The organism is Leptospira soteropolitanensis, assembly GCF_026151655.1.
In the GTDB taxonomy this organism is placed as follows: Bacteria; Spirochaetota; Leptospiria; order Leptospirales; family Leptospiraceae; genus Leptospira_A; species Leptospira_A soteropolitanensis.
Genome location: NZ_JAMQPN010000003.1, coordinates 346029 through 390558 on the forward strand (window position 1 = coordinate 346029; position 44530 = coordinate 390558).

Annotated in this window: 46 protein-coding genes (1 of these 46 running past the window's edge); 16 read left to right on the plus strand and 30 right to left on the minus strand. The window is 39.3% G+C overall.

Going from position 1 to position 44530, the window contains the following annotated elements; all coding sequences use genetic code 11:
* The 3 genes in view from ND811_RS10030 to ND811_RS10040 are tightly spaced (at most 34 nt apart) and all read right to left on the minus strand, a layout consistent with a single transcriptional unit that may run on beyond the window.
* Nucleotides 1-522: the 5' portion of an NAD-dependent epimerase/dehydratase family protein gene (locus ND811_RS10030; protein WP_265351842.1), read on the minus strand. The gene continues 519 nt to the left of window position 1, outside the view; the window shows 522 of its 1041 coding nt (coding positions 1-522); the start codon lies at nucleotides 520-522; its stop codon lies beyond the left edge, outside the window.
* Nucleotides 512-1987 (minus strand): nucleotidyltransferase family protein, encoded by a 1476-nt coding sequence (locus ND811_RS10035; protein WP_265351841.1) that lies wholly within the window; start codon nucleotides 1985-1987, stop codon nucleotides 512-514. Before ND811_RS10035 ends, ND811_RS10030 begins: the two co-directional genes overlap by 11 nt.
* 34 nt (nucleotides 1988-2021) lie before the next feature.
* Nucleotides 2022-2669: a hypothetical protein gene (locus ND811_RS10040; protein ID WP_265351840.1), complete on the minus strand. Its 648-nt coding sequence runs from the start codon at nucleotides 2667-2669 to the stop codon at nucleotides 2022-2024.
* Between ND811_RS10040 and ND811_RS10045 the strand changes: the two genes are divergently transcribed.
* Entirely contained in the window at nucleotides 2664-4187 is a 1524-nt protein-coding gene (locus tag ND811_RS10045) for a peptidase MA family protein (protein WP_265351839.1), read from the plus strand. The two genes, ND811_RS10040 and ND811_RS10045, sit on opposite strands and share 6 nt — an antisense overlap.
* Here ND811_RS10045 and ND811_RS10050 read toward each other — a convergent pair.
* From ND811_RS10050 to speE, 11 genes are all read right to left on the minus strand, one after another.
* Complete coding sequence (locus ND811_RS10050) at nucleotides 4141-5160, minus strand: DUF1574 domain-containing protein (RefSeq protein ID WP_265351838.1); 1020 nt, start codon at nucleotides 5158-5160, stop codon at nucleotides 4141-4143. The genes ND811_RS10045 and ND811_RS10050 overlap by 47 nt on opposite strands.
* 126 nt (nucleotides 5161-5286) lie before the next feature.
* Nucleotides 5287-5649: a PLU-1-like domain protein gene (locus ND811_RS10055; RefSeq protein ID WP_265351837.1), complete on the minus strand. Its 363-nt coding sequence runs from the start codon at nucleotides 5647-5649 to the stop codon at nucleotides 5287-5289.
* Between the two features lie 58 nt (nucleotides 5650-5707).
* Complete coding sequence (locus ND811_RS10060; protein WP_265351836.1) at nucleotides 5708-6163, minus strand: SRPBCC family protein; 456 nt, start codon at nucleotides 6161-6163, stop codon at nucleotides 5708-5710.
* A 98-nt stretch (nucleotides 6164-6261) separates the two neighbouring features.
* Nucleotides 6262-7575, minus strand: coding sequence for an SAM-dependent methyltransferase (locus ND811_RS10065; RefSeq protein ID WP_265351835.1), 1314 nt, complete (start codon nucleotides 7573-7575; stop codon nucleotides 6262-6264).
* The gene (locus ND811_RS10070; RefSeq protein ID WP_265351970.1) at nucleotides 7532-8332 is read right to left on the minus strand and encodes a DUF1365 domain-containing protein; all 801 of its coding nucleotides are present in this window, start codon (nucleotides 8330-8332) and stop codon (nucleotides 7532-7534) included. Before ND811_RS10070 ends, ND811_RS10065 begins: the two co-directional genes overlap by 44 nt.
* Nucleotides 8333-8340: 8 nt before the next feature.
* Nucleotides 8341-9612, minus strand: coding sequence for an NAD(P)/FAD-dependent oxidoreductase (locus ND811_RS10075; RefSeq protein WP_265351834.1), 1272 nt, complete (start codon nucleotides 9610-9612; stop codon nucleotides 8341-8343).
* A 26-nt stretch (nucleotides 9613-9638) separates the two neighbouring features.
* Nucleotides 9639-10472: an orotidine-5'-phosphate decarboxylase gene (pyrF, locus tag ND811_RS10080; RefSeq protein WP_265351833.1), complete on the minus strand. Its 834-nt coding sequence runs from the start codon at nucleotides 10470-10472 to the stop codon at nucleotides 9639-9641.
* Nucleotides 10469-11338 (minus strand): hypothetical protein, encoded by an 870-nt coding sequence (locus tag ND811_RS10085; protein ID WP_265351832.1) that lies wholly within the window; start codon nucleotides 11336-11338, stop codon nucleotides 10469-10471. Before ND811_RS10085 ends, pyrF begins: the two co-directional genes overlap by 4 nt.
* The gene (locus ND811_RS10090) at nucleotides 11335-12060 is read right to left on the minus strand and encodes a hypothetical protein (protein ID WP_265351831.1); all 726 of its coding nucleotides are present in this window, start codon (nucleotides 12058-12060) and stop codon (nucleotides 11335-11337) included. Before ND811_RS10090 ends, ND811_RS10085 begins: the two co-directional genes overlap by 4 nt.
* On the minus strand, nucleotides 12050-13306 hold the full coding sequence (locus ND811_RS10095; protein WP_265351830.1) for a hypothetical protein: 1257 nt from the start codon (nucleotides 13304-13306) through the stop codon (nucleotides 12050-12052). Before ND811_RS10095 ends, ND811_RS10090 begins: the two co-directional genes overlap by 11 nt.
* Before the next feature lie 6 nt (nucleotides 13307-13312).
* A complete protein-coding gene (gene speE / locus ND811_RS10100) occupies nucleotides 13313-14158 on the minus strand; it encodes a polyamine aminopropyltransferase (protein WP_004787861.1) in 846 nt (281 codons plus the stop codon).
* Nucleotides 14159-14299: 141 nt separating this feature from the next.
* On the opposite strand from speE, the gene ND811_RS10105 reads away from it, so the two are divergent.
* Both ND811_RS10105 and ND811_RS10110 read left to right on the plus strand, forming a co-directional pair.
* Nucleotides 14300-14740 carry a hypothetical protein gene (locus tag ND811_RS10105; protein WP_265351829.1) on the plus strand — a complete coding sequence of 147 codons (441 nt, stop codon included), beginning with the start codon at nucleotides 14300-14302 and terminating at the stop codon, nucleotides 14738-14740.
* 83 nt (nucleotides 14741-14823) lie between these two features.
* A complete protein-coding gene (locus ND811_RS10110; RefSeq protein WP_100719627.1) occupies nucleotides 14824-15213 on the plus strand; it encodes a DUF302 domain-containing protein in 390 nt (129 codons plus the stop codon).
* A 209-nt stretch (nucleotides 15214-15422) separates the two neighbouring features.
* On the opposite strand, the gene ND811_RS10115 is transcribed toward ND811_RS10110, so the two are convergent.
* Nucleotides 15423-15833, minus strand: a complete 411-nt coding sequence (locus tag ND811_RS10115; protein ID WP_100719626.1) for a hypothetical protein — start codon at nucleotides 15831-15833, stop codon at nucleotides 15423-15425.
* A gap of 401 nt (nucleotides 15834-16234) precedes the next feature.
* Between ND811_RS10115 and ND811_RS10120 the strand changes: the two genes are divergently transcribed.
* Together ND811_RS10120 and ND811_RS10125 are read left to right on the plus strand one after the other, a co-directional pair.
* Nucleotides 16235-16588: an antibiotic biosynthesis monooxygenase family protein gene (locus ND811_RS10120; protein ID WP_265351828.1), complete on the plus strand. Its 354-nt coding sequence runs from the start codon at nucleotides 16235-16237 to the stop codon at nucleotides 16586-16588.
* Nucleotides 16588-17433, plus strand: a complete 846-nt coding sequence (locus ND811_RS10125) for an RNA polymerase sigma factor (protein WP_265351827.1) — start codon at nucleotides 16588-16590, stop codon at nucleotides 17431-17433. Before ND811_RS10120 ends, ND811_RS10125 begins: the two co-directional genes overlap by 1 nt.
* Nucleotides 17434-17473: 40 nt before the next feature.
* Here the strand turns inward: ND811_RS10125 and ND811_RS10130 are convergent, their stop codons facing one another.
* From ND811_RS10130 to ND811_RS10145, 4 genes are all read right to left on the minus strand, one after another.
* Complete coding sequence (locus ND811_RS10130) at nucleotides 17474-18313, minus strand: DMT family transporter (RefSeq protein WP_265351969.1); 840 nt, start codon at nucleotides 18311-18313, stop codon at nucleotides 17474-17476.
* Between the two features lie 69 nt (nucleotides 18314-18382).
* The gene (locus tag ND811_RS10135; protein ID WP_265351826.1) at nucleotides 18383-18865 is read right to left on the minus strand and encodes a DUF2505 family protein; all 483 of its coding nucleotides are present in this window, start codon (nucleotides 18863-18865) and stop codon (nucleotides 18383-18385) included.
* A complete protein-coding gene (locus ND811_RS10140; protein WP_265351825.1) occupies nucleotides 18865-19614 on the minus strand; it encodes a ferritin-like domain-containing protein in 750 nt (249 codons plus the stop codon). The genes ND811_RS10135 and ND811_RS10140 overlap by 1 nt, the downstream gene beginning before the upstream one ends.
* A 58-nt stretch (nucleotides 19615-19672) precedes the next feature.
* Complete coding sequence (locus tag ND811_RS10145; RefSeq protein ID WP_265351824.1) at nucleotides 19673-20341, minus strand: lysoplasmalogenase; 669 nt, start codon at nucleotides 20339-20341, stop codon at nucleotides 19673-19675.
* Between the two features lie 65 nt (nucleotides 20342-20406).
* Between ND811_RS10145 and ND811_RS10150 the strand changes: the two genes are divergently transcribed.
* From ND811_RS10150 to meaB, 4 genes are all read left to right on the plus strand, one after another.
* On the plus strand, nucleotides 20407-20715 hold the full coding sequence (locus ND811_RS10150) for a hypothetical protein (RefSeq protein WP_265351823.1): 309 nt from the start codon (nucleotides 20407-20409) through the stop codon (nucleotides 20713-20715).
* Between the two features lies 1 nt (nucleotide 20716).
* Nucleotides 20717-22525: a methylmalonyl-CoA mutase family protein gene (locus tag ND811_RS10155; protein WP_265351822.1), complete on the plus strand. Its 1809-nt coding sequence runs from the start codon at nucleotides 20717-20719 to the stop codon at nucleotides 22523-22525.
* Nucleotide 22526: 1 nt separating this feature from the next.
* The gene (scpA, locus tag ND811_RS10160) at nucleotides 22527-24665 is read left to right on the plus strand and encodes a methylmalonyl-CoA mutase (protein WP_265351821.1); all 2139 of its coding nucleotides are present in this window, start codon (nucleotides 22527-22529) and stop codon (nucleotides 24663-24665) included.
* 101 nt (nucleotides 24666-24766) lie between these two features.
* Complete coding sequence (gene meaB / locus ND811_RS10165; RefSeq protein ID WP_265351820.1) at nucleotides 24767-25879, plus strand: methylmalonyl Co-A mutase-associated GTPase MeaB; 1113 nt, start codon at nucleotides 24767-24769, stop codon at nucleotides 25877-25879.
* Between the two features lie 406 nt (nucleotides 25880-26285).
* Here the strand turns inward: meaB and ND811_RS10170 are convergent, their stop codons facing one another.
* The 5 genes from ND811_RS10170 to ND811_RS10190 form a co-directional block, all read right to left on the minus strand.
* Nucleotides 26286-26921, minus strand: coding sequence for a response regulator transcription factor (locus tag ND811_RS10170; protein WP_265351819.1), 636 nt, complete (start codon nucleotides 26919-26921; stop codon nucleotides 26286-26288).
* The gene (locus ND811_RS10175) at nucleotides 26918-28162 is read right to left on the minus strand and encodes a sensor histidine kinase (protein ID WP_265351818.1); all 1245 of its coding nucleotides are present in this window, start codon (nucleotides 28160-28162) and stop codon (nucleotides 26918-26920) included. Before ND811_RS10175 ends, ND811_RS10170 begins: the two co-directional genes overlap by 4 nt.
* A gap of 54 nt (nucleotides 28163-28216) precedes the next feature.
* Nucleotides 28217-28579: a PilZ domain-containing protein gene (locus ND811_RS10180; protein ID WP_265351817.1), complete on the minus strand. Its 363-nt coding sequence runs from the start codon at nucleotides 28577-28579 to the stop codon at nucleotides 28217-28219.
* Between the two features lie 74 nt (nucleotides 28580-28653).
* A complete protein-coding gene (locus ND811_RS10185; protein ID WP_265351816.1) occupies nucleotides 28654-31857 on the minus strand; it encodes an efflux RND transporter permease subunit in 3204 nt (1067 codons plus the stop codon).
* A 12-nt stretch (nucleotides 31858-31869) separates the two neighbouring features.
* On the minus strand, nucleotides 31870-33750 hold the full coding sequence (locus ND811_RS10190) for a hypothetical protein (protein WP_265351815.1): 1881 nt from the start codon (nucleotides 33748-33750) through the stop codon (nucleotides 31870-31872).
* A 106-nt stretch (nucleotides 33751-33856) separates the two neighbouring features.
* Here ND811_RS10190 and ND811_RS10195 point away from each other — a divergent pair, with 106 nt between their 5' ends.
* The 3 genes from ND811_RS10195 to ND811_RS10205 are packed head-to-tail and all read left to right on the plus strand — an operon-like array spanning nucleotide 33857 to nucleotide 37582.
* The gene (locus ND811_RS10195; protein ID WP_004788069.1) at nucleotides 33857-34516 is read left to right on the plus strand and encodes a MotA/TolQ/ExbB proton channel family protein; all 660 of its coding nucleotides are present in this window, start codon (nucleotides 33857-33859) and stop codon (nucleotides 34514-34516) included.
* An 11-nt stretch (nucleotides 34517-34527) separates the two neighbouring features.
* Nucleotides 34528-35169 (plus strand): energy transducer TonB, encoded by a 642-nt coding sequence (locus tag ND811_RS10200; RefSeq protein ID WP_100719160.1) that lies wholly within the window; start codon nucleotides 34528-34530, stop codon nucleotides 35167-35169.
* A gap of 1 nt (nucleotide 35170) precedes the next feature.
* Nucleotides 35171-37582, plus strand: coding sequence for a fibronectin type III domain-containing protein (locus tag ND811_RS10205; protein WP_265351814.1), 2412 nt, complete (start codon nucleotides 35171-35173; stop codon nucleotides 37580-37582).
* Nucleotides 37583-37628: 46 nt separating this feature from the next.
* On the opposite strand, the gene ND811_RS19625 is transcribed toward ND811_RS10205, so the two are convergent.
* From ND811_RS19625 to ND811_RS10215, 3 genes are read right to left on the minus strand one after another with little or no spacing between them, the layout of a single operon-like run.
* Nucleotides 37629-37886: an LA_0364 family Cys-rich lipoprotein gene (locus ND811_RS19625; protein ID WP_265377414.1), complete on the minus strand. Its 258-nt coding sequence runs from the start codon at nucleotides 37884-37886 to the stop codon at nucleotides 37629-37631.
* Nucleotides 37883-39295, minus strand: a complete 1413-nt coding sequence (locus tag ND811_RS10210; protein ID WP_265351813.1) for a UTP--glucose-1-phosphate uridylyltransferase — start codon at nucleotides 39293-39295, stop codon at nucleotides 37883-37885. Before ND811_RS10210 ends, ND811_RS19625 begins: the two co-directional genes overlap by 4 nt.
* 1 nt (nucleotide 39296) lies before the next feature.
* Nucleotides 39297-39662 (minus strand): hypothetical protein, encoded by a 366-nt coding sequence (locus ND811_RS10215; RefSeq protein ID WP_265351812.1) that lies wholly within the window; start codon nucleotides 39660-39662, stop codon nucleotides 39297-39299.
* Between the two features lie 115 nt (nucleotides 39663-39777).
* On the opposite strand from ND811_RS10215, the gene ND811_RS10220 reads away from it, so the two are divergent.
* Entirely contained in the window at nucleotides 39778-40632 is an 855-nt protein-coding gene (locus ND811_RS10220) for an esterase/lipase family protein (protein ID WP_265351811.1), read from the plus strand.
* 85 nt (nucleotides 40633-40717) lie between these two features.
* Here ND811_RS10220 and ND811_RS10225 read toward each other — a convergent pair whose 3' ends face one another.
* The 3 genes from ND811_RS10225 to ND811_RS10235 form a co-directional block, all read right to left on the minus strand.
* Complete coding sequence (locus ND811_RS10225; RefSeq protein ID WP_265351810.1) at nucleotides 40718-41164, minus strand: four-helix bundle copper-binding protein; 447 nt, start codon at nucleotides 41162-41164, stop codon at nucleotides 40718-40720.
* A gap of 74 nt (nucleotides 41165-41238) precedes the next feature.
* Complete coding sequence (locus ND811_RS10230; protein WP_265351809.1) at nucleotides 41239-41610, minus strand: hypothetical protein; 372 nt, start codon at nucleotides 41608-41610, stop codon at nucleotides 41239-41241.
* Between the two features lie 40 nt (nucleotides 41611-41650).
* On the minus strand, nucleotides 41651-42874 hold the full coding sequence (locus tag ND811_RS10235) for a TraB/GumN family protein (RefSeq protein ID WP_265351808.1): 1224 nt from the start codon (nucleotides 42872-42874) through the stop codon (nucleotides 41651-41653).
* A gap of 60 nt (nucleotides 42875-42934) precedes the next feature.
* Here ND811_RS10235 and ND811_RS10240 point away from each other — a divergent pair, with 60 nt between their 5' ends.
* From ND811_RS10240 to ND811_RS10250, 3 genes are all read left to right on the plus strand, one after another.
* Entirely contained in the window at nucleotides 42935-43438 is a 504-nt protein-coding gene (locus ND811_RS10240) for a chemotaxis protein CheD (RefSeq protein ID WP_265351807.1), read from the plus strand.
* Between the two features lie 6 nt (nucleotides 43439-43444).
* Nucleotides 43445-44299: an HDOD domain-containing protein gene (locus tag ND811_RS10245; RefSeq protein ID WP_265351806.1), complete on the plus strand. Its 855-nt coding sequence runs from the start codon at nucleotides 43445-43447 to the stop codon at nucleotides 44297-44299.
* 34 nt (nucleotides 44300-44333) lie between these two features.
* The coding region (locus ND811_RS10250; protein ID WP_407658885.1) for a shikimate kinase at nucleotides 44334-44530 on the plus strand (197 nt) is incomplete at its 3' end.

The window sequence follows — 44530 nt, forward strand, 5'->3', positions numbered from 1 at the left end:
AGCATGGAGAGGGGAAATTTGACCGACCATCGTTGGTTGGGTCACAGGAATTTCTACTGGGTTTCTTTCGTATGAAGTTTTTCCTTCCGTCAAACTATCATTAATTGAGTTTCCATAAACATGAATCGAAGAAGTATTTACAACAGGAATTTTGTGTTTCCGTGCTGCTTCCATTACATTAAAAGTTCCAATTACATTGGTTGAAAAATCAAGTTCTGGATCTTCCCAAGAAATGGTCATAGCGGGTTGCGCAGCAGTATGAATGATATAATCACAATCAGTAGAACGATCCATCAAATGTTCTAAATTTCGAATGTCACCTTTTACCATTGTGACACCGATTGACTTTAGATAATTCCAATTATAATCCCGAGTGGCGTCTGTTCCATAACCAGTTCGTTTTAATTCATACTTTGTCATGTTGTCAAAACTAACAACATCCCAACCTTCTTTACGAAATAATTCACAAACATGGGATCCTAAAAATCCACAGCCGCCTGTTACCAATACTTTATTCGCCATCGCGATCTTCTCCTAGGTAAAACTTTTTAGATAAAATTAATTTCAAAATGTGGATAGAATCAGAAATCATATCACGTAATCTGTATTCCACCTGACCCACTGGCTTGAAATAAGACACCGGAATTTCAATGCAACGCATATGTGACCTTACAATATCGATCATCAGTTCTACAATGAACTTACGATCTTCCACCACTAGCTGCGGTTTCACTCGTTCATAAGACTCCCGCCAAACAGAAAAAAACTGGCAATCCACATCGGTAAACCTTGGTTCTTGTCCCCACCAAAATACTTCCACTAATTTACCCATAAGTAAATTCACCAAACGATAAAGTGGTTTTAGGTTAGAACCTTGTTCGATCATCTGTCTTGTGGTGCGAGTTCCAATTACCATATCCGAATCTTTCATGTATTCGAGTAGTTTAGGAAAATCTTTAGACCTGAATGATCCATCGGGAGAAACTACAACAATGATATCACCAGTAGCGTATTCGATTCCCCTTCTCACTTGTTCACCAAGCCTTGTAGGATCTCCATCACCAGGGAAGGTGTAGGTTTTTACTTTTTCTTTTTTACTAAGTGCTAAAGTTTCGTCAGTAGATTCGTTATCGATAACAATGATTTCATTAAATTTGTCTTTAAAATCAACAATCACATCCGTGATAGATCTTTCATTGTTGTTTGTTGGTATCACCAAACTGGTTTTAAATTTATGAAACAAGTCATTTCTTACCTCATAAACCGCATGGTAATAGTCCTGCATGGAGTTGATGTTGAAGTAATCGCAACTAAGCATGGTAGCATAGACTCCACCTTTGGATTCCTTTGCCATCTTATCGATAACATCTGTTATCTCTATTACTCCCGATTTTGGAGATGCTGGTGTTTTTTTAAAAAACTCAAAATACTCTGGAGTAAAAAAATAACTGCCTAAACCCAAAAGTTCATTGGGTGGGTTTTCTGGTTTTTCTACTAAATTTAGTATTTTATCATTCTCTAATACTACGGAATAATTTTTACGAATTCTGGAAAGTAAGGATGTTTTTACAACCCCTATGGATGCGGCCATTTGTGGGTGTTTTTTTAATACTTTTAAAAAGATTTCATGATCGGTTCGGTAATAAAATTCATCACCTAAAATGGTTAAAAAGGGTTCATGAATCGTTTTCTCAAGACTTGCTACATCGGAAGCCAAACCTTTTTCTGTCCAATTCACAGGTTCGATCACAACTTTGGGAAGTGCCAAACGAATATGATCAATTTCAGCAATGATTTGTTCTTTGAGATGACCCACCAAAACATAAACCTTTTCTATCCCGAAGGTTTTGACCATTAATTCCACATTGCGGTGGAGGATGGACTTCCCTTCGATGACGAAGAGTGGTTTTGGAATGAAGCTGGTTCGGGGATATGCTCGGGTTCCTTTTCCGGCAGCCGCAATGACCCCAATTCTGATCTTTTTCAATGTAAAAGGAAAGTCCCTGAAACGGACTAGTGGGTCAATTAGAAAAGGTTCGTTTCCATCGGTAGAATTGCAATCCATCTCCAGTTTTATAACCTTGGAACGGTTCCCAACGCAGCTTAGAAGGATTCCAGGTCCATTCCGGGTCCTTTCCACCGAGTCCATTCAAATGGAAGCCCCAAATCCCCTCTGTCGACATTTCACTGGCTTCAAACCGAACTGCCACCGGATTTCCCACCGATTGGTTCAATACATAAGGCAAAACAACCTCTTTTTTGGTTCCGAGTAAGGATTCCGAAAGGAAGAATTTTCCCGAAGACAACAAACCCAAACGAAATTCCAAATGGTCACAATCAAATCTACGCAGGAGAGCCATTTTTTTACCCCAAACCTCAGTCGCCCGGATTTGACAAGCCTCAGGGACAAGAAGGGTTTCATCCCCTACCTTCGTGATTTTTCCTACAAATAGAACTTCTTCCCAACCACGGGAATTTTGAAAGCGAAGTTCCTGTGCGTTATAAAAAGACTTTCCCTTTTCTGTAAAAATTTCTATCCCTAGTATTAGGTATCCATTCTCTGTTGGTAGTCGTTCAGAAAAGTACAATCCATCCAACGACTTTGAATCGTTTGGAATCGTCCAAAAGAAGATCAGGGTAAAAAAACTTAATTTCAGAAATTTATGCATTTAAAACGACTGATTCTTATCCCTCTCATTTTCATAACATCATTCACTTTTTATTGCAATCCGCTAAATTCCAAAAAGGAAAAAAATGACGATCTCATCCTGCTACTGGGTTTGTATTCATTACTTGGGGGAAGTTGTTTTACCGGACCTGATCTTTGGGCCAGGGATTTGGTTTCACAAAGCAGCGTTTGTGTTCCTGTCGAATTAGTGGGAGAAGGAACTAATGTAGTAGTTTATAAAGAAAGATCTTTATCCGTTAACTATGATTTAGCAAAGTTCGCGAAAGATTTTGATACAATCACTTATCCCAAATTAATTACTACATTTGGGACACCAAGTGATGTGGATGGGAACGGAAAAGTGAAAATCCTTGTTATGGACATCAAGGACGGAGCTACAGCAAACAGTGCTTATGTGGCAGGCTATTATGATCCAGTAAACTTTTTTCCAGACAATTTTTTATCCCCCATTCGATCCAATTATGCAGAAGTTTTGTATTTAGATGGGAAAGAACTAATTGCAGCACTTAGTCGCGATCCTAATGCTTTTGCTTCTACGGCGGCTCATGAATTCCAACACTTGTTGCGATATCCAAGAATGCGAGCAGCAAATCAAACCGATGAACTTTGGATCAATGAAGGAACTAGCGAAGTTGCAAGCGATATTGCAGGTTATGGGCCTCAAACAAGTCGACTGGATTGTTATTCGGGCGTAAACGACTCAAGGTGTACTGATGGAATCAATGGAGTTTCTCTATTAGATTGGGACAATAATAGCTCCAATGTATTAAAACAATATTCATTTGCTTATGTTTTTATGCGTTATTTATATGATAGCTCTGGAACAACAGAATCAGAAAGACAGTCCTTCTTTCGCAACTCAGTGATTGGCATTGGAGGCATTCGAGCTAATTCTACAGGAAGTTTGATGAGTTTATTTCGAAATTCCGCCAATTTTAATTCTACCTTACTCGGTTCTCAAAACTCAGAAGTTTTTTTTCGAATCTATGCCTTACTCGTAACTCAGAGTTTTGGACTTACAAACAATCTTTCCTCTGTGGAATATGTAAATGCCGATGGAGCTAGTGCCACTCCCGTTGATTTGTCTTCTGTTTCAGGAAATTACCTTTTGGCAAACAGCCCCTCACTTTCAAGAATCATCACAAATCCCATAGTGCCAACTATCAATCGTTCGTCGATAAAACAAGGTGCCACAAACTTTTATACTACAGCGTGGGGAACTCCGACCATACCGGGAAGTACAAGAAAAAACTATGGGCGAGTGACTGGAGCGGGAAATAAAGGAGTCTTTTTTTGGGCAGACTCCCCTTCAGGATTCAATGCAAGTACAAAATATGTTTCAACCAATACAGAAGGAACGAGTCAATCCGTACCTAAAAAACCGAGATCACTCAAATCGGTTATTGAAGAGACACCCCATTCGGGGCCAACTCCCATTTGCGGAATTGAATTTATAAACGATTCGGCTCGTACGTTCGAAAGTATTCCAATAGAATAGAACGCATCAAACTCCTGTAACAATCTTTTGCTACGTGACCTCCGTCTGCGAACGCATTACACGAATAAGATGGATCATTTTTTAATTTTAGAAGAGGAAAATTATAATTCTTAGTGAGATTATCGATTTCATTTTCCCATGTTTTTACTAATTTTTCTTTTTCTATTAGTGCTTCAAAGTCTGGAGAAGAAAGGGGCCATACAATAATTGTTTTTATTTTTTCAGATTGTAAACGATTTAGAATTTTTTCATAAAATCCAAACTGCATGGGGCTACGAACATAGGAAGCAAACAACCAATCCAAAGTTCTATGACTAGTCATTTGTAAGGAATTAGAGTCCTTCTCCATATAATTATCAACTGGAGATAAACCATTACCATTGTGGCTGAGAATATAATCATAAGTATCCTTATGCATCGAAAAAGCGTTTTCTAAAAATGGATTTTTATAATTTCTCCACATCTGATCCAGATATGGTTTATAAGTACCTACAGCAAAAAGTTTGCGACCAAGATAAAAGGAAACATGGTCTTTTCCAAACAAACTGATATTAGAAAGGACGTAAGGTAAATCAAAACTATAAGTTAGATTTGAGCTCTTAAATACAGAATTCTGGTTAAACTGATTTGGGTCAGTCTCCATAATGACTAAATCTGGTTTGATCCCTGCATCCAAAACTTTAGTTAGTTGGAAATCATAATAAGCTGGTGTTGTTACCGCCGATGACAAATTATAAATCTCCCAATCCGGGTAAAAAGAAACAAGTTCGTCGTGATCAAAATAAAGAAGGCGAGATGACCCCAAAATCAACATGATTTTTTTCGATTTGGAAGAGTGAACCCCTGGTTTTTCGGTGGTTAGTTTTTTTAAGAAATCTGACTTGGCTTTATAGTTAACGGCAGTTAGATCAATTTTGGTAATTGTCTGAACATAGGGAATCCGAAATATCGAATCCACCAAAAACAAAAACAATAAAAGGATAACCGGGTAAAAAAGAAACCGTGCCTTGAGCATATCTGAAAGGAGAAAGGAAGTTGATTTAATTGTAAAGCGAATTGAAGAGGCTCCCTTGAGCTTTTGGCCAAGGGAGTGTAATGTTTAAGCGACTTGAGTGCGAGCGAGTTTACGTTTCTTTTTGAGACTGGCAAACCAATCTTCCGCGTTACGGATATGGCTTACTAATTTTTTCACATACTCTCTATTTTCTGGGTTCAGAATTTCGCGAGCTTCTTGAATGATTTCTTCCACAGTTTTTACATGGAAAGTAAAATAACTTGTAAAGAGTTCATAATACTCTCTATCCGTATTTTCCCAATCCTTTGATTGAATGTCAGCAAAAAACTCAGATAACTGTGGTATGTCGATCTCAGGTGTCGCATCAAAATGATTGTTCATCATTGCGATACGGTCAGTTATATCAGTTAATTTCTGGAAATATGTTTCCAATTCGGGATATTCCATCTTCCAACCCTCCTTAACAACCCTTACTTTTACCAGGATTTTAGAAAGGCCTTAGAGATCAAGACTTTTTAAAAAATTTTGTGATGTCAGGATTCTTTTTTAAAAAGTCTTTTAGCTGAACTGCTTGTCCATCCCAAGCTTCTTTTGCCCCATCAATCCAAACATCGGAACCTTCACCAAGAGGGAAACCTCCATTAACAATAGTTAGCTTAGATTGATTAGGACCTAATGATTCAAATAATAATTGTAAATAAATTGACCCCGTAGGATCAGCGGGATGGTCTTTCCATTCCATCACTAATTCTTTGAAAGGCTCAATTTTTTTATAAATTCCATGAGTGGTGAAATCACCTTCGAGACCCAATTTCCAAGTCCATGAAAAATCTCCACCGACCTTTGGCCTTCCCCTCACCTCGTCTGCCAACCAATGGACTAACACCTCATAGACGGTAACTCCCGACCACAATTTCTCTATTGGTTCATCAAAGGTGAATTCAGACTTTGTTTCTCTCATAGACTTGAGTAGTAAAGATAGAGCGATTCTTTGGCAAGATGTTTTTTAGAGCACAGCCACCGACGAACTCCCCTTCGATAGCTGTATTTTGCAAAAACTCATAGATTCAGGTTGTTTGGTCTTACGTAAACAGATTGAACCACGCTAATATTTCTCATTTGAAACGCTGCTGCACAATAAGCCAAATAATATCTCCATTTTCTAATAAAGGTTTCGCTATAACCTTGGTTTCTCACCTCTGTCTGGTTTTCTTCAAACGCTTTGAGCCAAAGTCTAAGAGTCTTTGCATAACTTAAACCCATATCTTCCAGGTGGAATAAATACATATCTCCGGTTCGATTAATGGCTTGGTTCATACGACCAATCGATGGCAATAAAGATCCAGGGAAAATATGTTTCTGAATGAAATCGATTCCATTTTTAAAAGAAGTAAACCTGGAATCTGGGCAAGTAATGACTTGGAGGGCCATAATCCCATCTCTTGTCAAAAGGTCCTGGCATTTTTGGAAGAAAGTTTCGTAATAGGCATCCCCGACTGCCTCCAACATTTCTACAGATACTATTTTAGTGAATTGTCCTTCGATCTTACGATAATCTTGGATACGAATTTCGATTTTGTCCGAAAGTCCTTCTTTTTCAATTCTTTCCTTAGCATATTTATATTGTTCTTCTGAAAGTGTAACGGTAGTCACACGGCAACCGTAATTTTTTGCTGCATGGATGGATAAAAATCCCCAACCACTCCCGATTTCCAAAAGATGATCAGCTGGATTTAGTTTTAGTTTCTGGCAAAGTTTATCCACTTTTTTTGTTTGAGCTTGTTCCAAACTGTCTTCCAAGGATTCGAAATAAGCGGAACTATAAGTCATTGATGGGTCTAAGAACAATTTATAAAATTTGTTCCCTAAATCATAATGTTCTACAATATTTTTTTTACTTCCAGATAAGGTATTTTTCCTTAAAAAATGCAGGAATTTATTGCCTAAATTGAACAAATCCAAGTGAAATAATTTCTTTTTTGCTCCAGAAAGACTTGGACTATCATCCACATTCAATATAAACCAAGAAATTACATTTTCAATAGAATCTGTTTCCCAATCTCCCGTTAAATAAGATTCAGAAAATCCAATATCGCCATGTAACACTGATTTCTTGAAGAAAACAGGATTTTTTACATGGATGAGTGCTGAATGAAATTTCGGTTCAAACGAAGAATTTCGATCTCCAATGATGATCTGCTCTCCATTAGGAAGGATCATACGAAGTGATCCTCGTTTCATAGTACTCAATGCTTTAAAAAAAATTTTTCTGTAAATAGGGAACTGGTCTACGATAGACTTATTCTTTAATTCGGTAAAAAGTTCTGAATCAATCGTGTCTTCTAAGAGGGACTGGTTCTGTGATTTTTCCAAGGGAGACTCCTGTTTGTTTCTCTAAGTTTTGGTGTTTCTGAATGTAAGGAATTTTTTTGATCCAAAGTTTGAACGCTTGCCAATGAATCAATGTTATTACTTTGACGGTGATAAATGGAAATTCGATAAAAAGTTTTAACAAGTATTTTGATTGGAAGGGAATTTTTTTTCCAAGAAATGAAGTCGTTAAAATTCGTTTTCCATTTTCAAAGGAGTCGACACCAATCTGCAATTGATCCCCAGGCAGGTTCAATCGAAATTCAAATTCGGAATCCAAACTGATAAATGGAGAGACATAAAAATTCTTTGGTTCTCGAATGTAAACCTCAGGGTCTGCAATGGTACCATTTGCATTCCTAAAATAACCTACGTAAGGTTTGATTTCCCCAAAAGTATTCCCTACTTCTGCAATCGATACAAGTGGTTTACCTTCTGAATCAAAACAAAAATAGAAACTTACAGGATTAAAGACATAACCTAAAACACGGAGATTGGTGAGCAGATATATCTTTCCAATATTGGTAACACCAGAAGCTTCCAAAAAGGACTTAACGTTTTCATAAACCGTTCCTTTTTCAAATTGGATATGGTCTTTATCATAAAAAGAAAACAAATTAAATCGATTCCTGGAAAACCAGAGACTTTCGTGAGACAACTGGTCTATTTCAGATAGATCCAGATAAAAATTAAAAACTTTGTATTGGAATTTGTTTTGTTTTGGAGCGGTACGTGCATGAAACACGTCCGCTCTATACATACATGAATTTAAATCCACGGATCCCTACCTAGAATTTTACGAGAAACATTTACCGCTGATAAAAATCCATCTTCATGAAATCCATACCGAAAGTAAGCACCTGCGTAATAAATTGGCCCAGACTCATTTAATTCCGGCAATCGATTTTGTCCAAGAGAGGCTTCAACAGAAAAAAGCGGATGTTCATAGTCAATTTTTCGAATGATTTTATCTTTTGCTACACAACCCGGATCATTGATGGTCACAAAGTAGTTTTGTTTTTTCGAAACATTTTGCAAACGATTCATCCAATAAATTGTATAAGGATCTTGTTTTCCCCTTTCTCCTTCGACAATTTTATAATTCCAACTCGACCAACAGGAAGTAAGTTTTGGCATATCGCTCGCATCTGTATGTAAGGTGGCTGTGTTGTGTTGGTATTGATAAAGAGGAAGGAGTTCACTCTCCAATTTGGTAGGATTTCCTAATAGTTTCCCAGAAATATGACCATGAGTGGCAAGTAAAACCTTATCAAAAATTTCCTTTTTCCCTTCACCAAACACAAGCTCCACTTTCCCATCACTCATTCGGTTCACTTGTTTGACTGGATGATTCAATCGAATCCTGTCTTTAATCGGGGGGACGATACGTTTGACATATTCATGAGATCCACCATCCACCGTATACCATTGGTGTTGGGTATTAAGCCCTAAAAATCCGTGGTTATAAAAAAATCGAATGAGTGATTTTGCCGGGAATTCCAACATTAAATCGGGAGGTGTAGACCAAACAGCCGAACTCATTGGGATTAAATAAAAATTTAGAATATCTTTTCCGTACCCGAACGCCTCCATGTACCGACCCAAATTCCAATCATCATACTTTGGATCGTCTAAAATTTTTGGAGCCGACCTATTAAACCGATCGATTTCGAGTAACATCTTCAGATAACGCGGTCGAAATAGGTTTTTTTTCTGAGCAAATAGACCTGAGAGGCCTGATCCACAAAACTCTAGTTTGGTGGGATCATGTTGCACACTAAAAGACATATCTGATTTTTTAGTGGGAACATTTAATGTTTGAAAAAGCCTCAGAAGATTAGGATAAGTCACATGGTTGAACACGATAAAACCGGTATCAATGGGGATCTGTATCCCATCTTCTTCCACCATCACAGTGTTTGTATGACCACCGATATAATCGGCACTATCAAAAATCGTTAAATCAAAATCATTTTTTAAAAAATAGGCAGAGCCAAGGCCTGCGATTCCAGTACCAACAATTGCTAAAGTTTCTTTCACTGATTTCCCTTTTGGTCATTAGACCGTTAGAGAAAGAGTTGGTTCATTTGCTCATGCACTTCTTCTGATTTCTTTTTTGCTACTTCACCAAATTGATCTTCTAAAGAACTGAGAGTAATCCCACGAGATGAGTTAATCAAAGAACGTTTCCCGGAAGCTTGAACAATTGATTTTAAATCTCCGCCTTGTGCTCCAAACCCAGGGATCAGAAAATACAATTCAGGATGGCGAGCGCGTAAGGATTGAATCTCCGAAGGATGGGTTCCCCCTACTACAAGACCGACTTGGTCTGGATATTCCTCTGCTAATTTTGCCATCTGGTCGCTTACTTCCTCATATAAGAAGATCTCTTTACCTGAAAGTTTTTGTTTTTGGAAGTCACTTGAGCTTGGATTCGATGTTAAACCCAGTACAAAAATATAACCACCTAGATCCAAATAAGGAACAAGACTATCTCGGCCCATGTACGGATTTACGGTCAGTGCATCTACCCCCAACTTTTCAAAAAAATACTTAGCATATTCTTTGGAAGTATTGGCAAGATCCCCTCTTTTAGCATCCATTACAATGGGTATATGGGGAGAGATCTCCTTCATTAAATGGACCATATGTTCTAAAGCAAAGTATCCTTCCGCTCCTAACCTTTCAAAAAAAGCAACATTGGGTTTCCAAGCTGCGGCATAAGAATGGGTATAACGTATGATGGTTTCCGTAAAATGGACAAGGGGAGCTTTTGAATCTAAACTGATTTTGGGCAACTTTTCCAATTCGGGATCGAGACCAATACATAGCAGGGATTTTAGATGGTCTCGGCGCGCGTTGAATTTTTGAATGAAGTTTGACCTTGGATTTAGATTCACTGGGGTTCCTTAATTTGGATCTTTTGTTTTCTTTTTTCTAATTCTTTATCAATATCTCGTTTTTTATAACGACCATAAATATGACCAGGAATCACAGTTAAGGCTGTAATTGGGTTTGCGACCACGTCTCCTATCGCTCCCCCTACGTAGGTTGAATAAGCAGGTGTAAGTAATTCATACGAAGAGTCTAGTTGGCGCTTATCATTTTTTTCTGCAAAATAATTAACAGCATCATCCGATGCCCTTGCCTCATGATACAAAGCCCCAATCACTGGAATGGCATAAACAGCCGCGTAAAGTGTTCTTTTTTCTCTTTGTGCAAAGTCTTTGGCATGGCCTCCTTCATGGATGACAACTGGAGGCAAATCTGAATACACATTGATTGTGTTCGTAAAGGAATTATAATGATCTCCGCCAATCGTACCCGCAAACAAACGACCGGGTAAAAAAGTATAAGCTAACAAAGAAATGGATCCAAAAAAATACCGAACCACTGGATTGATATTTTTATTTTTTGGAAGACGTTTCCACTCCGAAAGTGGGGCATATTGATTGAAACGAACTTTAACATCTCGTAAATTATTTTCTTTGATATAACGAATCAAATACTCTTTGGTCTCTTTGGAAATATGATGGTTGTCAGCTTTTAGGTTCCAAAGAACCAGTTTGGAAGGAAGAGAAAAAATCCAATTCCCTGTTTGGTCCAAAATCCATACTGGTTCTCCTTCTTCAAATTGAGGATCGTCTTCTGTAAATTCGGGACTTGGTAAATAAGGGTTCCCGTAATTATATGTTTTTTCCAAGGAATAACATTGTGTGGAACTAAAACCTATCCAAAATAGAATGAAAAAAACTAGTAACTTCATAAACTATCAAGAATTTCCTTTAGTTTTGGGTCCACTGGCTCTTGTTTGGTGGGAACCGTTTTGGGTTTTACTGGCTTTGGCTCTGGGGTCTCTTCCACCGGATTACTTCCGTTATATCCGGATACGGATTCTAATTTTTTGAAAAAATCTGATAAAGAATTTCTTCCCAATTGGTTCAACTGATCTTCTCTATTCCCTCGAAAGCCATTGTAGGGAACATACCAAATGAGAGGAACTACTGTTAAAATGCTCCCCGTTAAATAACAGTTCGTAACACGCGAATCAATTTCGTCGTAAAAAGAATACTCTTCTTCCCCATAACCAACAATTTGAATTTTTGCTTTCAAACGAACAAATGTTAAATTTTTCGAGCATCTATCAATGGAAGCCAACTGGAATTCGTCAACAAAAATCTTCCCACCACGATCGATTAACAAAGGAAAACGGTCGCCACGTAACGAAAGTTCCTTGCGTATCAAATAAGAAAGTGGACCGTACTCATTTGGTAATCCTTCTGACTGAAAAAAATAACCGTCATAAACACCCATTTTCATTCGATTTTCGTCTTTGACTAAAATCTGGATATGGTCCATTTTTTTTACATAATCGAAAGATCTTTCACTTGGGAAAGGTCGGTAAACTCTGAGAGAGATTCCGCAACCCATTCCTAAAAAAGTAACAATTAAAATTGATATGGTATAAAAGAACACTCTAAAATACATAAGTATATCCGAAGTATAAATTCGAAACTAAGTAATTTCTGGAAGAACGTTTGTTCTGACCATCCGCTTCATAAAACGCTGAACTTAAATAATAATCTCTAACACCTGAATAAAAAGACTCTTCGTTTAAAGCACGAATCCCAGGTGCATAGGACTCATTTGCCCTCCATATATACTGGATGATTTGGAGTCCTAAATGGAATTTATGGTGTTCAAAAGGTTGCCAGTTAAATTGTCCCAATAAATCAATTCCTGTGATCGATGTTTGAATTGGTTTTTCTGAAAACAATGAATAAGCTTCGTCACTAACTATCATTCCTTCCCCAAACCTACGGAAACCTCCTGCCTGTGTTAGAACCTCTCGCCTGTACATAAGTTTACCAAGAGGTGTTACAAACAAAGCCCCTCCCAAATCATATGACAATCCTTCTCCCAGTTTGTGATAAAATCTAAATCCAGCACTAGGAGCAAGGTATTGAATTGAATCTCGCATAATCCCTGTTTGTCCAAGCGATTGTGATGAAAAAACGGAGTTGGTATGAAAGGAACCGGCCCTAAGACCGAAATCCCAACTATATCCAATATTTTTTGAATATTCCTCGTAGATTTTGACAACTAAATTATGTTCTGCGCTATAAAGCCGATCCGAATGCAAAGCAGATAATGGTACTGTCGCAAAGCCAAAAGAAAGATAATCATTTGTTGTCTGGAATTGAAGGAATGTATATTCCAATCCCCATTTTGCTGACTTGTGTTTGTAAGCAAACCGAGGAGAAAAAGACCTGGAAATTTCATAAGGATTTTTGATATCGTAAGTAAAAGGAAGAGATCGAATATTTTGATAACCAATCGGCGAACGAGGATAATACGGCGACCCAGCCTGGAAAGCAATACGTCCGTCATCTAAAGCAGATTCATCACCAGAAGTAAAAACCCCAAACTGGCTCAATCCCCTAAATCCTACCTCCCAATTTCCTTGGTTAAAAACCAAGGAACCATTACTCGTAGCAGGGATATCGGAAGTGATGGGAAAATTAGGTCCCTTATTTCTCTCACGAAACTGGTCTTCGCGAAGACGTTTTACCTTGGAACGGAGCTCCTCTGCTTTTTTAAGGTACCCACGTTCCTCGTAAGATTCCGCCTCTAATTCCAAATTCGTTGCTTTTGTTTCCTGCGCCCAAAGAACATGAGAGCAAAGAAAGTAAAAAACAAATAGAAGGAAAAAAGAGGAAGGAATCTTTTTCACAAAGTATTAGCCTTTCCGTTTGATATAAGCTTTTGCAAATTCCGGAAGGACAAAAGCAGCTTTGTGAATTTCTGGACTATAGTATTTGAGTCCTTTGGGAACTCGTTTGGGATCTGGAGTTACCGAATACGGATCAATCGCATTCGATAAAAAAGTAAACCCAATGATCCCAGAAGGATAAGTAGGAATGGTTGTGTAATAGTAACCATACTCAGGAAAAATTTTAGGGATAAAATCAAAGAGTGAAGAAATCACATCTCCATGATACCAAAAAGATTCCGCTTGTGTCGCAATGATTCCTGTTGGTTTTAAGGCACTTGCCATATCCCGAAAAAACGGTTCTTTGAATAAAACTTCTGCAGGACCCACAGGATCACTAGAATCCACAAGAATCACATCAAAACGACCTTTGTTGTCTCGCGCAAATTTAGCTCCATCATCATAGTGATGAATGACTTTTGGATCTTTCATTGCATCTGCACATTCAGGAAAATATTTATAACTAATATCTACCACTGCTTTGTCAATCTCGCATAACACAACTTCTTTGACAGATGGATGTTTTAAAACTTCGCGGACAGTTCCCCCGTCTCCCCCACCAATCACAAGAACTGATTCTGGATTGGGATGACTCATCATCGGAATATGTGCAATCATTTCATGATAAGAATGTTCATCTTTGTTAGTAACCATCGTTACGCCATCAAGTGTAAACATTCGTCCAAAGGATTGTGTTTCAAAAATATCGATTTTTTGGAACGGAGATTGTAGGCTTTCGATTGTTTTTGTTACCCGGTAACTCACAGCGCGGCCTTTTTCTAATTCCAATTTTTCGGTATACCAAATCTCCATTGATTTCTCCTAAGGTTTCTCTCTTTAAACCAGATTTGTTATGGGAATAAGGAGGTGTAGTTTTTTTTAAACTTTCTTTGTTTGTATGCAATTAAAAATTCAACTTGGCGGGAACTGGGTGATTCGGTTCCATTGCCTTGTATGCAGAAATATTCCCGCGTTTTTTACCTGCTTGGTTTTTTATCCATGCCACTCTTTATTTTATTACTTGTTTTCGGATATATCAAAATCAACGAAATGGTCAGCCAAGAAATACACTGGGGCCACAACAAATCCTTTGCTTTTGGACAAGCCTCTAGAGAAGGAAAACTCATCCTCCTTGCTGTCACCAAATCCCGATGTGAAATGTTACAGGGTTTGGAATGCGGCGAAGGGAAACCTGACCTTGGCACTTATGTTCTCCTCAACTACACCCCAAGAGAACAAGAATTCCAATCATTGATTTTGGATGATCGATTTGCTTCTTTAAAGACTGAACCTCTCCCGCAATATTTTCTTCTGAATTCCTCTGGGGAAATTCGCCATATGTCAAAACAACTTCCAAGTGTGGAAGAAATGCAAAAACTTCCCAAAAAAGAATGATCTTTTTTCTGTCCTAAATAAAATTCTCTTGCAAGTTCCCCAATTCAATATACCCTATGGGGTATAGACCCAGCGGAGGATTTATGTTAGGACTCACTGTACACAGAAAAAAAAGTTTTGAAGATACCATCACGGACACTACCGAAGCGCTAAAAAAAGAAGGTTTCGGAGTTCTTACCACCATCGATGTCAAAAACACCCTAAAAGAAAAAATTGGTGTGGATTTCAAACGTTACACCATCCTTGGAGCATGTAACCCTGGTTTTGCGCACAAAGCTCTCCAAACCGCTGACGAAATTGGTTTATTATTACCCTGCAACGTAGTAGTCACCGAAGAAAAAAACGGCGAAACCAAAGTTTCTATCTTTGACCCTATGACCATGACCAAACTGGTCCAAAACCCTGAACTCGAAAAAATTGCCAAAGAAGTCCAAGAAAAATTAATACAAGTCATCCACCACTTACACGAATGATTCTGACGTTTTGGTGATATTTGCGGGCGCCTCGCCGATGGAGATCAGTTTCCACATTATTTCCATTAGGCGATCCCGCTTTCCGCTCCAATCTTTCTGAATGGATTCCTTTACCAAACACGAATTTAAGCCAGAAAGGATTTCCGCTGCAATCGGTGGCGTTTGGAGTTATATACTAAAGACAAAATCCATTTGTAATGAAACTTTCTTTACTTACAGAATGCAGGAGGGTTTTGTTTCGCACTCTTAACCCGAGTATAACAAACCGTATACCCTTGTGTCGTCATTCCAAATAAATTTAAAGGGCCACCAACCGGATATTGTGCTGTCGATGCGGGACCTTCTTGCCAGTCAATATTGTAATTTCCTTCACTTTGTTTGATGAGTGATCCTTTCGCCACAGAGCCACTTTTTTTGTAACAAGATTTAATATCGCGATTGTTACTAATGATAAGCCATGCGGAAGGATTCGGACTTGGATCCTTAACACAATTGTTCGTCAAAATCCAATTCCCTTCCAAAATCGTCTTTGAATCCTCTAGGCTAGCTTTATCTCCCGACTGACAATAAAAAGCTGTGACAGAAACAGCCAATGCAATTACGAAACTAATTTTTTTCACTACTGACTCCTCTTGTAGAAATATATTATTTCTACAAGAGGAAAGTAAAAACTAGAAAACTGGAGTTTTGTCAAACGGAAATGTGAGTTTTTCCGATTATTTTTGTTAGGTTTTGTTTCGAATGAATTTTCCCATTGGCGTAGAATTCAGATAAACTGGAGATTAATTGAGTAAATCGATATCAAAATGGGAAAGGGAATCATATCAAATTGAATGGGATCATTTAAATTTTTCCGAATTTCAATTTGCAAAATGAAATGAACTTACATTCGCAATACAAAATCGTTTTCCTTTAAACAAATCTTCCAGGAAAAACGATTTTTTTTCAACCGGTAGTCACAACTTCCTCTTTTTTGTGTATCCAATGCAGAGGGGAAAACCTTCACAAAGGAGACAATCAAATGTTAGAAAGTTTAAAAAACCAAGGGCAAGATTTACTGACCCTGGAAAGTTTACCACAAACAACGGCCATTGAAATAGCGATAGTCCAATGCACCGCAGAGGATTCCGAAAAATACCATCAAATGCGTAAAAAAATGTTACCTTTGCTCCAAAACCAAACTGGTTTTTTGGCTTGGCGAGCCTTCCGCTCTCAAACAAGAGAAGGGATCATGTTAGATCTTTTGTACTGGGAAAATGCAGAAGATTGTCATAAAGCAGGAATCACACTTCAAAATTCAGAAACGGGAAAAGAATTTTTCGCCTTGATGAAACAAACTTTAATCTTTGAAATGTTTGAACGCCAACCACTCTAATGAAAACAAACAAACCAGAGGAAATAGAAATCATCGAAAGAGCGCGGACGGGAGACCGCCGTGCTCTAGAATCATTGTTATCGAATGTACAAACTTGGATTTACAATGTCGTCCGACGTATCTTATTAAATCCACAAGAAGCCGAAGATGTTACCCAAGAAGTGCTACTTAAAATTGCCACAAACCTTGCTGCCTACGACCCAACAAGAGCCAGTTTTAAAACATGGGCTTACCGAATTTCCATTAATCACGCGTTAAATGGAAAACGAGGACGATTGGAAGAAATTACAACTGGTTTTTCAGATTATGCAAACGAATTGGAAAAAATGCCAAATATAGAAATCCCGGCAAACGAACTTTCTCGTCCAGAAAACTTAGTTTTAATAGAAGAAGCAAAGGCCTCTTGCACCTTGGGAATGTTACTCTGTTTGGACAGAGAACAACGTATCGCCCTGATTCTTGCTGACTTAATGGGACTTAGCGATCGTGAAAGTTCAGAAATTCTTGGTATTTCGAATGAAGCTTTTCGAAAAAGATTAAGTCGAGCCAGAAAAGATCTTTACACCTTTATGGATGATAAATGTGGTCTCATGAACGAAAAGAATCCTTGTCGTTGTTCCAAAAAAATGAAAAGTTTTCAAAACAATGGTTGGATTGATCCGACTAACACTCGTTTCTCAATGCCACTGGTTCGCCGCTTAAAGGAGCAAGTTGCGGAACTGCATTGTGAATTTGAAGATTTTAAAAGACTTGAATACCAAGAGATATTTCGGGACCATCCGTATTTTGAGACTCCTCCTAAAATTTTGGATGAGTTAATTGCAAAATATAGTCCTGCAGTTTAAGTCTTACAATCTATCTAAAAAAATGGAAGAAGGAGAAATCTTAATTAGGATTCTCCTCTACTCTTTTTCCACTCTCCGCTTGTTTTCGAAATACTTCTAAAATAGCACAAAACAAAATCACACCACCACCTAACCAAAGTCTATCGGGCGGGACCTCCCCCAAAAAATACCACGCCGCCAAACTTCCATAAATGGGACTAAGAGTAGACAATGTCCCTGCAGTTGTGACTGACAAATTGGATAAACTACGAATCCAAATGGTATGAGCAAGTGCAGTAAATACTCCAGCAAGAACTACTTGGAACACCAAGTATTTGGGTTCGGCAATCATTACAAAAAGTCCATCGGCAAAAGGAAGGAGGACAAGGCTTGTTGCGATGAGTTGGGTAAAAAGAATCTGGGAGCTCGGGTAGTGAACATGCATCTCTTTAGTCAGCAAATTGCGAATGGCATAAAGCACTGCTGATACCACTCCCCAAACCACTCCTTGGAACATTTGGTTTTCCCAAGATAGATCCGGTACAATTAAAAAAAGTCCAAAAAATGAGAAAAGGGCCAAAAAGAAAGCAAAAGGATCGGGGCGTTTTCCACCAAACAATGGTTCCAAAATGGCAGAAAACACGGGATAGGTAAAAAGCGACAACATCCCCACAGCCACAGTAGAAACTTGGATGGAATGAAAATAAGTTACCCAATGAAGGGCGAAAAGAATTCCAATCCCAAAAACAGATAAAAAGTCTTTAAAACTGCGATAAGAGACGGACTTTCCTCGAAGTAGGAAAAATAAACCAAGGATCAAAACAGAAAAAACTGCCCTACCAGAAATGATCGTGACCGCAGGGAAAGGAAGGAGTTTGGCAAACAAAGTGACGTTCCCCATAATGAGGATCGTCAAATTGAGTTCTAAAACAGATCGTAAAAATGAAGGAGAAGAAGACTTCACTTCTACTTAGGATTCAACCCCCAAAAATTTGGCGATGGATTTTCTGTCTTTTTCTAAACTATGTTTGTGAATTTCTTCAATAGCTTTTTCCACAATCGGAGAAACAAATAGAAGACTAGAAATTACATCCACATCATAAGAACGTTTGGACTCTGCTCCGTCTGCTTCGTATTTACTTTTACCTTTGATCACGAACACATTGTCTTTTCCTGGAGGTGCAATTTTAAATTCGTGAGTGTTGGTAGTAATGTCAAAAGTAGATTCTTCCAAAAGTGAAAGGTCATTAAGAGCTGCCGAAAGTACGGCAGGCATAGATCCTTCCAAACTTACCTTTCGTTTTTGGCGGATGATATTTCCCTCTTTAGATTCTTCTAACAAAGTCACATTTTTTAAATCAGGGAACTGATCTAGGTGTTTGTATCTTTCCTCTCTTGCATGAAGAAGTTTTTCAAGAGAAACTGGAAATGTATGAGTTACTTGGTATTTCACTATTTTTTCTTACCTTTTTTCTTCGCTGGTTTTGACTTTTTAGCCGCTTTTTTCACGGTTTTTTTGACTGCCTTTTTTGCAGAAGGTTTCACCGATTTTTTACTTTTTGGCCCTACCGCTCTTACCGTTTTTTTAGCAGAAGGTTTTGTTTTTGCTGATTGTGGTTTAGAGACTTTTGGTTTAGATGAGGCTTTTGCGGAACGATTGACTTCTTCCATCAAATCTTCATCTTCCCAATAGAACACTTGGTCCGCAGGTGTTGACTGTTCCATAGCCATTGCTTGGGCTTCTAACAATGAATTGTTGGATTCATTAAAATTTGCCAATTTTTGAAATAACAAATTGATTTTTGGATCCTGAAATTTGTTACGAATCGTCGCATAAAAGTTGCGAGCGTCTTCCCCTTCTCTAATGGCAAGTTCTAAAGCTTTTCTCTCGTCTGCCTTAACTTCTTCATTTTTATTTCTATCGAGTCTGTCCATTACCTTCTGAATGGTGGAAGAATGAAACTTCTCAATTTCAGAAAGTTGTTTTAAGTTGGGAAGTTCTTTCCCTTCTGCACTTTTATAGATTTCTTTGATGAATTTAATATGTTCATCACCGTCTAACGCAAGTTGGCTGAATAATTCTCTAATTTGACCTTCCGGCAAACTTTCCGAAAGTTTTAAATAAAAATTGAAACATTGAACCTCATGTTCAATCGCAGCGGCAACTGCTTCAATAAAGGATGTTTTTTTTAGTGATTTCATAATCCCATTCCCTGGTTTTTAAAAACCATAAGTACGATACTCACCAGTGGTGAGTGAATCAAGTATTTTTCACGGTTTGAATCTCAATCTCTTCTACCTTTGTAGCAGAGTAAATTAGCAATTGTGCGATATAATAAGTTACCATAATTCCCATAGATGCTGTGAATCTGTCCATTTCAGGTTTCAAAAACATAGAGTATGCAATGATCGAATCCGATAGAATAAAAACCAAAGCCCCAATTAATCCCAGATAAAAAGGTTTGGAACTAGAATTTCTAGCAGCGGCGCGCCAACCCATAAGGCAAATAGCCGAAATATAAACTCCCACTGGAACAAGAAGAGATCCTAACTTTGGCACCAGTATTAAAAAAAAAGAGCACCCAAAAAGCAAAAATGGGATGGCAAGGATAGGTTTGATTTTTGAATCCAAGGTAAAAGCGTAAGAGTAAATCAATTGTGCAATCAGAAAGGATCCAAGCCCAAATACAAAATATCCTTGTTTTGGTAAGGCTAAAAAACTATCTCCAAAAAGAGAAAACACAAGTCCTATCGCGATGAGTTTTCCCCGTTTTTCCAAACTTGGGAAGTAGCGAAAGAGGGCTACTATGAGAATCAGAATGGGAATGATTTTGGAAGGGAGATAGAGAACATCTTCTTTTGTGATCGTAGCGATCGCAAAAAAATGCACAATAGAATAGAGAACAAACAAAACAATTTCTTTAGCCATATTTCTTACTTTACAGGGATATCATTCTCGAGATTTCATCAGATGAAAGCCCGAGTGATCAGCCTATGAAACAAACACGACCCTTGTCCATCCTTTTCTTAATTTGTCTCTTGTGGACCCAAACTTTATCCGCAAGGGAAGTGCCCTCAGGTGGCGAAATGTTGATTGATTTGATAATAGCGCGCCCGATGGGACTTGCTGGAACAGTCCTTGGGACTGCTGCCTTTATTGTGGCATCTCCTTTTACGTTAATGTCAGGAACTTTTTTACAATCAGGCAGACGTCTTGTTATATATCCGGCAAAATTTACCTTCACACGTGGGTTAGGCGACTTCCCAGGTTACATGGAAGATTATCAAATTGTAGAGGAATAAATTGAACGAATTTTTATTTTCAGACTTCCGTGAAGTTTCCACTGAGGATTGGAAAAACCAAATCCTAAAAGATTTAAAAGGTAGTCCTTGGGATAAAGTTACCTGGGAAACAGAAGAAGGATTCAAAATTGAGCCTTTTTATCGCAAAGAAGACCTACCAGAAATTCCAAGAGTTTATAAAAGAAATACCGGTTGGAATGTTACTGAAATCGTAAGTTCGGAATCTGAACTTACGAACCTTCCCAAAAAAGGGGCTGATGCAGTTGTCCTTGTGGCTACTGCGGAAAACGGGAAATCATCATTAAAGATTAATACCGCAGCTGACTTAGAAAGATTGGCAAGTCTTATTGGGAATCTACCACTCGTGGTTTCTGTGGGAGATAAAACTCCAAGTTTCGCTGATTCCTTAAAAAAACTTATATCATCGCATAACACAGTACTCGGTGATTTTGACCCTTATGGCTCTGCGTTAAAAAATGGAGAGCTTGGAACCGAAGAAAATTCGATAGGTAAAAATTTCTCTGTTCTTTCTGGAACCAAAGGATTTGCCGGTGTTGGAATTCATAGTTACTATCTTCGGGATGCAGGTGCATCCATCGGCCAAGAACTAGCATATACTCTTTCTTGGGGGGTGGATTATTTAAACCGTCATCTTGACGCAGGTGTGTCAATTGAAGATGCAGCCTCAAACCTTTGGTTTTGGATGGGAATTGGTTCTGACTACTTCATGGAAATAGCAAAATTCCGAGCCATGAGGATCCTTTGGACAGAAATCCTAAATGCCTACAAACCAGGACTTGGGGAATCACTTCCTGCACTCATAGTCGCAAGAACCTCCAATTTTCAATTCACGGCTTATGATCCTTATGTAAATATGTTAAGGGGAACTACAACAGCAATGTCTGCCGTAATGGGCGGAGCTGATTTTGTTTCTGTATTGCCATTTGATTCCGAATACTCCGCACAACAAGAGTTAGGCAAAAGAATTGCAAGAAATTCCCAACTATTACTTCGATATGAATCCTTCCTCGACAAAGTAGAAGATCCAGCCGCTGGATCTTATTACCTAGAAGTACTCACCAAAAAACTAGCGGAATCCGCTTGGAGCCAGTTCCAGGATATAGAGAAAGAAGGTGGGTTTGAAGAGGGACTTAAAAAAGGAACCATCCAAAAAGAAATCAACACTCGCGCTGAGAAAAAAAGAAACGCCCTAGCTACTAAAAAAGATATCTTACTAGGTACAAACCAATACCCTCTTCCATCGGAAAGACACCCAGAGTTAAAAAACTCATTAGAAGAAACGAAGGAACAAATCACTAATAAAAAACAAACGAGTTATTTGCGCCTCATACCGGTTCGTCTTTCTTATGAATTTGACAAGTGGAGAAATCTCACTGACACCCATGTGGCGTCAGGAAAAAAACTTCCCAAGGTTTTTTTACTGACGATTGGGGATCTAACCATGCGAAAGGCTCGGGCGGGTTTTAGCTCCAATTTTCTTGGTTGCCTTGGTTATGAAATCATAGACAACTTAGGATTTGCCTCTGTCAAAGAAGGGGTAACAAAAGCAAAAGAACTGGGATGCGAAATTGTTGTTCTTTGTTCGTCTGACGAAGAATATGCGACCTACCTCCCAGAGTTTGCGGCGGAGATGAAATCCCAACTTCCAGGCTCTTGGAAACTCCTTGCGGGTTACCCAAAAGATTTAATCACCCAAGCAGAATCACTCGGAATCGATGACTTCATCCATATGAAACGAAACATCGTGGAATTTATGGAAAAAGCCCAAACCAAATGGATCGGGAAATAAAATGAATAAACCTAATTTTGCAAATACTCCACTTTCTTTTGGCGGGGGGAAACCAGATTCCAAATCCATTTCTCTCTGGCAAACGGCGGAAGGAATTTCCATCCAATCTCGTTATGCGAAGACAGATTTGGAAGGAATGGAACATCTGAACTATGCGGCCGGAATCCCACCCTACTTACGTGGGCCTTATTCCACTATGTACGTGAATAAACCTTGGACCATCCGTCAGTATGCAGGATTCTCCACAGCCGAAGAATCCAACGCTTTTTATCGAAGAAACTTAGCTGCCGGACAAAAAGGACTTTCCGTTGCCTTTGACCTTGCCACACACCGTGGTTACGACTCAGACCACGAACGAGTGGTGGGAGATGTGGGAAAAGCCGGTGTGGCCATCGATTCGGTTTTGGATATGAAGATCCTCTTCGACCAAATCCCTCTCGACCAAATGTCAGTTTCCATGACTATGAATGGTGCGGTCATCCCTGTCCTTGCCTTCTACATTGTGGCGGCAGAAGAACAAGGGGTCTCTAAAGACAAACTTTCCGGTACCATTCAAAATGATATTTTGAAAGAGTTTATGGTGCGTAACACTTATATTTACCCGCCCAAACACTCCATGAAAATCATTGCTGATATCTTTGGTTATACTTCCAAGTACATGCCTAAGTTTAACTCGATTTCCATTTCGGGATACCATATGCAAGAAGCAGGTGCTACGGCCGACTTAGAACTTGCCTACACCCTAGCAGATGGATGGGAATACATCAAAACAGGAATTGCTTCTGGACTTTCCGTGGATGAGTTTGCTCCTCGCCTATCTTTTTTCTGGGCGATCGGAATGAACCACTTTATGGAGATTGCCAAGATGCGTGCGGGAAGGCTTCTTTGGGCAAAGATCGTCAACCAGTTCCAACCCAAATCCACGAAGTCACTGGCTCTTCGAACTCACTGCCAAACCTCTGGTTGGTCTCTCACCGAACAAGACCCTTTCAACAACGTAGGAAGGACTTGTATCGAAGCGATGGCCGCAGCCCTAGGTCATACACAGTCCTTACATACAAACGCACTAGACGAAGCCATTGCGCTTCCGACCGACTTCTCCGCAAGGATTGCAAGAAATACACAAATTTATCTCCAAGAAGAAACCAACATACACAGGGTCATTGATCCTTGGGGTGGTTCCTTCTATGTAGAAAAACTCACAAACGATCTAGTTCACAAAGCTTGGGCCTTAATCACCGAGGTACAAAAGTTAGGTGGAATGGCAGAAGCGATCGAAACTGGAATTCCAAAAATGCGTATCGAAGAAGCTTCTGCAAGAAAACAAGCCCGTATTGATTCTGGAAAAGACGTGATCGTTGGGGTCAACCGCTTCCGTTTAGAAAAGGAAGCCCCGCTTGATATTTTAGACATTGATAACACTGCAGTAAGACTTGCCCAAATCAAACGTTTGGAACAAATGAAAAAAGATAGGGATAGTTCAGCCGTAGAAGCCGCGTTAAACGCAATTACTAAATGTGCAGAAACAGGGAACGGAAATCTCTTGGAACTGGCTGTCGATGCAGCTCGCAAACGTGCCTCCCTTGGTGAAATTTCTTATGCAATGGAAATAGTATTTGGGAGGTACAAAGCTGTGATTCGTTCCATCTCGGGAGTGTATTCCTCTGAAATTTCCGAAGACAAAGGTTACTTAGAAGCTAGATCCCTTGCGGATGAGTTTGCCACATTAGAAGGACGACGGCCACGGATCATGGTTGCCAAAATGGGCCAAGATGGACATGATCGTGGTGCCAAGGTGATCTCTACTAGTTTTGCGGATATGGGCTTTGACGTTGATATCGGGCCACTTTTCCAAACACCAGCAGAGGTCGCCAAACAAGTGGTAGAAAATGACTGCCATATCCTAGGAGTTTCCTCTCTTGCTGCCGGTCACAAAACCCTTGTCCCACAAGTGATTGAAGAACTGAAAAAACTGGGAGCAGAAGATGTACTCGTTGTTGTGGGAGGAGTCATTCCTGCACAGGATTACGACTTCCTCTACAAATCAGGTGCCACTGCGATTTTTGGACCAGGAACTGTGATCTCAGAAGCTGCCAAACAAATTCTGAACATTCTTCTCGGCGAAAGAAGAGCCGCTTAAGTTCTAAACAAGGGCTTGGGGAACCATTCCACCAAACACCGATTTGTCTAAACAACAATCGGTGTTTATTCGGACGATTCGCTAATAGAAATTCAAACTATATGAAAACACCAAACGAGGACATTGGCAAAAAGAAAGAGGACGCGGATGTAACAAATCCAAAATCGGCCCTGTCAGTCAACCCAGGTGTCGCCGATGCCCCCGCCATTTCTCCCTACATTCGAGACCAAAGAAAAACCCTTAGTCGCAAAGAAATCTCAGCTGAGGAATTAGCAGCCGGCATTCTTTCAGGAAACCGCACTCACCTCTCCAAAGCCATCACACTTGTGGAAAGCAATTTAGAAGCACATAATGACAAAGCCCAAGCCATCTTGGAACTAGTGATGCCAAAAGTAGGAAACTCCATCCGCATTGGAATCACTGGGGTTCCCGGTGTTGGCAAGTCTACCTTTATCGAAAGTTTTGGAAGTTACCTTCTCGAACAAAATCATAAACTGGCAGTCCTTGCCATTGATCCCAGTAGTCAGCGTACTAAAGGTTCTATCCTTGGTGATAAAACTAGGATGGAAATTCTTTCAAAATCAGAAAATGCTTTTATACGTCCATCACCTAGCAGTGGTTCGCTTGGAGGGGTTGCTAGAAAAACAAGAGAGTCCATGTATCTCTGTGAGGCAGCCGGGTTTGATACTATCATTATAGAAACTGTTGGTGTGGGACAATCCGAAACTCAAGTACACTCTATGGTCGATTTCTTTTTACTCCTCATGCTAGCCGGTGCTGGCGATGAACTCCAAGGAATCAAACGTGGGATTATGGAAATGGCGGACCTCATTGCCATCAATAAAGCCGATGGACAAAATGAACCCTTTGCCAAACGTGCCAGAGTGGAATATGAATCTGCCCTCCACCTTTTCCCAGCCCCCGAATCCAAGTGGACTCCCCGCGCCACTACCTGCAGTGGGATCGGAGGAAAAGGAATCGATGAAATCTGGAAGTTGGTTTTAGATTATATCTCCACTACAAAAACAAACGGATATTATGCGAAAAATAGAGAAACCCAAACCCGGATGTGGTTTGAAGAAACTCTCAGAGAAGTAGTTTTAGAACAGTTTTTTATGCGCCCAGGGAAAAAAGAAGCCATCCTAGAATCGGAAACAAAGCTGATGTCGGGCCAGTCCACACTCTTAAAAGAAATCAAACGATTGATGGACTGATAAAAAAAACCACCGTGGTCTCGGTCACGATGGCATCTGCAAAAGCAAATTAGTGATAAATGGAAATTGTTTGCTAGTACCAATCAAAGAATAGGAAAGACCGGTATTAATCTTATATTCTAGCGCCACACTGGGAACCTGTCTATGTACCAAATGGTATAAAAAAGGGAAGGTTGAGGGTAGATTGCAACATTTTTCCTGAATTAAATCCAATTCATCAAGAATGCCAGAGCTAAAAAGGCGATTAACCATAGAAAAAGCCTTAGCCTGATCCAGAAAATAGGAATCCAATGTAAAGAACCCAACCAAATTTGTTTGTTATTTAATGAGCCGATGAGAACAGGATATCCGATATTTGGAAGTTTGTCCATTTACCAGATGGTATAAATCGGAAGGTCATAACAATTCAAAAAATTCCAAATTGTCGGGCTTTTTTTAGCATTTGAACCCGAGTGTTCACTTGCAATTTTTTATAGATGGCTTTGATTTGTTGGCGGACGGTTCCAACCGTTGTCCCAAATAATGAAGCGATCTGGCTTGGATTGTCCCCTTCTACAATCAGTTCCAGAATTTGTCTTTCTCTGGGAGTTAGAACTTCTACCCCGCTTAGGTCTGAATGGATTTGTGGTTTACGAAAACTTAACAATACTTTTGCGGCAATGGAAGGGGAAATCACACTCCCACCATCCAGTATCGATTGGATCGTCTCAGGCAAAGAATCAAGTTCAGATTTCCAAATATATCCAGAAGCTCCATTCCGAAGGGCAGAAAAAATGGCATCATCTGTTTGTAAGGAGGAAATCACGAGACTCTTTCTCGACTCTTGTGTATGGTAAGTTTTTAGTACATCAATTCCGCTCATACCAGGAAGTCCAATATCCAAAATGAGCAAGTCCCAATCCTTAGATTGTCCGTTAGCCCAAAATTCTTCCGCCGAATTCCAGGTAACAAAAGTTAGATTTTTATCTTGTTTCAATACACCGCATAACGATTGTAAAAAATCTAAATTGTCTTCGATGATGCCAATAGAAATTGATTTCATATATGAAACAAACTCATAGGAAGTTTTATATCGATATGATAAGGGGAATCGGTGATTTTAATAAAGCCATTTAAAGACTTAATCCTTTGGTATAACCCTTGTTCGCCTATTCCGAACTCTGGCAAATAGTTTTGATTCGATCTAGGTTCTTGGTTGGAATTCCTATTTGTTTGAGACTGGCCAAACCCTGCAAAAAATTGGAACTCTATATGTTCTGGTGTTTTTTCCAACTTCCAAGTTGAAATCCCTTCCCCGTGTCTTAAATCATTTGTAGTGATTTCTTTAAAGATTTGCAAAATATGGTGAGCCATCTCTGGATCTTTGATTTTAATGATAGGATCCTCTCCCAAACTCATCCACTCCAAGTTGATTCCACGGCCTGCTAATTTGTACCTTTTTTTCATGGATAACTTTAATCCATCTAACAGCGATTCTTGGAATAATTCTCTTTGGTTTTCTTCTTGGACCTGGGTTCGCAACGATTGTAAAGCAGACTCAGATAACTGTTTTATTTTTTGGATTTGATTTCCCGTAATTTCATCAGGAAACTTTTCCATCTTTTGGGCAAGTAAAACTAAATCCGTTAACTGAGAACCTAAACTATCATGGATGTCTTGGAAAAAAGTTCTACGTTTTTCTTCAAGTAACATACCACGGTAAGCTGCGATATAACGAGTACGAAACCACCAATGGTTTAAATAAAAGGCAACGAGAAATAAAGGGAAGATGGTGGACATCTCTCTCCAAGTTTCGATCGGTATGACTGTGTGGTTTGTAAAGTACACCCGAAGAACATAGAGGAATAATACAATAGACCATTCTAAAATGTACTGCCAAACAAGGCCTGGATAAAAGAAGGACGATGTTGCCAGTAAAGCTGTGATGGTAAGCCAATTTCTGGGATCAAAATAGGGAATCGTTGGATCATGAAATCCAGTTTCAATTTCTACTAACACCAAAAGAAAAAATGTCAAACGTACAATGATAGGAGCAACACCAAAAAACCTTCTATAAAAAAAGGAGGTCAAAACTAGGATGATACTAAGTACAAGCTGGACGGCAGATAATAAACAATTGGTTTGATCAAGAGCATTCCACTCTAAATAAACGCTTTGTATATAAGCCAAACAATAAGCAAATCCAAGAAAATACAATTTGCTGATAATCTCGGAATAAACGGCGAGTAGAGAAATCGGTTCGAGAGGAATCCCACGAAAAAAACGAAACAACCTTTGCAACATTGGAATGTTTTTACCTAAGATTAAACCGTTTTATGGCAATGGAACTAGCTCATGTTAAATGGCCAATCTGCTAATGTGTTCCAACAATAGTTTTTGGTCGTCATCAAACATTTGATTGAATTCAAGACCTACTTCGTAAAAAGCACCTTCACCAAACTCCTCCAATCGTACGACTTTTGCTTTTGGATATAAAACGTATTTAACATCAGGGAATCTTAATTCTAGTTCCAAACGAGTTCCGAGGGGCATTGGTTCTTTGGTTCGAAACAAAAGTCCCCCTTCGGAAATGTCTTGGGAATCACCTTCCCCTTTGTCTTTTGGTAAAAACTGGGCCGAGCCGGCCCCCGATTGGATCACTCGATATGTGAGATGGACTTTTTCGGAGATTCGTTTGTAGATTCGGCGTTCGCTGGACATGTAAGCAAGAGAACGCCGAATTCAAAGTTTGGGCAAGTTTAAATTTTACCTTGCGAATTTACTCGGATGAAAGTTTAGTCCTCTAAATCCTCAGGTCGAATTTCATAATCGGGGCGGAATGCTCCCTCAATTTTTTCGCGGATGCGATCAATGTATCCAAACACTGCAGGCACCACAATGAGAGTGATGAGAGTGGATAAAACAAGCCCGCCAATGATGGCAATCCCCATAGCAGTTCTTGATTTGGAAGCTTCACCGATTCCCAAAGCAATCGGCAAAGTTCCCGCAATCATGGCAAGAGAAGTCATAAGTATCGGACGAAGTCGTTTAGATCCTGCATCAAAAATTGCTTCATCCCTTGTCATTCCATGTTCTCTCATAGCAAGCATCGCATGGTCCACAAGCAGAATGGAGTTTTTAGCAACGAGTCCCATAAGGAGAATGAGTCCGATCATACTAAATAAATTCAACATCTCACCAGTTAAAGCAAGAGCAAAGAAGGCTCCCGAAATGGCAGGAGGGATAGCGAATAGAATTGTAATCGGTGTGATAAAGGATTCATACAGAGAAGCTAACACCAAATATATGAAGATGAGAGCCATTCCAAAAGCAAGGACTATGTTTTGTAAGAGTTCCTTAAAGTCTTCCGATTGTCCCACAAAGGAATAAGTAATTCCTGGTGGTGGTGGAAGTTTGTCTTTTAGGATCTTTGTGGCTGCTTCCGAAGCCGAGGCAATCGCTCCCCCTGGTGCCAAGTTTGCATTGATAGGAACGACCCGTGATCGGTCTTCCCGGATAATCCGTGCAGGGGAACTACTTTCTTTTCCATCAGCAATGGCATTCAGAGGAATGAGTCGGTTTTGGATATTGGGAACTCTTGTTTCATAGAAAGACTTACGTAAGTTTCTTTGGTCTTCTCTCAAACGAAGTCTTACATCGTATTCAATTCCATTTTCCAAATACTTGGCCACTTCCCCACCTTCGATATGGTAACGAAGTTCGGCTCCCATGACCCCTGCCACAACTCCAACGGTTTGCATTTTGGATCGGTTTGGTACGACTTGGAATTCAGGTTTCCCTGTTCTGTACGTTGTGTCCACATCGGTAAGATCTGGGATTTTTCGTAATTCTTCCATGACTTTGAAAGAATATGCTTCTAAGTCTTTTAAGTTTTCACCCTTTAGGTTTAAGTTGAATGGATATTGCACTCCACCACCTATCGCCGAATAGTCGTTCACTTTCGGTCTTGCTTGTGGGTATTGTTTTAGATATTCGCGGATTTGGTCTTTGACATCACCTGTACTACGTTTGCGGTATTCGGAAGGAAGGAGTGCCACACCAATGGTTGCAATATTGGATTCACCATCACTATTTCCCACAACCGTTGCCAAAAGTTCCAATTCGGGAACGGTTTTTATGATGGCATTTTGAATTTCTTTCACTACCTCAGCTGTCCCTTGTAAGGAAGTTCCTGGAGCCATCTCCACATTGACCATAAACTCACCTTGGTCGTTTGCAGGTAAGAAGGTCTTTTTCACAAAGGCGAGCGAAAAAATACTTGTGACCAATGTAAGGAAGGTTAACAAAATCACGGCCCAAGGTTTTTTTAGTGCAAATTTCATAATGATTCCGTACATTTTGTCTAGAAAATCTTGGAACTTATCAAAGTTACGAAGGACTATATTTTTCTTTTTATGGATATCCGTTTTCCCTGCAAAATAAGCAGATAACATTGGTGCTACGGTCAAACCATCAAATAACGAGATGATCATCGCAAAAACAACGGTGAGTCCAAACTGTTTGAAAAACTGACCTACAATTCCTGATAAAAATCCAATCGGTAAAAATACTGCAATCACCGTTAAGGAAGTTCCAATGACGGCAAGGGTTACTTCTTCTGTTCCTTTCCTTGCTGCAACAATCACCGATTCCCCTTCTTCTAGTTTACGGAAAATATTTTCCCGAACCACGATGGCATCATCCACAAGAAGTCCCACGGCAAGAGAGAGGGCAAGAAGGGTCATTACGTTCATGGTAAAACCCATTGCATACATAATGATAAAGGCACCTAACATAGAGTTGGGGAGTGCCATCCCTGTAATTAAGGTGGAACGAACGTTCCCGAGGAAAAGATAAACTACGATGACTGCAAGTAAGATCCCAAGAATGATGGCAATCGTCACATCTTCAATATTTGCCCGAATCCATTTGGATCCGTCCCGAATCAGAATGACCTTAGGTGCTCCTTTTAGGTCTTTGATTTGTGCGTTGATGGTATCGATTTTTCCGAGGATTCCATCGGCCACTTCTACTGTGTTGGCACCGGATTGTTTGTACACATCCAAGAAGAGAGCTGTTTTTTGAATTCTTTCTTTTTTGGGTGCATCGTATTTGAATAATAACTTTCCAATAATAGATGGTTCCTCATGTTCTTCTGCACTGATTGGTGCATACAACATACCCAATGTTTGGCGGTCCTGAAGAGTGTCCTTTACTTGGCCAAGGTCTTTTACTAAAACCCCTCGCCCAAACTCTCCTCCAAAGGAAACAACTGTGTTTTCAATTTGAGATAAGGATTCATACTTAGCGACCGTTCGAAAGGAAGTTTCTTTATCTCCACCTTCTACTTTTCCTGCAGGGATATTCACACCTGAATTTTTGATCTGGTTTCCAATGGCTATGGCCGGAACTTGGTAGGAATTGATTTTGTTACGATCAAGTTCAATGTGGATTTCACGACGAGAACCCCCGATGATTTTTACCGCACCAACGTTATTCACCTGCTCGAGTTTGGTTTTGATTTTTTCTTTTGCTAAATCATAAAGTTCTCCTTCTGGTAAATCAGCAAAAAGAGAAATCCTCATGATGGGTTGGTCGGAAGGGTCAAACCTTTGGACCAGTGGTTCTTTAGAAGATTCAGGAAATAGAGGTTTGACCCGAGCGGTTTTATCCCGAACCTGTTGTTCGGCATATTTGATATCCGTAGTTAAGTTGAATTCCGCAAACACCATCGAGATCCCTTCTTGGTTTCTTGAGGTGATTCGTTTCAAACCGGAGATGGAGCTGAGTTCTTCTTCTAAGGGTTTGGAAATGGAAGTTTCGATTTCCTCAGGCCCTGCCCCAGGATACACAGTCGAAACCACGACAAAAGGAATGTTGATGTCGGGGAAAAGATCGACACCGATTCGTTTTAAGGAAATAAATCCTGTGATCACCATAATGATGACTAACGAGGAAATGAAAATGGGGCGTTTGATTGAAAAGGAAGCAATACTCATAAACTTTTTTCTCTATTTGAGCAATTTATATTCTTGGAGACAAGCAATACCAGAACTCTCTCTGTAAGTAGACAGCAATGTTGACTTACTATTCAAGATTTTTGTTCGGTTTTCAAATTTTTCTTCTACAAAACTATCTGGACAAACATCACTCAATAAAAGAACGGAATCAAAATCCGTCCATTCTTTCCAGCGGTATTTGTTATCGTTTCTTACCATTCCTTGTTTATAGGTCTTTAGTTTCATGGCAAGATCGAAATCAGAGGCAAGCACACGTCCTTTGGTGTTGTATTTTTCTTCAAAATGGAACGCATTGATGAGGATGTACTTTTTCTCAGGTACAATCCGTTCGGCGATCTCCCTTGCCGGCTGGAAATCACTCACATTCATTCCTCGATAACAAAACATTTTGGTTTCATAAAATTCACCCGACAAAATCCCTTGAGAATACAGTGAATTTGAAAACACAAAGAGTGAGGTGAGTAAAAAAACGGAAACAGAAGCTAATTTTTCTATTTTAGTCTCAGCTAACTCGTATAGACGCAAGATCCAAAGAAAACCCATGAGTCCTATGGCAGGGATAAATTGGAGGACATGTCGTGGTTGTTTATTTCCTGTTGTGACTTCTAAAATGAGAAGCTCCAAAAACAAAATCAAGGTCCCTGCAAGAAGGGGATCTTTTAATTTGCTCGTGAATTTTTTCCCCGATCGGAACAGAAAATAAAACAGGGATAAAACAGAAAAGATGATGAGGGTTCGAAATCCCCAGATAAAATCAAAAACCCCTGGCACCGAAGGATCAAGTCCTGGTTCTGTCCAAAGTGTTAAGAAAAAACTCCGAGTGTAGGCATTTACGATCATTTGGGCATCGATAAGAGCATTGACCCGGTCCGGGTTCATAAAAAGCCACAAAAATGCTGGGAAAATTGCATAAACCCAAAGGACCACTGCAGTTTTTGGAAATACTTTTTTAATTTCATCTCTTTTGCGGAAAAAATAAACGGACAAATCGACAAACAAAAGAAAGGTGATCCCAAACATAAACTGTTTGAATCCCTTCTGGTTGAGATTAATTTTTGTAACCACTCGTAGTACTGGCAAAGAAAAAACCATAAGCACAACAAAAACTAAATATACTAACCTTACACCTCTTGCATAATGTTTTAAGAGATACACCAAAGCATCTTTGTACAAAGAAGGGGATCTAACTAACTCATAGGCAAAACATGCCATAAAAAATAAAATTCCATAAGGATATTTGGTAAAATAAAAACCAAATAAGGAAAAGAAAACAAGCCACTTCGTACCTGAATCAATCTCTGATTCTCTGTTGTCAACATCGTACAAACGATAAATCGCATAGATAGAAAACAAAAGAAAAAACATGGATTGTGTTTCTAACATGGAAGAAAGAGAATATGCCGGAACTTCTCCTGTTTGGATGGTTAAGATAAAAATAAGTCCAGAGAGAACACTTGCCCATAACAAGGATTTTGTGATTCGATATGTGATAAAAACCAGAGCGGGATAAACCAAAATTAAGAACAAAAGTCCTAAAAAAGAATCCCTGTAAGTTTCATAAGCATCAATTGGCAGAAAAAGTGTAACAAAAGTTAGGATCGAACGAAGCGGTGGCCAAGTAGGACTTTCCAAAAAGGGCATAATCCCTCGAAACCAACTTCCATTTCGAAAATCTACGTACTGATCCAGGACTTGATTTAATCTGATATTTTCATCCCAGGACAAAAAATCTTTGTTGGGACAAAGGTTAAGGAAAGTCTCCCATGACTTTGTAGCATAGAACACTACCAGAGAAATACCAAAAATGATGAAAATAAACCCCAAAACACTGGGAAGAATGTTTTTTGCCTTCATACCAATCCTTGGAATCATTCTTTCTCCTAGGTCGGCTTGGAATCAACCGAAGTTCTTTTTCTGCAATTTTTCTCTTTGATTACAGTCCAAGGTAGAGAATTCTGTCCGTTAGAAGGTTCCAAAAATGCAAGATTTCGTAGACCTTGGGGAAAAAATCATCTTCCTCGTTATGTTATTTGCGAGCATTCTCGCAATTGCCGTATTTATCGAAAGGTTAATTGTCTATAAACGTAATTTTAACAAAGAATCAGAGTCACTTCTCGATTCGCTCACTCTTCTCATCCGCCACAGAGACTTAAAAGGCACGGAAAAACTCCTAGAAACCCATCCTATGGAAAATTCTTATACTCGGTTCATGCATTTTGTTTTGGAAAGGGAAAAGGAAAACCACAAAGGCCTCGAAGAGTTGATGGAAGGGAAAATTTTAAAAGAAAAATTAGGTTTGGAAGAAAGACTTCCCATCCTCAACACTCTGGGAAACAACACTCCCTTCATCGGACTTTTGGGAACTGTCCTTGGTGTGATCAAAGCGTTTTATGGCCTAGGAACTCTTGGAAATTCAGGAGCGGAAGTGGTGATGCGAAGTATCTCCACAGCCCTACTCGCTACGGCTGCAGGACTTGCTGTGGCAATTCCAGTAGTTATGGCAAATAACTACTTCACTCGTAAAATGAAACTCATCATTGGCCACTTAGAAATTCTTTCAAAGGAAATCCACGCAAGTTTTATCACGAGTGGAAAACACAACCAATCCTCTAGCTCTACCCCGAATATCCACCACTAGAAAATCATTTTATGAAATCATTTACATTGTATCTGCAATACAAACTGAGACGGTTCGGACTCTTTCGAGCCAGTCTCTTTGCCTCCGTGGGATTGCATTTATTTTGTTATTTGATTTATTTTATACTCACTCTTCCCAGTAATGCTGCCTTCCAAGAAACTTCTATGGAAGACATGGATGTTTCCTTTGAAGAAATCCCTCCAGAACTCATTGGTGGAACTTCAAGTCCCGCACCCGTGGAAAAACAAGAATGGGTGGAAGGATCCAACAAAGATGCGGAAGAAAAACCTGACAATTCTGACTTAAATCCCAACCAACTCTCAGGTAATGGAACGGATAAAGATGGGTATTTATTTTCTTTTAATGGAGATCGCCCTCCCACACCCATCATTGACTTTGATTTAAAATCATATTTTCCCGAAGCTGCCAAGGCTGCAAACATCAGCCAAAAAACTGTGGTGGTGATGGTGCAAGTGGACGAACATGGAGTCCTCCAAGGTGTCAAAATTGTTTCCGGTAGAGCAGGTTATGGATTTGATGAGGCAGCCATTCGCATCATCCAAAGAGCCCGTTTTTCTCCTGGTTATGACAAAGGGAAACCAACTCGGATGGCTCACAGGCTTCCGATCAGTTTTGATTTAGAAGAGGACTGAAATGTTACGGAACAACAAACGTCGAATTGCGATTGGAACTATTTTCATTGTGGTGTCAGTGATTATCGTCGGGTTCCAGTCCAAACCCATTACCGGAAAAACCGAGTCAAAATCCTCGGCAAGAAAACCAGGCCTTGTTCCAGATCCATTTGAACTTTACCAAACCATCCCCCCTTTCCGAGCCGAAGGGACCAGTTCCGACCTACCGGGAAGTTTTGACATTAGTAACGAATTCCCATCTCCCTCGGACCAAGGAATCTACAAAGATAACGTGGGTTATACGGTCGGATATGGACTGATTTCTTATTTAGAAGCGCAAAAAAAAGGAATTCGAAATTTATCTGCCATCTCTCCTACTTCTGCGAATGGACAAAAAATACTCTACTCACCTAACTTTATTTATAATCAATTGAACAGTGGGAAAGACCAAGCTGTTTCCCTTTTAGATGGACTGGTTCTTGCGGAAAGTCGAGGTTCTGTATCTTTAGAACAAATGAACGAATCCTCTTCCAGTTTCCGCACAAGACCCAAAGCAGATATAGTCGAATTAGGAAGAAAAGCAAGACTTCGAAGAATTTATCGAATTGAACCACATGATCTGACATCCATCAAACTAGCATTAACCGAAAAAAGACCTGTTCTCATTGGATACTTGGTATATGAAAATTTTCGTGATCCAAAACCAAATGCAGTTTTTGAAATAGGTACAGGAGAAATTTTAGGAGCGCAGTCTCTTGTCATTTTAGGTTTTAATGACAAAAAGAAAGCATTCAAAGTATGGAATTCTTGGGGACCCACTTGGGGAGACCAAGGGTATTTATGGATCACTTACGATACATTCCCCAAATACACAAAATCGGTTTATGTAGCCGATTCCGAAACGGAAAACGAACTCCTCACTCAAAACAAACTGAATGATGCTTTAGAATCATTAGAATATGGGGAACATAACCTCTATCCTCCTAAAGAGGTGTTTGCGTCTCGCGGTGATTTTTCAGATCGCATTCGGATTAGTTGGTCCAGGGAAAAACGGGCTATCGGTTATGAAGTATACCGCAAACGAAAAATTGATAACAAATACCAATTGGTAGGACTTTCCAAGCAGGCATTTTTTGAAGACTTCGGAATCCAAAAAAATACAGCATATAATTACCGAGTAGCAAGTTTGGATGAAAACTTCCTTTCAAAAACTTCTCTTGATTCAAACGATGGTTATGCGGTTGAGCCACCTAAACCGGCAGGAATTCTTCCTGTTACCAACTTACGGGCAACGGTTGCTCCTACAAATGACCGCATTCTATTAGAATGGGATCCCCAACCCATCTCTACCACTTATGCCATTTATAAATGGAACCCTATGGCAAGGATCTACCGGTTTTTAGGCAAAACAGAAAAAACAACCTACATTGATTTAAAAGCAAGTCGCAATGGGGATAGCGAAATCTACCAGGTAGTACCTGAAAGGAACCAACTCATCGGCGAAACCAGTTATTATGTTTCTGCCCATTTGGATCCTTCCGAAGTATTAAAACCAAGACCCATCAACCTAACTGCTTCCAAAGGATTGTATCCTGGAGTTACGATTCTTCAATGGGAAGGATCGCCGAGCGCACTGGCTTATCGTATCTTTCGAAAAACAAATGGATCATGGAAAGAAATTGCAAAAACTACAGAACTTCAATTCAAAGACAATGAATCCTCTGAAAAAGAATCTTTTTATGCAGTAGCCTCCGAATTCGAAGGAAACTTGTTTAGTCATCCTTCTGAGCCTGACATTGGGTATCCATCGCTTGTAGCAGGTAGGTCTTTAGGAATCAAATCCCCTGAATTAAATGTATCAGAGAATCGAAAGACAAGTGAATTTTTATTGAGTTGGAATATGATCCCCAAAGCCACTTCTTACAAAATCTATATGCGAAAAAAAAATGATCCTGAGTGGAGCCTTGTCAAAGAAACGTCAGAAACAAATTTTAAGTTACAAAATCTAACAAAAAACCAGTTTTATTTTTTCGCTATCCAATCTGTTTCCAAAGGAATTGGTGAAAGTTTATTTTCAAAACCCGTGACTTCAGTGATTTCAGAGACAGTTGCGGATGTAAAGAAAATCAAAACTTTTGGAGAATCCGCTATACAAAAGTTTATTGGCCCTTGGACCGCAATGTACTGGGATGGGAAAAATAAAATTAAACCTGTTCGTTTGACCATTGAAGCCGAAGACCTAGAAGGAAACATCATCATGAAATGGAATGAAAATGAAATTTTCCGTGGCAAAAACATTGTGGATTCTGATTTACTTGAAGAAAAAGGAAAGTGGAAAATTAAATTGTCACCTAACTTTGATTCCTTGTCGGGAGAATTTGAAGATAAAGGTTTAGTCCCAGAAAAAAGCCAACTGTCTTTTATTCGCGAATAAAAATAGAATTACCAGTTCTTTACAAAATCAATCTTTGTTTGATTAGTTAAAAGACAGTTCCGCTTTCACAGTTTTTCCGACAAGTTTTCTCTAAACCAATACAACTTCCGACAAGTGCCGCTAAGTCTGGGCCACTATAATCAGGACTATTGGTAACTATTCTATAAAACGCATCATTTTTTAAAAAACAATCACCTTCAATCGTTGAACATTTATTACGCTCATAACATGCAGAACGAAACGAAAATGGCGAACCACAATTTACAAAAACAACTAGGACAATGAATGGAAAAAACAATTTCATAGAGTTACGGTTTCGTTTTCAAATGTCTTCTTGCCGAGGGAGGAAATCGCCTTCATCCCGCCGGATAAATTCTGGAACCTTACCTTCCCTTTGACAGAAATGGGGATATCAAATAAAATTTCACCAGTTACTTTCAATTCTTCACAATACACTAGGGATGGATACTCTTGGAAAAGATGATCGAATTGGTGTATTTTTTTATAGTATGTTTCATCAAGTTGAACAAGAATTTCCCCAAGCCCCGCGGTTTTTCTTTCCTTTGTCATAGTGAGTGAAAAATCAGAATTAAGTACATACGCATCGGAGCGGCGGATTAAATAATCCTCTGTTTTTTTAACAGGGGCAAATCGATCACGAGGAATGATAATGCCTTTAAATTTAGAAAAATTTCCCACGGCACTTCCCATAGCAGTTTCTAATTGGATCACCGATTTACCATCTACTTGTTTAGGATTCACAATGAGCGATAAGGAAAAATTTCCTTGGTTAAATCTTTCTTTTAAAGCACGTAGATTGATCCAAAGATTGTTCGTTGAAAAAGTTCTAAATTTTCCAAGGCCGCTGAATTCACTTTCATGTTCTTTAGGGACTTGTGCTGTTTCCAACAGCTCATATTTGATAAATTTACCACCAACAGTTTTTCGATAGATTGCTCCGCCTTTTTTATCGGCGAGAGTTTTTGGAGTCATCTCCATTGCAAAATGAATGTTTTCTTTCAACAGATAACTGACGATATGTGGATCAACGGTGGCTCCTAAGTTGTCTCCATTCGAAAGAAATGCGATTTCATAACCTTTCGAAAGTAATTCATCCAATATGCCCTCCTCGACCATCGTAAAATAGATATCACCATGACCCGGTGGGCACCAATTTTCCTTTTCATTTTTATTTTGGATGGGTGTAAAAGTCTCTGCATCTAACCGAGGGACTTTGTTTTGTAAAAAACTAGTTCGTAGAGTTTGTTTGAATCCACTTTTTTCTAATTCCTCTTGTGAGTCTTTTTGTGTATTATAAGAATCCATAAAAAGAAGAGGAACATTGACTCCATACTCGGAACGAATGAACTCAATCTGTTTCGCCATTACCGTAAGAAAAGACATAGAATCCTTAATTGGTATGAGAGACTTGGCTTTATCCAAACCCATGCTGGTACCAAGACCACCATTTAACTTGATGACAACCAATTTGGATAGTAAACTAAGATCGGTAGGATAGGAAGCATGAATGGATTCTAAAGAAATTTCGTCGGAATTAGGATCCAAATCGCCAACTTCTTCCCATTTGACAATTCCGGTTTCACCATTTCGTACAGCATCTACCTTGGAGATAAAATCGAGAATGAAGGCATCACTAAGCCCGGCCGATTTCATGGTATCTCTGATCAATTGATCCGATTTCTGTTTATCCATATTATTTCCCTTCATGCGGTTCCCCAAGTTCAATCCGATGGGGTTCTTCTGTGATCCCCGGATTCCATAAAAAAAATACGAGGATATTGCGACCGTCTTCTTTGGGAACGGCAACTGTTTCCTTTCGTTCGTATTTTGGCATAAAAACTTCGAAATTATACATCCAATACTTTCCTTTTTTTCTGGTCACTTGGCGGATCCCTTGTTTTAGGGGATCTTTTTTCGTCAATTTTCCATAAGGGAGGGGGTATTTTGTTTCCCAAATTTGGGGTAAAAGTTTCGCTACATCCTCATAATTCCCTGGATTTGCCAAAAGACCTGCAGAGAAAAAACCAAAAAATAAAATGAGTGAGAAACCAAAACGCATACGATTCTAAAAGGCAATCCTATGTGAGTACGGTTATCGGTCAATTCAGGAATTCTTCTGGTGTCGGAATTGATTTTCATAGACAAGAATTGAGTCTGGCAGAATTATTTAATTCATGTTTCGATTTATAGAATATCTGGAACGTTTTTGGGCGCTTTTATCGTTTTATCTCCCGAGCCATTTGTTTGTGGAGAACAATAAGGATAAAAACATTTTGATTGTTCCCGGGTTTCAAGCTGGGCGTTCCTACTATTCGAGACTTAAATCCAACTTAGATCATCTGGGATTTAAGGTAGGAATTCTTTCCACTCTCAGAAACCCTCTTTCCCTAGAAGAAGCGGTAAAATACCTGGCAGATCAAATTCTAACAGCACCTAACGAAGTTACTTTGATTGCGCACAATACAGGAGGTCTTCTTGTATTAATTTTACCAGATGAAGCCAGAAGAAAAGTAAAACGACTGATCACATTAGGAACACCATTTCATGGTTCGGACAGGTTTACGAACACGAGACAATCCTATTGGGGTTTTGAATCTGATTGGGTAAAAACGAATTACAAAAATGCACTCTTCTTTCCCCTTTTCCAACCACTTTCTGCTATAGAAGATTTTTCCTTTCCCCCACAGGAAAGTACAGAATTTGGCCAGGGCCGTGACCTTTGGTTCGACATTCCAGGGAATTACAACTTAGTACGCAGAAATGAGAATATCCGAACTCTGAGAGAATTTTTAGGAACACCGAAAGATAGTATCGCCATTCATTCTTCACCGAAAGCAAATCCTGAATTTGCTGTCCCAAAAAAGATTGAAGTGGATTTTTCTAAATATGAGCCTTCGGTTTATAAAAAAAACCAAATAGCTGCAAAAAAGAAATCTGCCTCAAAAAAAACTAAACCAACACAGAAATCAAAAGCTGTGACAAAGCCAGTAACAAAACCAACGGCCAAAAAAAAGGCGAAAAAACGTTAAATTCTTTAGTTTTTAACAAACAACTGCCCACCAAACAGCGGACAGTTGGATTTGATTTTAATTCAATCCTTTGTTAGAATCGACCTTAAACTTTCTTTAATTCTTTTACACAAGCAAGACAGCTGTCTCGACATTCTTTACAAACTGCGTGGTGGTTAGCATGTTTATCACATTCTTTAGCACAAGCTTCACAAACTTCAATACAAAGGTTTGCTAACTTCTTCGTATAAGCGGAAGATTGACTCGCTAATTTTACAAAAGATTCACATAAACTAATCACTTCTCTTGTGCTTGTGGCACATGCAGCAAGCGACTTATCTCCTTTTCCAAGTTCAGTAAGGCAATGGCTAAGGCAAACCTCTGCAGATAATTGGCAGTGCATTGCTGCCATCATTGCTTTAGAATATTTGGATTTTCCTGCAGAGGAAGAAGCCATAGTTGAATGGTCATGGTCTTCTGCGGAAAGTGTAGATAAAATCCCTGAAACGGCAACAGCCATCCCTGCTTTTTGTAATAATTCTTTGCGATTCATAATATATAACCTCTGTTAAATTTTAAAATTAAAAAAAATGGGAAAAGGTTCACCTCAAAAGAGATGTGCCCATCTCAAATCAGAAGTCTGACTGTTTTTGTTGGGAAATAGATAGGAGAATTATGGAAACTGGAAACCAGCCACTTTTTGGATGGATCAGGATGAAATTTTGGTTTGGAAACAGTAAATCCTTTCCAAACGGGAAGTTTCACCTGCTTCCAAGTCAGAAAATCTGTGCTATTAGAAGATTGGAGTTCCTCGTGTATGATAGGGCATTCACATGAATTTGTCGCATCTTCTTTGGAATCAGCTGTTTGGTGGCAAGGTGGGATAGAAGCCCGTTCCACAAATTTTTCTGCAGAAGTACAAAACCCAAATACGGAAGTTTTACATCCGAGGTAGGCTAAAAAAATTAGAATGAATCCAATTACAAACTTTCGTTTCATACTCTTCTTCTGCATTGATTAGACGAACTGATTCTACCTCTTAAAATAAATTCTTCAACCCTTTTCCTGCTACGATAAAGGTTCCGATGGTCGATCCAAACTGGGGAAGGAAAAAAACGAGAAAAATATGAAGGACACGGTTCTTCCAAAAACCGACTACTGATTCTGAATCTTCTGCGATATGTTCGAAGTCTTCAACAAGTGGTTTACGCAAATAAGATTCAGAAAGGGCACTCACCCAACCTGCTTTAAAGATCGGAACAAAAGTACCAATGGGGGCTGTGATAAAGGCAAGAAGAATAGAAATCGGATGGGCCCAAGCAATGAGAGCACCAAGTGCCGCAAGACCACCTTTGATATAAATGAGTTTTGAAAATAAATCCATACCTGCTTCTCCGCCCTGGCTCCAAGTAGTATAACCAATAAGACCCGCAAAAAAAACAGGATATAAAATAATACTAATATTGTCCCACCATTTGCGTTTAGGAACTTCATCTAACACAGATAAATCGTTTATTAATTGGATATTTCGCTCAATCCCAGCTAAATGTCCTGCGCCAACAACAGCTAAAATTTTTTTGGCCGACTTTCCTTCTGCCGCCTGTCTTATTTTCTCTGCTAAATACACATCCCTTTCATCAATGATGACATGTTTGACAGACTCGTATTTTTTGGGGATTTGGGAGAATAAGTCTTTTAGGATGTCGTCTGATTTCATCTCTTCGATTTTGTCATCAGAGACATCTTCACGAACCAGAAGAGAAGCAAGAAGGGCACTAAAAAGATACAGTTTAGAGAAAAAACCTACATTCCCCCAAGATCTTTTTAAAGTGGTTTGGATTTCCCGATCCACAGCTAGCACCGGCTTTTTTAAGGATCGGCCCAGAGTGATTGCCTTACGCATTTCGTCCCCAGGTTTGATATCTTTGTTTCCTATTTTTTTCTGAAAGGAAGATAGGATAAGGCTAGATAAAAGTAACCACATCTTTCTTTCTTTAAAAACTTTGAATATATCTAATTTTTTTAGATAATCGGGATCTTCCACCGACTTCATTCGAGATTCACATAACTCTACACAAATGATATCTGGTTTTAGTTCCCGAATCATTTTTTCGACTTCTTCTACACTTTGTTTGGATACATGTGCGGTTCCAAGTATGTGAACTTCTGTTTTTCCGATGGTTTGGAAAAGATAAGGTTCCGTTGTTTTGAAACCTTTTTTGGTAGATTTTCTTCGGGGAGTTGATTTTTTGATTGAACGCATAAGGAAAGGTTACTATCTATAATACCTAAGTAACGGTTCCACTCTCTAGAAACAAGTAGAATGTCTATAAAATCCAAAATCATCAATGTGGGAATTGCCGACATCAAGGTCGGAAAAGATATGGATGTGCTCCGAACTACACTGGGTTCATGCATTGGAATCGTTTTGTATGATCCAGAACAGAAAGTGGGTGCCATTTCCCATATCATGCTTGCCAAAGATCCGACGGGCAAAGATGCCGTAAAGTTTCCGCATAAGTACGGGGAAACTGCTCTCCCTATTCTCGTAGAGATGATGAAACAACAAGGTTCCAATATTGGGCAGTATTCTTGCCGTATGTTTGGTGGGGCCTCGATGTTCAAAGGAATCAACTCCCAATTTTTGCAAAACATTGGGGAACAGAATATTGCAATTGTCAAAAAATTTATGGAAGAGAATAAAATCCCTGTCATTGTGGAAGATGTGGCTGGGAACGAAGGAAGAACCATCAGTCTTTATTGTGACGACGGGCGCGTGTTGTTAAAAAAAGCTGGTATGGAGAAATACCTTTATAAGGTGCGTTAGGCGAATATGCTAAAATCAAAGGTTGATGAAGTATTACAAGACGTAAATAAACTGCCTGCCATTTCGTCGGTTGTGTCGAAGGTATTGGAAAAACTCCAAAAGCCGGACGTGAATATTGCAGACTTAGCTCAGGAAATTTCGAAAGACCCTGCCATCACTGCCAACGTAATTAAACTTTCTAACTCGGCTTATTACAGAGCGTCTAAACCCATTCGTACGGTACAAGAGGCACTTATGACTCTTGGAATCAAAACGGTAAAAGAAATTGTACTTCTCACCGCAGCCAAAGGAATCCTTTCCCAAGATTTGAATAGTTACCAATTAGAGGCAGCCCAACTTTGGACTTCTTCCCTACTGGTTGCAGAACTTTCGAGTAAAATTGTACAACATAAAAAACTAAAAATTGATAAAGACCTAGCCTTTACTTCTGGGTTACTTTGTAGTGTGGGGAAAATCGTTCTCGCTCAATTCTTTAGCCCAGTGATGATGCAAATCAAAACAGATTTAAAAGACAACCAAGAACCCTTCCCTAACTTAGAGAAAAAATACTTCGGGTACACACATATGGAAGTGTCGGAAAATCTCTTAAAACGTTGGAACTTCCCACAGGAACTTACCGATGTGGTTGCCAATTACCTAACTCCGGAAAATTCGAAAAGTAATCCAATCCTCACTTCTGTAGTACATATTGCGAGTATCCTTATTGTTGTATCTGGAATTGGAATTGATATTGGCGGTGAGTCTGTTCCTATTTCCCCTTTTGCACTTAGTCAAACAGGCGTTACAGAAGCAGATATTGAAACTTATTTCGTACATATCCCTGATTTACAAGCTGGTCTTGCCGATTTGTTGAACGTATAGTTTTTAATTATCTCTCTTCAAATTCGTACAAAATATTATGAACATTATTTTTATTGGAGCAAGAGGCGCAGGAAAATCAAAGGTCTCACGTTCTCTTTCTAAAAAAACCGACTTCCCCGTTGTTTCCACTGATTCCATAGCTGTTTATGAAACTGGAGGGATTTCTATTCCCAGTTTTGTGGAAAAGTTTGGCTGGAAACAATTTCGTGAATTAGAATATTCTATTTTGCA

What these genes read in the sequence shown, in the direction of transcription:
- ND811_RS10045 (WP_265351839.1), top strand. Translation starts at nt 2,664, where the DNA reads ATGCATTTAAAACGACTGATTCTTATCCCTCTCATTTTCATAACATCA.
- ND811_RS10040 (WP_265351840.1), bottom strand. Translation starts at nt 2,669, where the DNA reads ATGCATAAATTTCTGAAATTAAGTTTTTTTACCCTGATCTTCTTTTGG.
- ND811_RS10055 (WP_265351837.1), bottom strand. Translation starts at nt 5,649, where the DNA reads ATGGAATATCCCGAATTGGAAACATATTTCCAGAAATTAACTGATATA.
- ND811_RS10060 (WP_265351836.1), bottom strand. Translation starts at nt 6,163, where the DNA reads ATGAGAGAAACAAAGTCTGAATTCACCTTTGATGAACCAATAGAGAAA.
- ND811_RS10070 (WP_265351970.1), bottom strand. Translation starts at nt 8,332, where the DNA reads ATGTATAGAGCGGACGTGTTTCATGCACGTACCGCTCCAAAACAAAAC.
- ND811_RS10085 (WP_265351832.1), bottom strand. Translation starts at nt 11,338, where the DNA reads ATGAAGTTACTAGTTTTTTTCATTCTATTTTGGATAGGTTTTAGTTCC.
- ND811_RS10090 (WP_265351831.1), bottom strand. Translation starts at nt 12,060, where the DNA reads ATGTATTTTAGAGTGTTCTTTTATACCATATCAATTTTAATTGTTACT.
- speE (WP_004787861.1), bottom strand. Translation starts at nt 14,158, where the DNA reads ATGGAGATTTGGTATACCGAAAAATTGGAATTAGAAAAAGGCCGCGCT.
- ND811_RS10105 (WP_265351829.1), top strand. Translation starts at nt 14,300, where the DNA reads ATGCAGAAATATTCCCGCGTTTTTTACCTGCTTGGTTTTTTATCCATG.
- ND811_RS10110 (WP_100719627.1), top strand. Translation starts at nt 14,824, where the DNA reads ATGTTAGGACTCACTGTACACAGAAAAAAAAGTTTTGAAGATACCATC.
- ND811_RS10120 (WP_265351828.1), top strand. Translation starts at nt 16,235, where the DNA reads ATGTTAGAAAGTTTAAAAAACCAAGGGCAAGATTTACTGACCCTGGAA.
- ND811_RS10125 (WP_265351827.1), top strand. Translation starts at nt 16,588, where the DNA reads ATGAAAACAAACAAACCAGAGGAAATAGAAATCATCGAAAGAGCGCGG.
- ND811_RS10130 (WP_265351969.1), bottom strand. Translation starts at nt 18,313, where the DNA reads ATGGGGAACGTCACTTTGTTTGCCAAACTCCTTCCTTTCCCTGCGGTC.
- ND811_RS10140 (WP_265351825.1), bottom strand. Translation starts at nt 19,614, where the DNA reads ATGAAATCACTAAAAAAAACATCCTTTATTGAAGCAGTTGCCGCTGCG.
- ND811_RS10145 (WP_265351824.1), bottom strand. Translation starts at nt 20,341, where the DNA reads ATGGCTAAAGAAATTGTTTTGTTTGTTCTCTATTCTATTGTGCATTTT.
- ND811_RS10150 (WP_265351823.1), top strand. Translation starts at nt 20,407, where the DNA reads ATGAAACAAACACGACCCTTGTCCATCCTTTTCTTAATTTGTCTCTTG.
- scpA (WP_265351821.1), top strand. Translation starts at nt 22,527, where the DNA reads ATGAATAAACCTAATTTTGCAAATACTCCACTTTCTTTTGGCGGGGGG.
- meaB (WP_265351820.1), top strand. Translation starts at nt 24,767, where the DNA reads ATGAAAACACCAAACGAGGACATTGGCAAAAAGAAAGAGGACGCGGAT.
- ND811_RS10170 (WP_265351819.1), bottom strand. Translation starts at nt 26,921, where the DNA reads ATGAAATCAATTTCTATTGGCATCATCGAAGACAATTTAGATTTTTTA.
- ND811_RS10175 (WP_265351818.1), bottom strand. Translation starts at nt 28,162, where the DNA reads ATGTTGCAAAGGTTGTTTCGTTTTTTTCGTGGGATTCCTCTCGAACCG.
- ND811_RS10180 (WP_265351817.1), bottom strand. Translation starts at nt 28,579, where the DNA reads ATGTCCAGCGAACGCCGAATCTACAAACGAATCTCCGAAAAAGTCCAT.
- ND811_RS10185 (WP_265351816.1), bottom strand. Translation starts at nt 31,857, where the DNA reads ATGAGTATTGCTTCCTTTTCAATCAAACGCCCCATTTTCATTTCCTCG.
- ND811_RS10190 (WP_265351815.1), bottom strand. Translation starts at nt 33,750, where the DNA reads ATGATTCCAAGGATTGGTATGAAGGCAAAAAACATTCTTCCCAGTGTT.
- ND811_RS10195 (WP_004788069.1), top strand. Translation starts at nt 33,857, where the DNA reads ATGCAAGATTTCGTAGACCTTGGGGAAAAAATCATCTTCCTCGTTATG.
- ND811_RS10200 (WP_100719160.1), top strand. Translation starts at nt 34,528, where the DNA reads ATGAAATCATTTACATTGTATCTGCAATACAAACTGAGACGGTTCGGA.
- ND811_RS10205 (WP_265351814.1), top strand. Translation starts at nt 35,171, where the DNA reads ATGTTACGGAACAACAAACGTCGAATTGCGATTGGAACTATTTTCATT.
- ND811_RS19625 (WP_265377414.1), bottom strand. Translation starts at nt 37,886, where the DNA reads ATGAAATTGTTTTTTCCATTCATTGTCCTAGTTGTTTTTGTAAATTGT.
- ND811_RS10210 (WP_265351813.1), bottom strand. Translation starts at nt 39,295, where the DNA reads ATGGATAAACAGAAATCGGATCAATTGATCAGAGATACCATGAAATCG.
- ND811_RS10215 (WP_265351812.1), bottom strand. Translation starts at nt 39,662, where the DNA reads ATGCGTTTTGGTTTCTCACTCATTTTATTTTTTGGTTTTTTCTCTGCA.
- ND811_RS10220 (WP_265351811.1), top strand. Translation starts at nt 39,778, where the DNA reads ATGTTTCGATTTATAGAATATCTGGAACGTTTTTGGGCGCTTTTATCG.
- ND811_RS10225 (WP_265351810.1), bottom strand. Translation starts at nt 41,164, where the DNA reads ATGAATCGCAAAGAATTATTACAAAAAGCAGGGATGGCTGTTGCCGTT.
- ND811_RS10230 (WP_265351809.1), bottom strand. Translation starts at nt 41,610, where the DNA reads ATGAAACGAAAGTTTGTAATTGGATTCATTCTAATTTTTTTAGCCTAC.
- ND811_RS10235 (WP_265351808.1), bottom strand. Translation starts at nt 42,874, where the DNA reads ATGCGTTCAATCAAAAAATCAACTCCCCGAAGAAAATCTACCAAAAAA.
- ND811_RS10240 (WP_265351807.1), top strand. Translation starts at nt 42,935, where the DNA reads ATGTCTATAAAATCCAAAATCATCAATGTGGGAATTGCCGACATCAAG.
- ND811_RS10245 (WP_265351806.1), top strand. Translation starts at nt 43,445, where the DNA reads ATGCTAAAATCAAAGGTTGATGAAGTATTACAAGACGTAAATAAACTG.